The following is a 57,671-nucleotide window of genomic DNA, read 5'->3' on the forward strand; positions in this document are numbered from 1 at the left end:
GAAGCAGCATCTTAAGTAATGCGGCTCTGCGTTCAGGTGAATAGTACGGCACGACCAGTCTCTTTCCGCCCCCGATATGCTTTTTTTGGAAAAACCGGAGAGGCGACAACTATCCTGACACCGGGGGAGCGTGGCGGACGGGTAGTCACCCACCTCATACGGTTTACGCGTAAACATGGCGTGTTTTGAACGAACCTCAATACCCAATTGCTTCAGGTATTTGGCCTGCACCAGGGCATGCCGAGCCTCTTCGGCTCCCCACATCAACGACCAGGTGGAAAAGCCGAATTCGTCACGCCACTCGTTGAGGAAGTTGTGCGACCCCGGCAATGTCGTATGTTCTACAACAGCACCATCGTGCAGAAGTTGAATGTCCTCGTCGGTCAACAAGCTTCTGTCGATACCGGAAAGGTCGCCAATTTCTGACCACTCCCATCGCGATTGTTCAAACCAGTCAAAAACCTCGTTGAATTTATTGTCTAGATAAAACTCTTTGATGTTGTGTTTTGACTGAAGCGTGGTAAAAGCAAAAATCGCTTTCTCGATAACTTTTTCAATATCCAATATTTCGGTTTTGGCAGAAACGACATCTTGAATGTCATATTTCACCGAATCTCCGAGAGCGCACACTTTCGGATCATCGCTGACTAATATAACCCGGGTACTGACCAACAGCCCCGGCTTCTTGATAGCCTCCAAAACTTGTTCAACTTCATGCAACTTGTCAGAAGCAATGAGAATGACCGAGCAGTTGGAATTCTGCGAATCCACATCAACTACAAACTCATGAATGGCTTTTTCGACTACAGCATTACCCTTGCGATCAACGAGCGAGATAGCGGAAGAGTTAACTTCACCGGAATAAAGGTAAAAGATATTCATAGAAGTCCTTTGCAATGTTTACATCTCCATATCGGCACTTGAGCATGCCGCACCAGCACCATGACCACAGGGTCAGCTTGTAGACCGAAAACCACCCAGTGGTCACGGCGAGGCGAGTATATAGACGTTGGATCCAAAAAAATGAGCTAATTAAAGGCCAATCATAAGACCTTTAGCTAATTGCTTAACCACCACAATCATGATATGCGAAACAGAAATGACTAAATATACCGATAGGAATTGGAACACCCGTCTCACTTAGGTATGTCAGCGGCTGCTTGATCTGATGAACGCTGCGGATACCCGTCGAGGGTAATGCTATGTTATGGACTTGCCGCATCAACATGACGAGCATCATTCTTGAGCGGCAATAAAGAGCACCAGCGCGCGGATAACTTCCGGCATCGGATAAATCAAGGAAAACAGACCAATGCCCAATGCAGTTTTTGTCAGCAGAACCATTTTGTTTGGAGACTGTGATCCCGCAGGATTAGTTTACACTCCCCGTTTTTCATATTTTTCGGTAGAAGCTGTATATGCTGCACTTGACAAGTGGCTGGGCGCACCAGGACTTAGAAATCTGATGGGCTTTGATATATTGCCGCCGGTACGCGCCATGTCATTGGAGTTACTGGCACCTCTGACGTGGGATGATGAGTTAAACATCAAGGTCAGCGTGGCAAAAGTAGGGATTCACTCTTTCACTTTTCTGGTCGAGGGGTTTATCAGCAATGGAACATTATCTTTCGTAGCGAATATCACTCATGTCTGCGTCTCGCCAGAAACCAAAGAGGTTGTCGCCATTCCGTCACGACTTAGAACACTTCTTTCATGAGTCGCCAAAAATAGGCTATTTCCAAAAACCCGGTCAGGCGTCCCCAACCAGCAGCCGCAATCGGCCAAGAGTAGAAATTCGTCCGGAACGGCTATTGCCCCGAGAAGAAAGAGGACAGGTAAAAAGGGGGGATTTCCGGAAAATACTTTCGCCCCCTTTAGCTCTCTACTTGTGTAGACCCAATTGGCGCTCTTGCCGGTTCACTTTGTGGTGGTCAACTAATTCCGGACACCTCGATAGGTGGTTTCGATGCCATCGCCCGCTCGTAAACGGTCGGCGGCAGATACCCCAGTTTTGAGTGCAGCCGTTCGTTGTTGTAAAACCCAACGATGTACTCAGTGATGTCGCGGATAGCTTCTGCATGGTTGGCATAATCACGTCGCCATACACGCTCCATTTTCAAGCTCAGGAAGAAGCGCTCCATCACCGCGTTGTCCCAGCAGTTACCTTTACGGCTCATGCTCTGCTGCATGTCGTTTCGCGCCAGCAACGCTCTGTAACTTGCGCTCGCGTACTGGCTGCCACGGTCTGAGTGGGCTATCAGTCCTGGTGGCGGCTGGCGCTGAGCGATGGCCAACTGCATCGCGCTACACACCAACTCTGCCGGCATGTTCGGGGCCATGGCCCAGCCCACTATCTTGCGTGAAAACAAGTCCAACACCACCGCCAGGTACAACCAGCCACTGCGAGTGCGGATGTAGGTAATGTCGGCCACCCAAGCCTTGTTTGGCGCCGTTGGGTCAAACTGACGGCCCAATATATTCTCTGCAATCGGCAAGTCATGGTTGCTATCGGTTGTGTGCACAAACTTGCGCTTCCAGGCCGAACGCAGGCCGTTGGCACGCATTAAACGACGGATTTTATAAAGACCGACAGCCATACCTTTGCCGCGCAAAGCATCACGCAACGGGCGGCTACCGTAGCAGCCACCACTTGCAGCAAACGATGCCTTGAGTTGCACAACGACAGGACAGCTCTGCCGAATAGGCGCCTCAGCGCGTTTTTGGGCCTCGTAGAAGCCGGATCGACTGACGTTTAATAAACGGCAGACATACGCCACCGAATAAGCCTTCTGTTGCAGCTGCCGAACCAGTCGATACGTTACTTCAGCTCGCGGGCAAAGAAGGCGGTAGCCTTTTTTAAGATGTCGTTATCCACCTTGAGCTGCCGGTTCTCTTGCTCCAGTTGGCGAATGCGCTGCTGTTCAGACGTCAACGGTTTACCGATTCCGGATTGTCCCAGTTGCTCGGCCTCGTACTGCTGCACCCAGCGTCGAACAGCCGTCTCACCAATATTCAGATCCCGGCAGACCTGCGGCACGGTCAATCCCTGATCCTTGATCATCTTCACGACTTGCAGCTTGAAGCTGTCGTCGAATGTTCTGCGTTTGTCGGTCATGAAAAACTCCTCGATAGATGCATTTTCCACCTATCGGGGTGTCCGGGGAAATTAGACCACTACACTTGACAGATTGCGCCCCAAACAGAATGGGAACGGCGTCCAGAAAATGAAGCATTTCAGGCTCCTTGGTGTTCAAGCTTCCGGCGTTTTTCAAGGTTGTTGTCGCGTCGCCGTCTAACTATGCCGCGCTTTTCTCGGTCTGCTGCTGCCGATCCGGGTTCAACATCACAGTGCCCATCGGCTCCCAGTTTCTTGTCTGGCCAGACCAGCGTTCCGGGCATTTCTCCCGAGCTTGCTCGTACAACTCATGACGCCGAGCCAGGATCAGACCATGGCTATTTATCGTCCGCTGCAAGGCAACATAAGCACCACCCCCACGCTCTACATCGACACCGAAGCCAAGGCCTCGACCCTTCTCGAAACCTCAAAGCATCGCTTGAACATCCTGCGCAATATGCTCAACAGCGTCAGTTGCCTGTGCGTCAACGATGCCGAAGGTCATGATCTGGAACACTTCGCCAGCGCCGCGCATATCCTGCTTCAGAACGGCTGTGACGCACTGGATGCGTTGGGCTGGAAGCTGGATAGAGTCGCACCCAGCCTTTGAAAGTTAAAAAGCCGCGATGGTGTCGCGGCTTTTTTACGTCGGTCAGAACCCCCGCCGAATCCGGTTTTTCAGTTGTTCATGGAAAATCTCGGCGTTGCGTTTATAGGTGCCGCTGAACGATTCGTTGCTCGAGTCCAGCGTCATTGAACGCTTGCTCGACACTTCCTCACGATACGCATCGATAAAGAAATTCAGATCACTCTCTGTGCTCAGCTTCGGCCACTTATCCAGGTACAACGGCAATTCCGTCGGCCCGGTCTTGAACGAACAGATCCGCCGGTTGCTGATCGTCGCCTCACCGATTTCAAACGGCACCCACCACGACAGCGCGGTTTTTTCCGAAACCACCGCCAACAGGTGCGTGCATTCGGTGATGTTGCGGGTGATGACCCCGGTGATGTCTTCGGTGGTCTGGGATTCCGGATCCAGTACGTCGAGGTAGGTTTTGATGTTGGCCTGCATCAGTCGGGTGTTGATGGCGATGGCGTGGGCGCGATCCATGTGGCGGTAGCTGATGAAGACGGGCATCAGAAGTGTCCTTTGAGGGCGAGTTCGCGGTAGTAGGCGCCGAGGGCGGTGAGGCGACAACCGGTGGAGTTGAGGGCGGCGTAATACATGTGCTCGGCATCGACCGGTTCGACCAGGCTGTGGCGGTTGCACATTTGCAGTTGCTTGAAGACGGCGCCGTGATCGGGGTCGAACGTTGCTTCGGTGGGCTCGTAGCTGGGATCGAGCCTGAAGACGAAACTCGGCTCGGGGAACCAGTCCTTGAGTTTGCGCAGGGTTTGTTCGGCAATCAGCGGTGCTACCTCGCGCAACGGCACGAACTGCGACACGTTGGTCTTGAACACCGGGCGCTGCTCCCAGGCACCCAAGGCATTGTCGACAAACGAGTAAACGCTACCCGGCGTGACCTTGCCGAGCACGTTCGCGGCGCCACCGTGCAGCGCCTGTAACAGCAGGTCGGTGAATACGCCGTGGCCGCGACTTTCGAGGGCGGACTGTTCTTTTTTGCACGCGGTGAGAATGGTCATGCCTTCGCCGATCACACTGCTGCCACCGCGCAAATTGCGCATGGCGCCGGCTGCGCCTGCCTGACAGCAATCGAGAATGATGATTTTGTTCTTGATGTGCGGGGCCTTGTCCGCCCACTCCAGAATGTCGCTGATGCGAATGCCTTCCCCGCCGTGTTTGAAGTCCTGTGGAATCAGCAGCCCTTCGTCGATGCTGGTGTCGAACTGGCCGTGGCCGGCAAAGTACAGCAGCGCCACATCGCAGTCGCCCGAGAACAGACTTTGAATGTGCTGTTTCATGGCCGTGAGCGTCAGGTTCTCCTCGGATGAGGTCAGCACTTTGCTGCTGAAGTTCGGGCGCCCGCTGGCGTGACGCTCCAGCACCGAAGCCATGGCCATTGCATCGTTGTTGCAGCCGCTCAGTGGCGTGACGTGGGCGTAGTGGTTGATGCCGATAAACAGTCCCTTGCGCATGATTACACCGCCGTATGCAGGCGAATGGCGGCGACGATGCTTTTGGTGCTCCACGCGCACTCGGCATCAGCGGCGTTGCGTACGACGGTGGAAATCCGCTCGGCCCCGAACGGCTTGATCGCGATGATCACTTTGCCCATGCGCTTGGCGATTTCGATTTCCTTGTTGATCCACTTGCTGTACGTCGAGTACATGCCGGCCATGATCAGCACTGCCGAGCAAGGGCGGATCTTGTTCTCGATAGCCTCTTCCAGTTGCTTGTCGGTTTGCGCGCCCATGATCGGGTTGTGCGGTGGCACGGAGAAATTCTTGAAGGTGAAACCGGGTTGCGCGCTGAGCAGGCGTACGAGGTTGTCGTGGGCGTGGGAATAGTTCCACGAATGGCTGATGAACAAATGATAGGTTTGCATGGGGTTCCTCGGAGGTCGCGACAGTGCGAAGGAGGAACTGAATGTAGGCATCTGCGTGAGGCCTACAAGGTGCTGGCGGTAAAAGAGAAATGTCCTGCAAACAGGCGTGCTAAAGCCCTACAGAAAGGTCTGACGTTTAGGCGTTCTGAGGATTTGTCAGGCGTGATCCTACAGCCGGCAGCCCTGTGTTTCAGGGCTGCCGGTGCGCCTGTTTAATAGCCGTTTTCAGGCAGGCTGGCGATGATCGAGCGGTAGCTGTTCATTCGTTGTTGCTGCACGCGGCCATCTTCCAGAGCCTTGAGCAGTGCACAACCCGGTTCACGATCATGCTTGCAATCGCGGAAGCGGCAGGTGCCGAGCAGGTCATTGAACTCGATGAAGCCGGCTTCGACGTCGGCACGACTGACGTGGCCCAGGCCAAATTCGCGGATGCCCGGGGAGTCGATCAGTTCACCACCGCCCGGAAAATGGAACAGGCGCGCGGTGGTCGTCGTGTGCGTGCCTTGGCCGGACAGCTCGGACAACGGCCCGACACGGGTTTCAACTTCAGGCAGCAAGCTGTTGACCAGCGACGACTTGCCGACGCCGGACTGGCCGACGAACACGCTGATGCGCCCGTCGAGCTGCTTTTGCAGTTGTTCCATGCCGTTGCCGTGGTGCGCGGACACTTCCAGCACCGGATAACCGAGCGTGCGGTAAACCGCCAGCAGGGCGTTGAGTGCCGGGGCATTCTGCTCGTCGATCAGGTCGAACTTGTTCAGCAGCAACAGCGGACGGATGCCAGCGTGTTCGGCCGCGACCAGATAGCGGTCGATCAGGTTGGCGTGGGGCTCGGGCAGCGGGGCGAAGACGATGACGATCATGTCGACGTTGGCGGCCACCGGTTTGAGCTGGCCGCGACTGTCCGGACGGCACAGCTCGGTGGTGCGCGGCAATTGCGCGACGATCACACCGATGCCTTGGTTGCCGGCACGCCAGACGACCTGATCGCCGGTCACCAGCGCTGGCAGGTTGGCGCGCAAGTGGCAACGGAACACCTGGCCGGCGAGTTCGCCGTCCTTGGCCTCGACTTCGACCTGCACACCGAAGTGAGCGATCACAAGACCGTGCTGCTCAGGGCCGAGGTCGCCACCTTCGAGCGCCTCGACAGCCGAGGACTCACGTTTGGCGGCGCGTGCGGCGCGCTCGCCCTGAATCTTTTCGATGCGCCAGTTTTGACGACGATTGAGTTGGCGTTTGGCCATGGGTGTTCCGTCTGAAGAATGCAGCGATTAGGTAAAACGGCCGCGAGTTTAGCACGCCGGGGCACCGGCCTAGGCTAAACTGCGCAGCATTGCCTAGGAGCCGAAATATGCAGAACCCACAGAATCTGATCTGGATCGACCTGGAAATGACCGGTCTTGATCCGGACAACGACGTCATCATCGAAATGGCCACCATCGTCACCGACAGTGACCTCAACACGCTGGCCGAAGGACCGGTGATCGCCATTCACCACAGCGACGAAGTGCTGGCACGCATGGACGAGTGGAACACCCGTACCCACGGTAACTCCGGCCTGACCCAACGCGTTCGCGACAGCCGCGTCAGCATGGCCGAAGCCGAAGCCGAAACCATCGCGTTTCTGGAGAAGTGGGTGCCCAAGGGCAAGTCGCCAATCTGTGGCAACAGCATCTGCCAGGATCGCCGCTTCCTCTATACCCACATGAAGGCGCTGGAAAGCTACTTCCACTACCGCAACCTTGACGTCTCCACACTCAAAGAGCTGGCCGCACGCTGGGCGCCGGACGTACGCGACAGCTTCAAGAAGGGCAGCACGCACCTGGCGCTGGACGACATCCGTGAATCGATCGCCGAACTGCAGCATTACCGCAAGCACTTCATCAAGTTCTGATACCGGGTTGGCGGCTTTTTGTGGCGGGTGTTCTCGCCCTCTTTTGGTGCTGCACCGAAATGGCTAGACTGCGCGCCTTCCTGCCAGGATCGCCACCATGTTGCTAATGCTCTATTTGATCGCCATTACCGCTGAAGCCATGACGGGCGCGCTGTCTGCGGGCCGTCGCGGCATGGACTGGTTCGGCGTGGTGCTGATTGCGTGTGTCACGGCGCTGGGCGGCGGTTCGGTGCGTGACGTGCTGCTCGGGCACTACCCGCTGACATGGGTCAAACACCCGGAATACCTGGTGCTGACCTCCGCTGCGGCAATGTTGACCGTGTTCACTGCACGTTGGATGCGGCATCTGCGTTCGTTGTTTCTGGTGCTCGATGCCGTCGGTCTGGTGGCGTTTACCCTGATCGGCTGCATGACCGCTCTGGAAATGGGCCACGGCATGCTGGTGGCTTCGGTCAGCGGTGTGATCACCGGTGTCTTCGGCGGCATCCTGCGCGATATCTTCTGTAATGACATCCCGTTGATCTTCCGCCGAGAACTGTATGCCAGCGTGTCGTTCGCCGCCGCCTGGTGTTACATGTTGTGCCTGTATCTGAACGTGCCAGGTGAACAAGCCATTCTGATTACCCTGTTCGGCGGGTTTTTGTTACGTCTGCTGGCCATTCGTTTTCATTGGGAAATGCCCAAGTTCGTTTATAACGATGAGCATTGATTCCGCCTGCTATCGAATAAAAAATACAGTTCTGCCGGGTTTTGCGAATTGACGGTGGCGGCGGGTTTTTATCTGTTTTTACCGGTTGTTGAGGTTTCTTGCCTTTCTGCTCAAGCGGAATTAGTAGGGGGCATGTTATTTCTGAGTCTTGCCGCTGATTCAATATGAGACTGGGAGAACCATTGCGAAATGGTTGGCGAGCCAGTAATGAAAAGGGACGTTTCACTCTGGCGGTACTGAACACTGTCGCTGTAATAGATCGTGTGGATGATGAAAACGAGGAGGGTCCGGTCCTGCCTTGTATGCGTGCGTTCCGGGTTTCCAGCCAAAGCGGGAAAACCTTCCAGATCGGTGTCGCCATCAAGTTCAACGGGTAGGTTGTCCGTAGCAGTGGCAATGCTTTGTCGAGCCGGCATTACAGCAACTTCAAAATTATTCCATTAAGTGGCTGCGCACGTTTGTGGTCTGGCGCGGATGTGAATTACCGGTATTCGTGTCGGGCACTTATACCTGGGCCAGCACCTGAGGGGCTAAAAACAAACAGGTCGAATAAGCTAGTTGATAGTGACTGCGCTTTCGTCTACGTCAACAAGCTTCGCGAGTCACACATCGAGAACTAATTGGCGTCGTTGTTTATTAATGCGATAAATGTAGTACACCTATATACCGGTTTACACCGGATAAGCCGATAAACTGATTGTACTGACGGCCCTGCAGTGTTACGGGGCCCAACTAACCAAACCTCAAGGATGAGCATTCATGGCTGGTAAACCGCCAAAGATCAAACCTGTTCCTGCCCCTGCCAAAACACCCGATTTCAGCGCGAATGAACCACATCGCCCAGCGTACCCCTCTCCAGCAATGCCGCATTTACCTCTCCCCCCTCGCCCGGAACACTTGCACCCGTCCTACCGGCCAGATTTGGTCGCGGTGACGCAGGCGAGCAGTTTGAGTGTGAGCCCGTTGTCTTTCGCGTTCGACGATTTTTCGAAGCTTGCCGCGACGCCCTCGCTGGCAGATTACTGGATACACACCGACAAAAGCCTCGGCGAGCCCGATGCGCAGGGCATCCGGAGGTTCAGGCAGCGTCAGTATGTGGCCGTAGCCGACAACCATTTCGTGCAAGTTGTCCTGGACGCCGAGAGTGGCCTGTTTCGCGCCACGCTAGCCAGAGAACTCAACCCTTCCGGCCCGCTTCTGAAGCCGGATAGCGAGGGCAGGTTCTGGGTCCCTCTGCAAAGCAGTGATTCGCGTAATCACCCTGCAAGACTCAATTCGTTAAGGAGGCGAACGGCAGAACTGTTTCACCGCGTCGGGTATTCAGTGGACGGCTTTTCCGAGGTCACGATTACACGCATTCTTGCCGTTAGTGGGATGGATGAAACGCTGGCACGCGATTCCCCCGCTTACGCTCGGTCCCTCGTCTTGCTGCAGGACGCTCTCAGGCGCTTGAGCCTCGATCAGAAAATCCACACGTTCATCACACAAATGCAACATCCCGATCCGCTAGTGCGCGCCCAGGTCGATCCGCAGTTGCAGGCTCTGCTGCAGTTGCGCGAAGGCGAGCCTGGCGCAAGCATTGCCCAGCGCGACCGCGCCGCGCTCTTTCAGAATCATGAGCGTGCGTTCGAACTTGACTGTGATGAAAACACGTTGCAGATGCGGCGGATTTTTCCTGACTTGCCCAAAGCGGCAGCCGAGGCCTTGTGGCGCGATGCAAGTGCCGCCGAGCGTCTGCATATGCATAACCAACCGGGAATGCCACGGCAAATGGCAGAAGAGGCGCTGTTGGTGCTGCGCGATGTTCGTCTCGCAAGAGCCTGTGAAGGGATTTATCTGGATTCGGTATCCAGTCCGGACAGTGACCGACTGGCGTTGCATATGATCGGACGCCTTGCGCAGTGGCCGCGAGATGTCCGTATCGAGATTCGTCAGGATGTGTTTGACGGGAAGGTCTTGACGGCTATCGGCGATGTGCTGACTTCGTTCCATCACGTTCTGGTCCAGCAGGACGCCGGGTATGTCATCAGCAGCCCCGAGGGTTCATCGTCCAAAGGCATGAGCGATCTGTATTCGGCTGTCTGGTTCCTGTTACTGCCCGTACAGCGTCAGGCCTTCGGTGTGGCGGAGGGAGGAGGGCAAACGCTGCAGCGATTGATTCGTGCACAGCCGTTGCCATCGCGCCAGGCTGTGAGCGAACTGCTGGGGCTGGCGCCGATTCCAATGACGGTCGACTCTGCCACCGCGCAATACAGGCAAGCGTGGAAGCTGCGAGGCGGCGCCGATAACAATCCGACATCGGCAAAGACCGTTGTTGACCGCGTACATGATCTTTATCCGCAGCTTTCGGGTGAGGAGGTGACGACGTTTATCAACGAGCGTTTAAAGAGTGATCTGGCCGGCGTAATGATGAGGCTGGAAAAAGAGTTCGCGACGTTGTGCAGTGAATTGTCGATATGGAGTGCCGATAAGCCGTCACCTCATGCGGATTCGTCGGGACAGGGGAGAGCGCCAACCCCCGCGGAGCAACGTCAGGCTCGCGAGCAATTCAGCGCAAAGCTGCAAGATATCTGGCGGCGCAAGTCCGTTTCGAGATGGGGGTACGGTGACTATCATTTTTCTTCCAGCGTCGATTTTTCCGGTGAGCTACCAAGGCTGTCTGCCAGGTTTGAATATGTAACAGAGTTAATATTGACCGCAGAAAAACCAGGCGCACGGATAGGCGCGTTTCTTGACAGTTTTCCCAATGTTAAATACTTGAAGGTGACTGGTGTAGAGATGCAGGAATTCCCGTCAGGGATCTTTCAAATGCGTGAACTGCTGCAACTCACGTTGGATAGTTGCTCGCTTAGACTTTCTGATATGACGGCTGAAGGGCTGGCAAGAATGGAAACGCTTACATTGTTGAACCTGGCACGCAATCCTCTGACAGTTGCTCCACCTGTAGGCTTCATGCCGGATTTAACGGAATTGATGCTGTATGACGCCAATCTTTCCAGCGTTCCTTCAGGAATAGATTCGCTGAAAGAACTCGAGGTGTTGGCGTTGCAGAATAATAATATTTCAGAGGTGGGGGATGAGCTGTTCGATATCCCGGATACACAGAATTTATTCGTTGGTCTGGTGAATAATCCCTTGAGTGACGCGTCGAGGCAGCGGATTACCGAGTATCTGGAAAACGCCAGCATGGACCGGAAAATTGAAATTGAAATGGAAGAGCCACTGTCGGATGTAGAGTCTGACAGTGAATCCTCAGAGAGTGGATTTTCGACGGGCTCAGAGAGTGACTGAATGTGGGGGGAAGTAACTGTTTTCTTGCCGGTCTAACATAGCCTGATAAATATAAATAACGCGCTGGCTCCCCTTCTGCTTTTGATTTTGCCGTGGTCAGGAGGGGAGGAACCTCTGGCAAGGCCGGAATTAAAGGGTTGGCAGGATTGATTTCAAATCGGGTGACAGGAGATCCGGATTTTTAGAATGTTTTAGAATTTATGTGTGTTGTTGGTTTCTATGTTCAGGTGTTTCCGTGGTTTTAATTTGTCGAATGTCCTGTCTTTTATTGTTTTTAGTGCCGTGTCTCAATGCCTCGGCGCGTCCTGATGGAGGCGAAACTTATTAATTAGCCAAGGTGTTATTGAATGTTTGATGAGCAGCTTAATATTTCCCGTATCGAGGTGAAAACCGACTCCACAAGGTCTGGTCAACATAAGATTCTTTACGCCAACGGTCGCATGCAAGTACGCGTATTGGTGCTTTTACACGGTGTCGATAACAATGGAGACGGCGCGTCACTGTATGGGCATCCTGCATTACAAACACTGCGGCTGATTGCCTATAACGGCGCTCGACCTCTTGAAGGTGACTGGAGCGTATCCGTGCAGGAAAATCGGTATGCCCATGAAATGTCGGGTGGGGCACCGCGGGCTATAGAAGTTCCGCGTGTTAATGACAATCGCAAAAGTGACGTTTCTGATCCTGTACAAATTCTTGAGTTTTGGGTTTCCGCCTCCAGGCCTGGAATCATGGAAGTCGCTGCCGAAATCGTCATGGACTCAGTGGTATTGCGAAGCAATGGAGTCGGCTTTGACAGCAGTGTGACGCTGGAGGCGATTCCGCCTAAAGAGTATCCGCTGAGTAGTTTTTCATTGAGTAAATATGATGAGAAACAGCAGCGTGCCCAATATGACTGGGTCCAGCATTATCATATTGCTCTGCAAGCAGAGGGCCGGCAGATTCACCTCCTTGACTGGTATAGCAGTGAGGTGAAACTTGACCCTTATGATTCCGAAAATGCGGTGCAGGTTTATGTGTCCGGCAATATTCCCGACACACAGGATGGTCGCAGATGTTTTTATGGTTACATGGCGCCGATTTATGGGCTGAAAACAACGTTTCGCAGCCCGCTCGGCTACATAACCGTCCCGATTAACAAAGTGCCTGGACAATTGACGCTTGTTCAGTATGTTTCCGCGGACCTGCAAGTGGCGCGGGAGAATGAAAGCGCATTCGAGTTTGCAGTGGTCGATGAGTTCGGTTCGGAGCACAGGCTTAGTATTGATGGTGATAAAGAACAACGTACTTTTGTTCTGGGTGAGTCCAAGCGGTCAATGAAACAGCTTGTCTGATTTCGATACATGGCCAGCGAGTTTTCGCTGGCCAACCTGACTGGCCAATATCTGAATCTGGAAATAAAGGACGTTTTCAATGAAAAGTAATTCATCCTCCGCCGTTCACTCGAATGCTTTCAACTTTGGTGAGTTTGTTTCCGGAGGCGTTGACCCCCGCACGGGCATGTATACGTGCGCCTTTTCGTTAGGCAAGTTGTGTTCGGCGGATCTCAATGGCCCTGAGGTTGCACTTTCACTGGGTTTCAACCCGCTCAATCAGGTGGATGCCGGTTTCGGCCTCGGCTGGTCGTTGACCATGACTCAGTATGACGTGCGCAGCAAAGTCATGACGCTGTCCAACGGCGAGCGCTACAAGGCTGTCGAGACATCTGCGGGCCTGAAGTTCAAGGAAATGAAACTGCAAACTGCCAGGGTACTGGTGACCGGGGCAGGGCGCTATGAAGTTCGATACCGCGATGGTCGGCGTGAACTGCTTAAAGTTCAGGCCGGCACTCATATCGCGGTAGCAGAAAAAATTGTCGCGGCGAACGGTGTGAGCATCACGCTCAAGCATGAGACGTTCAATCAGTTTGCCATGTTGACCGAAGTCTGTGACGCCAAGAGATGCCTGTTGAGAGTTACGCGCAAGGCCGGTCAGGTGACATTGACCCGGCATCCCGATACCTCGTCCAGTTCCGACTACAACCTGATCCTGAAAAATAGTCGGGTAACGGCAATCGAACTTCCGCTCGGCAAAGGTTGGGATCTGGAATATGAAGTCATTGATGAGGCCAGCTATCTGTGCCGCGTCGTCAATCCATTGCGCGGCGTAGAAATCATTCGCTACAAGCGTCAAGGTCACCGCTTCGTAAGTGGCGTGCAGCGAACACTTCCGTTTGTCATCGCTCACGATATTTACCCAGGCCGGCGCCAACCCAGGCTTTGCAAGGTATATACGTATTCCAACCATAACTTTCTCGGGCAGGGCCTCATCCCGGCCAGGGACAATGACATAGATCCTCTCTACCTGGCGCCCGACCACTACGTCTATACCTCGGACGAGAAATTAGTGGTCAATGGCAAGGTGCACACCCGGATTAACCGCACCTACAACAAATTCCATTTGCTGGTCGCAGAGGTCACGACATGTGGCAATGCCCAGACCACAATCGCCACCGAGTATCACTGTTCGGTTACCAAACTGTTCAATGAGCAACCGGCTCAGTTCCGCATGCCGAAAGTTCAGACGGTGACTTATTTCGATCGGCGCACCCAACAGAAGCGCGAGGAAACCACCGTCACCGAGTTCGACGGCGAAGGCAACCTGCTCAAACATGTCGAGCCGAGTGGGGTGACGACTTTGTCGGAGTATTATCCTGCAAGCGGTGGGGACAACTGCCCGGAGGATCCGCTGGGTTTCACCAGGTTCCAGAAAAAGAGAACGGTCAGCGCTGCGGCCGCGAGTGGCGCCTCGTCTGTCACGTACTACGACTATGCGTTGCATCCTGCGCTGGAAGGCGCAGAACTGGCATCTGTCTTTCCGGTTGAAGAGCGTTATTTCGAGCGCGTGGAGGGGGTTGAGATCCTGCGTTCGAAAACCCAAAGGAGTTACCTGAATACGCCAAAGGACCCGCTCAAGCACGGGGCCATGAAACAGCAAAGCATTACCCGTAACGATAAAAAGACCTGCACGCAATTCTCCTATGAGCTTGAAGGTATCAGGCTGCGGGTGACGTCCAGCACGCAGGGCTTCGATGGCTCGCTGCAGACCAGTGAGGCCGTGCTCTCGACGCTCACTGGGCTACAGGTGTCAGAAGTCGGTATCGATGGCGAGCGTATCGAACATGAGTACGACGCGATCGGCCGAGCAGTGTGCAAAACGGTTGCCCCCGGCACCCCGTACGCGGCCGCTACCAGGTGGGCCTTTTTGGCCGCCAGCAAACAACAACCGGCCACGATGGTCACCACGGATCCCGCCGGCGGCGAACAAAGAGTGACCTATGATGGCCTGGAACGAGTGATCGCCGTTCAGGAAAAGGACTGCGACCGTCCGGACGAGGATGGGCTCATTGCGTCTCGTACTCTTTATTGCGCCCGTCATGATTCGGCGGGTCACAAGGTAGAAGTGACGCTGACCGATTGGCGCGATGGCAAGCCTTATCCGTTGATCACCCGCTACGAATTCGATAACTGGGGCCAGGTCTGCAAGACGTTCCATGCCGATGGGCGTGTCGAACATAGCGAGGCCGATCCGGTCCTTCGCCAGCAAACGAATTGGCTTCAGGGGATGGGCAAGACCGTTACCCTCATCAACGAGTTTGGTAAACCCCTGAGGGTCGAGAGCTTCAATCTGAAGCACAAGAGTCTTGGCAAAACCGATTACACCTATGACGGATTCGGGCGTACAACCAGCCAGACCGATCCGGCCGGCAATACCACTCGATATGAGTACGACGTTTTTGACCGGATGATTCGCAGTGTCCTGCCCGACGCCAGCGAGGTGGTCACCGACTACGCCGATCACAGTGACGAAGCGCTGCCGGTCGGCATTCAGGTCGATGGCAAAGTGTTGGGCCGGCAAACCTATGACGGATTGAATCGCCTGACGCAAAGTACAGTAGGCGGCCGCAAGTCCGAGGCCGGTTATGAAGCAGGTTTCAGCCAGCCGCAGTGGTACAAGAGCGCTGACGGCAAGAAAATCGAATTCACGTATTTGCGCCATAGGGGCGGTTTACTGACTGAGCGCAAGGCGGGGGCATTGCTCACGACCCTGACTTACGACCCCGTCAACGGCCATCCCTTGACCTGTATCGAAAATGGCAGAGAGCGTCGTTTTACGTATTACCCTTCCGGGCGCGTCAAATCCGAAACGACGACCTACGGCGCTATCAGCAAAGCAACCTCCTTTACCTATTCCCTGGAGGGGCGACCGATCACCTGCATCGATGTACTCGGATCCGAACGCAGATCCGAATACGATGACCATGGCCGCTTGTTATCAACCTTGCAGGGTTCGCTGAAAACCGAATTCCACTACAACATCCAGACGGGGATGCTGGAATGGACGAAGACCGAAGAGACGTCGATCAAACGTCAAATGATCACTCGGTTTACCTATGATGATATCGGTCGTGAAATCTGCCGTACTTTCCAGGTGAAGGGCCAGCCCGACCAGACGCTGGCGTCTACTTATACGCTCGCCGGCAAACTGGCGCAGAAAGTGTCCAGGCGTGGCACGCAAGTGTTGCGCGATGAGCAATTTGTCTACGATGTGCGTGGGCGCCTGATCCAGTACGACTGTGCCGGCCCCCTAAAGCCCCGGGACCCGTACGGCAAAGAAATTGCTCAGCAGACGTTCACATTCGATGCGCTTGATAATCTTCTCACCGTACAGACGCGGTTCCCTCTGGGTGTGAACCTGACCACCTTCAGTTACGACAATCCGGACCCAGTACAACTCAGCGCAGTCAAACATTCTCATGTCGACTATCCATCGGCCGTGACCCTGGAATACGACGCCAACGGCAGGATGATCAAGGATGATCAGGCGCGAACCCTGGCCTATGACGCGTTCGGGCGTCTGGAACAACTGACCAGCGCCGCAGGTTCGGTTATTCGCGGCTACCATTACGACGGTTTTGACCACCTGGTTGAACTGTCGCAACCCAATACCACCACTGCCCAGCGTTATTACCACGAAGGCCGGGTCGCCAATGAAGTCAGCGGTGAAAATTCATCCAGTGTCCTGCGTCACGGTGGATTGCTCGTGGGCCAGCAACAACTCGGATTGAAGGCCGGCGCGCAGTTGTTCGGCACCGATCAGCAGCAAAGTGTGTTGGCAGCACTGGGTGAAGAACAACTGACTGATTGCACTTACAGCCCTTACGGGCATCGTCCCGCCGAGGGTGGTTTGTTCAGTCTGGCGGGGTTCAACGGCGAGCAGTTGGATCCGGTAACCGGGCTGTATCTATTGGGCAATGGCTACAGGGCTTATAGCCCGACATTGATGCGGTTCCTCGCCCCCGACAACATGAGTCCATTCGGTGAGGGCGGATTGAATGCCTACGCTTATTGCCTGGGCGACCCCGTCAATCGTGTTGATCCTACCGGGCATATCTCCTGGCAATCGATTCTGGGCATCGGACTCAGTGTGCTCGGGATTGTTGCCAGTGTGCTGACGATGGGGGCCGCGACGCCATGGGCGGCGGCGGCATTGGGGCTGGCCGTTGCTTCAGGCTTGGCGGGTATTGCCAGCGAATTGGTCAATCACTATGCACCGGATTCTTCGGCAGGAGAGGCATTGGGCTGGATCAGTGCTGGGCTAGGCTTGGCTTCGCTGGGTACCGGTCTGGCGGCCGGAGCCAAGGCTGCTGTCAACGCGGGCAGGAAGCTGGCTTCAGCCTTTCAGTCAGGGCTTAGTTCACGAGGCGCGGGTAAAGCGGCCAAAGCGTTTGCCAAAGGAAAAGGCGCCAAGGCTGCGGCAAAAGCCCAGTCTGCGAAAGCCACCGCACGGGTTGAGGACGAGGTCGAACAGAAATGGACAGTGGTCAGGCCTAAAGACAAGATGAATTTTCTTAATATAGAGGCGCGGAATGCCTCTGAGACCAGGGTTAAGTTATTCATTCAGCTCATTGAGGAGGGTAACTCTCCGACCTCCGCTGCCGCGCTCCTTCACGCCGAATACACGCCATTGAAGGGGCCATCCAGTTCATCGTCCAGGTTGATGCATCTTTATTTGTCAAAGGGTGATCGCGTGTATCTCACTGAAAATGCGAAGGACAGGATTGTCATCATCAAACAGATGGGTGGGCACTACAAAGAAAAAAAATAAACATAAATAACGCGGCGAGGCAGTGTTCAGCATGAGCCGAGAGCCTCAATGTCCCGGCCAGGATTTGAGCACTTTACTGGCCGGTTCTGCGTGCACAGGTCGGGCATGCTGTTCCAGCGCCCACGCCACATGCTCTCTGACCAACTCTGACGGATAATCCCGTCGCGCCTTCAACGCTTCCAGCACCGCAATCGTTGAGGGCGCATTGCCCAGCCCCACGGCCAGATTCCGCAACCAGCGCTCATAGCCCGCTCGCCGCAACGGCGAACCTTCAGTGCTGCTCAAGAACTTCTCTTCATCCCACAAAAACAGCTCGGCCAATTCGGCGTTGTCGAGGTTGTGCCTTGGCTTGAAATCGCTTTCCCCGGAGGGCTTGGCGAAACGGTTCCACGGGCAAACGATCTGGCAGTCATCACAGCCAAATACGCGATTGCCGATCAGCGGGCGCAGGTCTTCGGGGATGGCGCTTTTCAGTTCGATGGTCAGGTAGGAAATACAACGTCGCGCGTCCAGCACGTAGGGGCCGACGAAGGCATTGGTCGGACAGATATCGAGGCACGCGGTGCAGCGCCCGCAGTGTTCGGTGCTGTGCGGTTCATCTACCGGTAATGGCAGATCGACGAACAGTTCGCTCAAGAAGAAAAAGCTGCCGGCCTTGCGATTCAGCACCAGGGTGTTTTTACCGATCCAGCCCAGCCCGGCCTGTTCGGCGATGGCTTTCTCCAGCACCGGGGCACTGTCGACAAACGCGCGGAAACCGAACGGGCCAATCTCGGATTGAATCTTGTCGGCCAATTGTTGCACGCGTTTACGGATCAATTTGTGGTAATCGCGGCCCAAGGCATAACGCGACACGTAGGCTTTTTCCGGTTGCGCCAGCATTTGCGCCATTTTTGTGTCGCCGGGCAGATAGTCCATGCGCAGTGACACCACGCGCAATGTGCCCGGCACCAGCTCTTCGGGGTGCGAGCGTTTGCTGCCATGGGCGCCCATGTAGTCCATTTCGCCGTGGTAGCCGGCTTCGAGCCAGCGCTGCAGGTGCTGCTCATGCTCGGCCAGGTTCAGGCCGCTGATGCCGACTTGCTGGAAGCCCAGCTCGCGGCCCCATTCCTTGATGGATCGGGCGAGGGCGGGCAGGTCTGTAGTAATGGCGGACATGAGGCGAGAGAAACCGGAGCTGAGGTGCGTATAATTCTGCCAGACATCGGAGCCCGAAGACGCATGCCGCACACGAAAGATGAATTACCCGACGCGCTGTACGGCGCCGCACAGGTGCGCGAACTCGATGCACGGCTCATGGCTGCCGGCACACCGGGCTTCGAATTGATGCAGCGCGCGGCGCAGGCGACCTGGCGTTCGCTGGTTCGGCAGTGGCCCACCGCCAGCGAGCTGACCGTGCTTTGCGGCCATGGCAACAACGCCGGCGACGGTTATCTGGTCGCTGCCTTGGCGCGTCGGGCCGGTTGGACGGTGCAGGTGTTGGCGGTCGGCGACCCGCAACGCTTGCAGGGTGACGCAGCACAGGCGCACGCCGAGGCTTTGGCCGAGAGTGTCGTTGTGCGGGGCTGGAGTGCCCGGTCCGAGTTGCGCGGTGTGGTTGTCGATGCCTTGCTGGGCACGGGGTTGAGTGGCGAAGTGCGTGAGCCTTATGCCTCTGCCATCAATGCGATCAACGCCAGCGGCTTGCCTGTAACGGCGGTCGATATTCCTTCGGGATTGTGCGCGGATACCGGGCGAGTGCTGGGTGTTGCCGTGCGTGCCGATCTCACGGTGACGTTTATAGGCTTGAAAGTGGGGGTGTTCACGGGCGACGCGGCGGATCATGTCGGCAAGTGGGTGTTCAATGATCTGCAGGCCCCGGCTGAAATCTACAGTGACATTGCTGTCCGTGCCCGGCGCCTCAACGTAGCTAATCTTGCGCTATTGGGCCCTCGCGAGCCGACATCTCATAAGGGTTGCTTCGGTCATTTGCTGTTGGTTGGCGGCGATCATGGCTTTGGCGGGGCGATTCTGCTCAGCAGTGAAAGCGCTCTGCGCAGCGGTACGGGTATGGTGTCGTTGGCAACGCGCCCTGAGCATGTGCCGGCGGCGCTGACCCGCGTTCCTGAAGTCATGGCGCTCGGCGTTTCTTCGGCCAACCAGTTGATGGGCTTGCTGGAGAAGGTGTCGACGCTGGTCGTAGGGCCGGGGCTTGGACAGGCGAGTTGGGGCCGGGCGTTATTGTCAGCCGCCGCCAATGCGCCGTTACCGCAAGTATGGGATGCGGACGCGCTGAATCTGCTGGCGAGCGGTTTCGTCAGTCTGCCCAAGGATTGCGTGATCACTCCGCATCCCGGCGAAGCGGCACGTTTGCTGGGGATCAGCACCGCTCAAGTGCAGGCCGACCGCCCCGCCGCAGCGCTGGCATTGAGCAAAAAATACACCGCAGTGGTGGTGCTCAAAGGTGCTGGCAGCCTGATCGCGCACCCCGATGGTCGTCTGGCGTTGTGTCACCAGGGGCATCCGGCCATGGCCACTGCCGGGCTCGGCGATGTGCTGGCAGGTTTGACCGGCGCGTTGCTGGCACAAGGCATGGACGGTTTCGATGCCGCGTGCCTGGCGGTCTGGCTGCACGCCAACGCCGGGGCGCAACAAGGAAAATGCGGCCGTGGGCTGGCGGCCAGTGATCTGATTCCAGCCATTCGTCAGTTGTTGGAGGAGCTTGCACCGTGTCTGAAGTAACCCTGTACCTGGCCGATGAACAGGCCATGAGCGACTTTGGCGCACGGATCGCCCGCGTTACCCAAGGCCATGGCCTGATTTTTCTTGAGGGCAACCTGGGCATGGGCAAAACGACCCTGTCCCGGGGGATTATTCGTGGGTTGGGGCATGTCGGGGCGGTAAAAAGTCCGACCTTCACGTTGGTCGAGCCTTATGAGATGGGCGAAATCCGCGCCTTCCACTTCGACTTGTATCGACTGGTCGATCCGGAAGAGCTGGAGTTCCTCGGTATTCGTGATTACTTCGAGGACGATGCCCTGTGCCTGATCGAGTGGCCCGATAAAGGTGCAGGCTTTTTGCCAAAGCCGGACCTGACCATTACCATTAGCCCGCAAGACAGCGGGCGTTCGCTGAAAATTTCATCCCAAGGCTCGCGTGGCGAGGCCTGGTGTGCCGCTTTGGCATTGGAATCCAATTAAATGATGGGGTTAGGTATGCGCTTTCGCGCGTTGGTGGCTGCCGCTGGACTGTTGTTGATGGCAGTAACCGTCAACGCTTTGGCCGACTCAAAGGTCAACAGCGTGCGCCTGTGGCGGGCGCCGGACAACACGCGATTGGTTTTCGACCTGAGCGGCCCGGTGCAGCACAGTGTCTTCACCCTGACCGCTCCGGACCGGTTGGTAATCGACATCAATGGCGCCACCTTGGGGGCGCCTTTGAATGTACAGACTGCAAACACGCCGATCACGGCGATACGCTCGGCCCAGCGTACGCCGACCGACCTGCGAGTGGTCGTCGACCTGAAGAAAGCCGTCACCCCGAAAAGCTTCTCGCTGGCGCCGAATGCGCAGTATGGCAACCGTCTGGTGGTCGACTTGTTCGATAACCCGGCCGACGCCGCGCCGCCGCCTGCGCCAACGCCATCGGTGGCCACCGTACCGGCGGTGCCAGTCACCCCGACAAAGCCCGAAATCAAGTTGCCGCCAGCCCCGGCTGGCAAGCTCGACATCATTGTGGTGATCGATGCCGGCCATGGCGGCGAAGACCCGGGAGCATCCGGCTCGCGCGGTCAGCGTGAGAAAGACGTGGTGTTGCAGATTGCTCGCGAATTGCAGCGTCAGGTCAACGGGATGAAAGGCTTCCGTGCCGAATTGACCCGCACCGGCGACTATTTCATCCCGTTACGTGGTCGTACCGAAATCGCCCGCAAGAAGGGCGCCGACCTGTTCGTTTCGATCCACGCCGACGCTGCGCCCTCCGCGGCAGCCTTTGGTGCTTCGGTGTTTGCCCTGTCTGATCGCGGTGCTACGTCGGAGACCGCCCGTTGGCTGGCCGACAGCGAAAACCGTTCCGACCTGATCGGTGGTGCCGGTAACGTCAGCCTCGACGACAAGGACCGCATGCTGGCAGGCGTGCTGCTCGATCTGTCGATGACCGCGTCGCTGACCTCCAGCCTCAACGTCGGCCAGAAAGTCCTGACCAACATCGGCCGGGTTACGCCGTTGCACAAACAGCGCGTCGAGCAGGCCGGTTTTATGGTGTTGAAGTCGCCGGACATTCCGTCGATTTTGGTTGAAACCGGCTTCATCTCCAATGCCAAGGAAGCCTCGAAGCTTGCTGCATCGAGCCACCAACAGGCGCTGGCACGGTCGATCAGCAGTGGCGTGCGCCAGTTCTTCCAGCAGAATCCACCGCCGGGAACTTACATTGCCTGGCTGCGTGATTCGGGGAAAATCGCCAAGGGACCTCGGGATCACCGGGTAAGCCCGGGTGAAACGCTCTCCATGATCGCCGTGCGTTATCAGGTGTCGCCAGTCACGTTGCGCAATGTCAACAATTTGAAAAGCGATGAACTGAAGGTTGGTCAGCACTTGACCATTCCTGGCACCGAACTGGCGTCCAAAGAATGAATCAGGAGCTGAGCGCAGCCCGCATCGAACTGCTCAGTCCACGGCTGGCGAACCAGATCGCCGCCGGTGAGGTGGTTGAGCGTCCGGCTTCGGTCATTAAGGAACTGTTGGAAAACAGCCTCGATTCTGGTGCCAAACGCATCGACGTCGATGTCGAGCAGGGCGGCGTCAAACTGCTGCGAGTGCGTGATGATGGCAACGGTATTTCTGCCGATGATCTGCCGTTGGCTCTGGCCCGTCACGCCACCAGCAAGATCCGTAATCTCGAAGACCTCGAACAGGTCATGAGTCTGGGTTTTCGCGGTGAGGCACTGGCATCGATCAGCTCTGTCGCGCGTCTGACCCTGACCTCGCGCACCCGTGATGCCGATCAGGCCTGGCAGGTCGAAACCGAAGGCCGGGACATGGCGCCTCGGGTTCAGCCAGCGGCACACCCGGTCGGTACGTCGGTGGAAGTGCGTGACCTGTTCTTCAATACCCCTGCGCGGCGTAAATTTCTCAAGACCGAAAAAACCGAATTCGATCATCTGCAAGAGGTGATCAAGCGCCTGGCGCTGGCGCGTTTCGACGTGGCTTTCCATCTGCGCCACAACGGCAAGACCATTCTCAGCCTGCACGAAGCCCATGATGACGCGGCCCGCGCACGACGTGTGGCGGCCATCTGTGGTTCTGGTTTTCTTGAACAGGCGTTGCCGATAGAGATCGAACGCAACGGTTTGCACCTGTGGGGCTGGGTCGGTTTGCCGACCTTCAACCGTAGTCAGGCAGATTTGCAGTATTTCTTCGTGAATGGTCGCGCGGTGCGCGACAAACTGGTGGCCCACGCGGTGCGTCAGGCGTATCGCGATGTGCTGTTCAACGGCCGTCATCCGACCTTTGCGCTGTTTTTCGAGGTCGATCCGGCGGCAGTGGACGTCAACGTGCACCCGACCAAGCACGAAGTGCGTTTCCGTGATGGACGCATGGTGCATGACTTCCTCTACGGCACGCTGCACCGTGCTTTGGGCGATGTGCGCCCGGAAGACCAACTTGCCGGCGCCGTCACCACTGCCATCGTCAGGCCAAGCGGCCTTGATGCCGGTGAATTCGGACCTCAGGGCGAAATGCGCCTGGCGGCCAATGCGCTGCTTGAGCAACCGCAGGCGCAACCGACGCTCAATGCCTCCTCTGGCGCCAGCGCTGGCGGCGCTTATCAGTATCAATACACGCCACGTCCGCAATCTGCGATGCCGCCGGCCGCCGAGGCTCAGGCCGCCTACCGGGAGTTTTTTGCGCCGCTGCCTGAAGCGAATGCCAACGCGCTACCCGCTGGACAGGAAGACATTCCACCGCTCGGTTACGCGCTGGCGCAGCTCAAGGGTATCTATATCTTGTCCGAGAACGCCCAAGGCCTGGTACTGGTGGACATGCATGCCGCTCACGAGCGGATCATGTACGAGCGCCTTAAGATCGCCATGGCCAGCGAAGGCCTCAGCGGCCAGCCGTTGCTGGTGCCGGAGTCGCTGGCGGTCAGTCAGCGCGAGGCCGACTGCGCCGAAGAGCACGCAGCGTGGTTCCAGCGTTTGGGTTTTGAATTGCAGCGCCTGGGCCCGGAGACGCTGGCGATTCGGCAGATTCCGGCCTTGCTGAAGCAGGCTGAAGCCAACCGTTTGGTCGGCGATGTGCTGTCGGACCTGATGGAATACGGCACCAGCGACCGGATTCAGGCGCACCTGAACGAACTGCTCGGCACCATGGCCTGCCACGGCGCGATCCGCGCCAACCGGCGCCTGGCCTTGCCCGAAATGAACGGCCTGCTGCGTGACATGGAAAACACTGAGCGCAGCGGTCAATGTAATCATGGCCGGCCGACCTGGACCCAATTGGGTCTGGACGATCTGGACAAACTGTTCTTGCGCGGTCGTTGATGAAGCAGCTTCCTCCAGCGATTTTCCTGATGGGCCCGACCGCTGCGGGCAAGACCGACCTGGCCATCGAACTGACCAAAGTGCTGCCGTGCGAGCTGATCAGCGTCGATTCCGCGCTGGTCTATCGAGGCATGGACATTGGCACGGCCAAACCCTCGAAAGAGCAGCTGGCTGAATTTCCGCATCGTTTGATCGACATTCTCGACCCGGCTGAAGCCTATTCGGCTGCGGATTTCCGTCGCGATGCCCTGCAAGCGATGGCAGAGATCACCTCCCGCGGGAAAATTCCGCTGCTGGTCGGCGGCACAATGCTCTATTACAAGGCTTTGGTCGAAGGTCTGGCCGATATGCCGGCCGCCGATCCCGAGGTGCGTGCGCAAATCGAAGAAGAGGCTGCACGCCTTGGCTGGCAAGCCCTGCACGATCAATTGGCGGTCATCGATCCGGTGTCTGCAGCGCGTATTCATCCGAACGATCCGCAACGCTTGAGTCGGGCGCTGGAAGTTTATCGGGTCAGCGGTCAGAGCATGACTGCCCTTCGCCAGCAACAATCTGTGCAAAGTACTGAAGCATCAGCTTCTGGCCAGCAACAATTGCCCTATACTGTCGCAAACTTGGCCATTGCCCCGGCAAATCGCCAGGTATTGCATGAGCGTATTAAACAAAGATTCACAAATATGCTGGAACAGGGGTTCATCGACGAGGTCGTAGCCCTGCGTAAAAGAAGTGACCTGCATTCAGGGTTGCCGTCTATACGTGCGGTAGGCTATCGCCAAGTCTGGGATTATCTGGATGGCAAGCTGACGTTGGCCGAAATGCAGGAGCGCGGTGTCATCGCCACGCGCCAATTGGCCAAGCGCCAGTTCACCTGGCTGCGCAGTTGGGAAGATTTACACTGGCTGGACAGTCTTGATTGCGACAATCTGCCACGCGCCTTGAAATACCTTGGGACCATCTCCATATTGAGCTGAGTCCTTGCAATTGCCGTCTATCCTTGGGGGTGTGGCGGCCAAAGCCATCTGAATTACCTATTTTTTATTATTGAATCCTTAAAGGAGTGCGGCACATGTCAAAAGGGCATTCGCTACAAGACCCTTACCTGAATACTTTACGTAAAGAGAAAGTTGGGGTTTCCATCTACCTGGTCAACGGTATCAAACTGCAAGGCACGATCGAGTCGTTCGACCAGTTCGTGATCCTGCTGAAAAACACCGTCAGCCAGATGGTCTACAAACACGCTATCTCGACAGTAGTGCCGGTTCGTCCAATTCGTCTGCCTAGCGCAACCGAAAACGAACAAGGCGACGCTGATCCAGCTCCGGGTAACGCCTGATAGGAGTCTCCTTTGTTCTTTGAGCGCCACGGTGGTGGTGAGCGAGTCATCCTCGTTCACTTGGATGGACAGGACCCTGAGGCGCGCGAAGATCCGCAGGAGTTTCAGGAACTGGCTAATTCGGCGGGCGCCGAGACCGTTGCGTTTTTTAACGTGCCGCGTCATCGGCCAACCGCCAAATTCCTGATTGGCAGCGGCAAGGTCGAGGAGCTACGCGACCTGGTCCATGCCGAGAAGGCCGATCTGGTGATTTTCAATCACATTCTCACGCCCAGTCAGGAACGTAACCTCGAACGTGTTTTCGAGTGTCGCGTGATCGACCGCACCGGTTTGATTCTCGATATTTTCGCCCAACGCGCCCGTACCCATGAGGGCAAGCTCCAGGTCGAACTGGCCCAGCTTGACCACATGAGCACCCGGCTGGTTCGTGGCTGGACTCACCTTGAGCGTCAAGGTGGTGGTATCGGCATGCGTGGTCCGGGTGAAACCCAGCTGGAAACCGACCGCCGTCTGCTGCGGGTTCGCCTGCGACAGATCAAGGGCCGCCTGGAAAAAGTACGCAGCCAGCGCGAGCAATCGCGACGCGGCCGATCGCGTGCGGATATTCCTACCGTCTCATTGGTGGGGTATACCAACGCCGGTAAATCGACGCTCTTCAATAACGTGACGAAATCCGACGTGTACGCGGCTGATCAGTTGTTTGCCACGCTGGACCCGACCTTGCGCCGTCTGGAACTGGACGACCTGGGGCCGATCGTTCTGGCCGACACTGTGGGTTTCATACGTCACTTGCCCCACAAGCTGGTCGAAGCATTTCGGTCTACGCTCGAAGAGTCCAGCAACTCTGATTTGCTGTTGCATGTGATCGATGCGGCCGAGCCGGATCGCATGTTGCAGATCGAGCAGGTGATGGTGGTGCTGGGTGAGATCGGGGCGCAAGACTTGCCGATCCTTGAGGTATACAACAAACTCGATCTGCTTGAGGGTGTTGAGCCGCAGATCCAGCGCGATGCCGATGGCAAACCGCAGCGGGTCTGGTTGTCGGCGCGGGACGGTAGTGGTCTGGAGTTGCTTGAGCAAGCCATTGCCGAGTTGCTCGGCAGTGATTTGTTTGTGGGAACCTTGCGCTTGCCGCAGCGATTCGCTCGACTGCGTGCGCAGTTCTTTGAGCTCGGTGCGGTGCAGAAAGAAGAACACGACGAAGAAGGCATCTGTCTGCTGGCCGTTCGTTTGCCCCGGGTCGAGTTGAATCGACTGGTAAGCCGCGAAGGATTGCAGCCGATGGAGTTCATCGAGCAACACACTTTGCAATAAAAGCCTGAAAAAGCGGTTGTGCCGTGAAGGCAGGCATTCTGTAGCATTGGTCGGCGCGCCGTGGGTGCGTCTTTGCTTTATCAGATGGAGAGCGCTATGGCTTGGAATGAGCCGGGTGGCAACTCGAACAATCAGGATCCTTGGGGTGGCAAGCGCCGCAATAATGGCGACCGCAAGGGGCCACCAGATCTCGACGAGGCCTTCCGTAAGCTGCAGGAAAGCCTGAACGGGTTGTTCGGTGGTGGTAAGAAACGTGGTGATGACGGCGGTGGTTCGGGCAAGAGTGGAGGCGGCTTCGGCGGTCTGCTCGGCATCGGACTGGTCGTGCTGGCGGCTGTCTGGCTGTACAGCGCGGTCTACGTAGTCGACGAGCAGGAGCAAGCCGTCGTGCTGCGCTTCGGCAAATACTACGAAACCGTTGGCCCGGGTCTGAACATCTATTTCCCGCCGATCGATAAAAAGTACATGGAAAACGTTACGCGTGAGCGTGCCTATACCAAGCAGGGTCAAATGCTCACCGAAGACGAGAACATCGTCGAAGTGCCGCTGACCGTGCAGTACAAGATCAGCAACCTTCAGGACTTCGTGCTGAACGTCGATCAACCTGAAATCAGCTTGCAGCATGCAACCGACAGCGCCCTGCGCCATGTGGTGGGTTCGACCGCCATGGACCAGGTGCTGACCGAAGGTCGTGAGTTGATGGCCAGCGAAATCAAGGAGCGTCTGCAACGCTTCCTCGATACCTATCGCACCGGTATCACCGTGACTCAGGTGAACGTACAGAACGCGGCAGCCCCGCGTGAAGTGCAGGAAGCCTTCGATGACGTGATCCGCGCGCGTGAAGACGAACAGCGTTCGCGCAACCAGGCGGAAACCTACGCCAACGGCGTCGTGCCTGAGGCGCGTGGTCAGGCCCAGCGTATCCTTGAGGATGCCAACGGTTACCGCGACGAAACGGTCTCTCGCGCCAAGGGTGAGGCAGATCGCTTCACTAAACTGGTCGCCGAATACCGCAAGGCACCTGAAGTTACCCGTGAGCGTCTGTACCTGGACACCATGCAGGAAATCTTCAGCAATACCAGCAAGGTGCTCGTGACTGGTAACAAGAACGGCCAGAGCAACCTGCTGTATTTGCCGCTGGACAAGATGATTCAGAGCGGTTCGGGTAGCAATGCGCCGGTCGCCGGTTCGGCTGCTGCCAGTAAAAACTCGGATGTCACGCCGCATGTCACTGACCTGCCGCAGTCGCGTACAAGGGAGACCCGCTGATGAGCAATAAATCGCTGATCGCCCTGATCGTTGGCGTCGTTGTGGTATTGGTTGGCTGGAACTGCTTCTACATCGTGTCTCAGACCGAGCGCGCGGTTATGCTGCAATTCGGTCGTGTGGTAGAGGCCGATGTTCAGCCAGGTCTGCATGTGAAAGTGCCTTACGTTAACCAGGTGCGTAAATTCGACGCACGTCTGATGACGCTGGATGCACCGACGCAGCGCTTCCTGACCCTGGAAAAGAAAGCCGTGATGGTCGATGCTTACGCCAAGTGGCGTGTGAAAGATGCCGAGCGCTTCTACACCGCGACTTCCGGCCTCAAGCAGATCGCCGACGAGCGTTTGTCCCGTCGTCTGGAATCCGGCCTGCGTGACCAGTTCGGTAAACGCACCCTGCATGAAGTGGTATCCGGTGAGCGCGACGCGCTGATGGCTGATATCACTGCTTCGTTGAACACGATGGCCGAGAAAGAGCTGGGTATCGAGGTGGTCGATGTCCGGGTCAAGGGTATCGATCTGCCGAAAGAAGTTAACCGCAGCGTGTTCGAGCGTATGAGCACCGAGCGTGAGCGTGAAGCTCGCGAGCACCGCGCCAAGGGTAACGAGCTGGCTGAAGGCATCCGTGCCGACGCCGATCGTCAACGCCGCGTTCTGCTGGCTGAAGCCTATCGTGAATCCGAAGAGGTTCGTGGTGACGGTGATGCCCAGGCTGCTGCGATCTACTCCAAGGCCTACGGTCAGGATCAGGAGTTCTACGCTTTCTATCGTAGCCTGCGTGCCTACCGTGAAAGCTTCGCGAACAAATCCGACGTCATGGTCCTCGACCCAAGCAGCGACTTTTTCCGTTACCTGGAAAAGTCCAAGCCTTGATACGACGTTGACCTGAATCATTCCGCCCGGCGGCTAAAACCTCGGGCGGGGTGATCCTTTGGGAAAACGTGTGTATGATGCGGCAGCCGGGAAATTCCCGGCTTTTTTGCGTCTGCACGTTTGATTGCTGTTTTTGCTGCAGAACATCGGGCTGAATAGCTCGACAGTTTTTCGAGGAAAGTGATGGGCGAGGCCGGTATCAGGCCTTTCGCTGCGTCGTTCATGCGCGTGCGTTTTGAATGGCCCGATCATTTTCTGCTTCACTCAAGGCTCGCCCTAGTGCTGGCCGCCCGGATCAAAGGGGAAGGCGTAATGGCAACGGTAGACCGCTGGCTGCTGCCAGATGGCATCGAAGAAGTACTGCCACCGGAAGCTGCGCGCATTGAAGTGGCGCGTCGTCAGGTGTTGGATCTGTTCCAGAGCTGGGGTTACGAGTTTGTCGTGACCCCCCATATCGAGTACCTGGAATCCCTGCTGACCGGCGCGGGCCAGGATCTGGATCTGCGTACCTTCAAGGTCATCGACCCGCAATCGGGCCGGCAGATGGGGTTCCGTGCCGACATCACGCCGCAAGTGGCGCGCATCGACGCACACACCCTGCGTCGCGAAGGCCCGAGTCGTCTGTGCTACGCCGGTAGCGTGCTGCATGCCCAGCCGCGTGCACTGTCGTCTTCTCGCAGCCCGATCCAGTTGGGTGCCGAGTTGTACGGCGACGCCAGCCCGAGCAGCGACGTTGAAGTGATCAGCCTGATGCTGGCCATGCTGCACCTGGCCGATGTGCCGGATGTGCACATGGACCTTGGCCATGTCGGCATTTACCGTGGTCTGGCGCGCGCCGCCGGCCTGTCCGGTGAAGTTGAGCAGCAGTTGTTCGATGCGCTGCAACGCAAGGCGATCGACGAGGTCATTACGTTGACCGAAGGCTTGCCGGCCGATCTGTCCGGCATGCTGCGTGCGCTGGTCGACCTGTGTGGTGGCCGCGAGGTGCTGGTCGCCGCCCGTGAGCGTTTGGCCAATGCGCCGGCGCCGGTGCTGGCGGCACTGGAAGATTTGCTGGCAATCGCCGAGCGTCTGTCGGCGCGATTCCCGCAGTTGCCGCTGTACTTTGATCTGGGCGAGCTGCGCGGCTACCACTACCACACCGGTGTGGTGTTCGCGGTGTTCGTGCCGGGCGTTGGCCAGTCCATCGCTCAAGGCGGTCGTTACGACGACATCGGCGCCGACTTCGGTCGCGCCCGTCCGGCGACCGGCTTCTCTACCGATTTGAAAACCCTGGTGACCCTGGGGCGTGCTGAAATCGAGCTACCGTCTGGCGGTATCTGGATGCCTGACAGTACGGATGCGGCACTCTGGCAGCAGGTTTGCCAGTTGCGCAGTGAGGGTCAGCGTGTTGTTCAGGCGTTGCCTGGACAACCTTTGGCCGCCGCCCGTGATGCGGACTGCGACCGGCAATTGATTCAGCAGAACGGGCTTTGGCAAGTATCGCCACTGGCTTCTTGAGTTTTCCTGCCGGCCATCGCCGGCACCAAGTTTGCGCGAATGAGGACAAGTGTTATGGGTAAGAATGTCGTAGTCCTGGGCACCCAGTGGGGTGATGAGGGCAAAGGCAAGATCGTTGATCTGCTGACCGAACATGCTGCCGCCGTAGTGCGCTACCAGGGTGGCCACAACGCTGGTCACACCTTGGTGATCGACGGCGAAAAAACCGTCTTGCACCTGATCCCGTCGGGCGTATTGCGCGAAGGCGTGCAGTGCCTGATCGGTAACGGCGTGGTGGTTGCACCTGACGCTCTGATGCGGGAAATCAACAAGCTGGAGGAGAAAGGCGTGCCGGTGCGCGAGCGCCTGCGTATCAGCCCGTCTTGCCCGCTGATCCTGTCCTACCACGTTGCGCTGGATCAGGCCCGTGAGAAGGCCCGTGGCGAGCTGAAGATCGGTACGACCGGTCGCGGCATCGGCCCGGCTTACGAAGACAAGGTTGCACGTCGCGGTCTGCGCATCGGTGACCTGTTCCACCGCGAGCGTTTCGCCGCCAAGCTGGGCGAGTTGCTGGATTACCACAACTTCGTACTGGTCAATTACTACAAAGAGCCGGCCATCGACTTCCAGAAGACTCTCGACGAGTGCATGGAATACGCTGAGCTGCTCAAGCCGATGATGCTCGACGTCACTGCCGAACTGCACGACCTGCGTCGCGCAGGCAAAGACATCATGTTCGAAGGCGCCCAAGGCTCGCTGCTGGACATCGACCACGGTACCTACCCGTACGTCACCAGCTCCAACACCACGGCCGGCGGCATCGCCACCGGTTCGGGCGTTGGTCCGATGTTCCTGGACTACATCCTCGGCATCACCAAGGCTTACACCACTCGTGTAGGTTCGGGGCCTTTCCCGACTGAACTGTTCGACGACGTTGGCGCATTCCTGGCCAAGCGTGGCCACGAGTTCGGTGCAACCACCGGTCGTGCCCGTCGTTGCGGCTGGTTCGACGCCGTCATCCTGCGTCGCGCTATCGATGTGAACAGCATCTCGGGCCTGTGCCTGACCAAGCTGGACGTACTGGACGGTCTGGAAACCATCAACATCTGCGTTGGCTACAAGAACGCTGATGGTGCAGTGATCGACGCACCAACTGACGCTGATAGCTACATTGGCCTTGAGCCGGTGTACGAGCAAATGCCGGGCTGGAGCGAATCGACCCTGGGTGCCAAGACCCTGGAAGAGCTGCCACAGGCTGCGCGTAACTACATCAAACGCATCGAAGAGTTGGTCGGCGCGCCGATCGACATTATTTCGACGGGCCCGGATCGCAACGAAACCATCGTTCTGCGCCATCCGTTTGCTTGATAAGTCGTTGATGTAAAAAACAAAGGCCCCTTAATTGGGGCCTTTGTCGTTTATGCCTGTTGGACGGCATGACCTTTGCTGTGATTCTGTCTACAAGAGTGCCATCAAATTAATGGCGTCAGACGTAGAGGTATTCACAGTGTCGGCCGTTCTCTCACTGTTACAAAGCCGTTTATTGCGGCCTGTATTCGTTACCCTTGGTATCGCCCTTTTGGTGCAGGTGTTGGTGGCCGTCGCCCTGACACGGAGCACGGTCACCGCGCTGGAAGCTGATCTGGCGGTGCGGCTCGGTGCTGACAGCCAGAAACTTTCCGGCGAACTGGAGCAGGCAGGGCGTGAAGTCACGTCGAGTCTTGATGCTTTGTCCGCCAACACTCGTCAGCGGCTGACCGCGGGTCTGTCGTCGCGTTTGAAGGAAGAGCAGGCGCAACTTCGCGCGACACTGGAAAAGGATCTGCAGGATTCGGCCAATGACATGGCCCAATTGCTGGCTTCCGTTGCACCTCGCGCCATGTGGGATAGCGATGTACCGACCTTGTCTGAATTCGCCCGGCGCGCCCAGCGCAACCCCAGCGTGCTGTTCGTTGTGTACGACGATGCGACCGGTCAGCACCTGACCCGTTATCTCAATCGCGAAAACCCGATCAACAAGGCCTTGCTGGAAAAGGGCCAGGGTGAGCGTGCACTGGATAAAGTGCTGGATGCGGCGAAGCACGATCCGTCGGTCTATTACCTGGAGGCGTCGATCAATCCCAATGGCGTGGAAATCGGCAAGGTGTTGATGGGGGTCTCCACGGCGTCCGTAGAGACCGATCTGGCGGCGCTGGATAAGCGCTTCTCGGCGTTGATCGCCAGCAGTGATCAGTTGGTTGGCGACAGCCTCAAAGGCGCGGCAGCCGACAGTGCGACCGCGATGCGCGCGCGCCTGCAATCGGCGCAATCGACTGCGGTAGAAATGAAAGCCAATACTGCCAGTACCGTGCAGGACGCCGCCGCGACTCTGCGCTGGCGGATCGGCATGGGCCTGGCGCTGGTCGGTGCGGGTGTGCTGCTGTTGTTGGCCGTGGTTTTGGGTCATCGTGTGGTCAATCGCCTGAAGATGCTCAACGTGGCGATGGATGATCTCGCAGCGGGTGAGGGCGATCTGACCAAGCGTGTGCAAATCAACAGCAAGGATGAGATCGGCGACATGGCCTCGGCGGTCAATCGCTTTGTGGATAAGTTGCAGCCGATCGTGCGCGAGGCGGGCGACGTGGCTCAGCGCACGGGTGTGGAAATCGGTGCGATGACCCTGCGCAATGCCGGCGCGGATGCTGCGGCCGGGATGCAGCGCGACGAAGTGGCGGAAAGTCTGCGCGCACTGTCGCAAATGGCTGATGAGGCGCAATCGGAAAGCCATGCCATGCAGGCGGCGTTGAAGCAGGTGGTCGACATTCGACAGGCCACCGATGAAAACACCCGCACGTCGGCCAAGGTCGGCAGCCTGATCGAGGCGCTCGCCGGACAGGTCGATACCGGGGCAAAAGTCATCGAGCGACTGGCGCAGCAGAGCGAGCAGATTGAAGTCGTGCTGACAGTGATTCACGGGATTGCCGAGCAAACCAATTTGCTGGCGCTGAACGCGGCTATCGAAGCGGCGCGGGCGGGCGAGACCGGGCGCGGTTTCGCCGTGGTGGCGGACGAGGTTCGTGCACTGGCGAGTAAAACCCAGAGTTCTACCGGCGACATTCAAGCGCACATTGTGGCTTTGCAGCAGGGCGCGCGTGAGGCGGTGGAGGCGATTGGTCAGGCTGGGCGTCAGGCCAGCGAAGGTTTGCTGGTGCTGCGTGACAGTGCGCGCTTACAGCAATCTGTGCAGGTGTCGGTCGAGCAGGTGCACGCGGCAATTGGTTTGGCCACGCAGGCGGCGGCGCATCAGGCGCAAGGTGCACAGGCAGTGCGTGGGCGGGTCGAGACGATTCATGCTCAAGCCGAGAAAGCGGCTCAAGCGGTGGTGGAGACCACGGCCAGTGGCAAGGTGCTGGATGGTTTGGCGGCCCAGCTCAAGGCGAGCCTGGGGCAGTTCAGGGCGTGATTCAGATCCGATTGCCAGTAGGCTGGCTCCCACAGGGGATGCATTCCACTGTGGGAGTGAGTCGGCTCGCGATGGCCGTTTCAGCGGCTCAGGTACATCCGGGTTGTCAGCAGATAAACCGGCAATCCAGAAACCACAATCAACAGCGCCGCATAAGGCGCTGCGGCCGCAAACTCGACATTCGCCGTATGCGCCCACACCTCGGTTGCCAACGTATTGAGACCGGTCGGACTCAGCAGCAACGTCGCGGTCAATTCCTTCATCGCATCCAGAAACACCAACGCAAACGCTGCGCCCAATGCCGGGAAGATGATCGGCAGTGTCACCCGGCAAAACGCCGTAAACGACGATGCGCCCAGTGTGCGTGCAGCCTCTTCCAGTTGCGGCGCTGCCTTGTTCAGTGCCGTGCGGATCGGAGCCTGAGCCAGCGGCAGGAACAACAGCGCATAAGCGATCAGCAACAGGCCGGACGTTTGATACAGCACAGGCACGTAGTGCAGGGCGAAATACACCAGCGTCAGCGCAATCACCAAACCCGGCAACGCATGCAGCAGATACGGCAAGCGTTCGGCCCAGATCGCCAGTTGGCCTTTATAGCGCACCACCAGCAGCCCGACCGGCACTGCCAGCAACAGGCACAGTGCCGCGCCACCTAGCGATAACGCCAGCGATGACAGCAGCGCCTCGGTAATGGCCGCAACCGGGAATGCAGCCGAAGAGCCTGCAGCCAGCCAGTACGCCAGCATGCCCAGTGGAATCGCGCTGCCAATGATTGCCAGGATCAGGCAATACAACTGGCCGACCGCCGCCCAAGGCCCCAGCTGAACCTGTTCAGCCTGACGCGCCGCACCTTGCCCGGTGCGCACGTGCCGGCCCTTGCCGCGCACTCGCAGTTCCAGCCACAGCAGCACCAGGCACAGCGCGAGCAGCACGGCGGACAGCATTGCTGCATTGGCGTTGCTGAATGCCAGTTCGAATTGTTGGTAGATCGCCGTGGTAAAGGTTTGCAGGCCAATGATCGACAGTGCGCCAAACTCCACCAGCATGTGTAAGGCGATCAGCAGCGAGCCCGCTAGCAGCGATGGCCAGAGCAGGGGCAGGGTGACCCGGAAAAAAACGCCCCAGCGATTCTGCCCCAAGGTGCGGGCTGACTCTTCGAGAGAAGGATCGAGATTGCGCAGGGTTGCCGCCACTGGGAGAAAGATCAGCGGGTATTTCGACAGGCTCATCACCAGAATCGCGCCGCCGAGGCCTTCGAGCTGTGCGCTCAGCGAAACCCAGGTGAAGCTGCTGACAAACGCCGGAACCGCGAACGGCAGGCACAGGATCACACCCCACAAACGCCGCCCCGGCAGATTGCTGCGCTCCAGCAGCCAGGCCAGCGACAGACCGATCACGCCGCAGGTGATAGTCACGCCGACCATCAAGGCCAGCGTATTGCGCAGTAGACCGAAGACATAGGGGCGCCACAACAAATGCAGCGCCTCGGCCCAGCCGGCCTGCCAGGTCTTTATCCCAACGTAGGCCAGCGGCAACAGGCTCAAGACCACCAATAGCAATACCGGCAGTACCAGCCAGATCGATGGTCGCTTGCGCCGTGGCACGTACCCCCCGCGCGCGGCGGGGGCGGATAACGATGCGGTCATCAGTTCAAGCCAACTTCACGTTCCAGCTCCAGTGCTTGTTCAGCATTGCCCAAATCGGCCGGTGTGACGTTCGGCGCTTCCAGTTCGCTGAACGGCTTGAGGCCGCGATCCGATTCCATGCCTTTGTGCAGCGGGTATTCGGCGGTGGTTTGGGTGATCACGCGCTGGCCTTCTTCGCTGGCCATGTAGGCGAGCAATTGCTGCGCTTCTTTTGGGTGTTTGCTGGATTTCAGCACGGCAGCGCTGGAAACGGTAATCAAGCCGCCGACATCGCCGCCGGTGAAGTAGTGCAGTTTGGAATCCAGTTGGCCTTTCTCGCGTTGCAGGGCGAACCAGTAGTAGTTGTTCACCAGTACGGCGGCGACTTCACCGTTCTCGACGGCTTTGAGCGCGACCATGTTGTTGCTGTAGGTCTTGCCGAAAGCGCGCAGGCCGGTCAGCCATTCTTCGGCGGCATCGCGACCGTGCATTTTGATGATGGCCACGGCCTGTTCCTGGAAGGCGCCGCTGGTGGGCACAAAGCCGATCTTGCCTTGCCATTTCGGCTCGGAGAATTCCATTACCGACTTCGGCAGGTCTTTTTCGTCGATCAGTGTCGGGTTGAACGCCGCCACGCGAACGCGAGCGGTGACGCCGATCCAGGTGCCGTTGCCAGCGACGTATTTTTTCGGCAGTACGGCCAGTGTGGCGTCATCGGTCTTGGCCAGCAGGCCTTGTTCGCCGAGGTTATTCAGTGGAGGGGATTCTTCGGTGTAGATCACGTCGGCGGGGGAGCGGTCGCCTTCTTCGATGATCTGGCTGGCAAGCTGATTGCTGCTGCCTTTGCGGACATTGACGTGAATGCCGGTCTTGGCTTCAAAGGCTTTGGCGATCGCGTCGCCGACTTCCTTGTGTTGGCCGTTGTAGAGAGTCAGGGAAACCGCATCGGCAGCCTGGGCGAGGGGAGTGGCGAGTGCCAGGCCGAGGAGGGTGAAGGTAAAGCCTCGGCGCAGGGTATTTCGAAACGTCATTCGCAGGGTTCCTCACTGTCGCATTGCAAAAACTTGCAACAATGATAAACGATATTGTTTCTCAAATGCGCCTTGTGGCGTACGAGCAGGTTTGCTAAGGCGAGGGGAATGGATTTTCAAATGCCAGAAACGCAAAAACCCGCTTTCGCGGGTTTCTGTGAAATCCAAGGCCTTAACCTTGAATTTGAATTGGTGCCCAGAAGAAGACTCGAACTTCCACGACCGTAAGGTCACCAGCACCTGAAGCTGGCGTGTCTACCAATTTCACCATCTGGGCAATCATCGCTAGCGTTGCCGCTGTTGATGTGGCGCACTATACGGAGCGCGTTTTAATCTGTAAACCCCTGATTTAATTTTAATAAATCAGTTTTAAGAAAACCGTTCCTTAGAATGCAAAAAACCCGCTTTCGCGGGTTTTGTGTGAGCCTTGAAACTGATCTAGTCTCAAGCTCTAAATTGGTGCCCAGAAGAAGACTCGAACTTCCACGACCGTAAGGTCACCAGCACCTGAAGCTGGCGTGTCTACCAATTTCACCATCTGGGCAGTATCGGCAGCGCATGTGCGTCGTCGATGGCGCGCACTATACGGAGCGTCTTTTTAACTGTAAACCCCTGCCAGCAAAAAAAATGGTTTTTTTTACCGGCGGTGTTCAAAACGGCTTTCCAGCTTCGATACAGGGCTTCAGAAGGGCCTTATAGAGTCGGAAATTTCCCGTTTGATGGCGCCTATGCCAAACTAACCCGTATATAGACAAGGTGAAAACTATCTAATGGCCGATTGGCAGTCCCTCGATCCCGAGGCCGCTCGTGAAGCGGAAAAATATGAAAACCCTATTCCTAGCCGCGAACTGATCCTGGCGCATCTCGCCGATCGGGGTTCGCCTGCTGCCCGCGAGCAACTGGTCGAAGAGTTTGGTCTGACCACAGAAGACCAGGTCGAAGCCCTGCGCCGCCGTCTGCGCGCCATGGAGCGCGACGCTCAACTGATCTACACCCGTCGTGGTACTTACGCGCCGGTGGATAAGCTCGACCTGATCCTCGGTCGCATCAGCGGTCACCGTGACGGCTTTGGCTTCCTGGTGCCGGACGACGGTAGCGATGACCTGTTCATGAGCCCGGCGCAAATGCGCTTGGTGTTCGACGGTGATCGCGCGCTGGCCCGTGTTTCCGGCCTCGATCGTCGCGGTCGCCGCGAAGGTGTGATCGTTGAAGTGGTGACCCGTGCTCACGAAAGCATTGTCGGTCGCTACTTTGAAGAGGGCGGCATCGGCTTCGTCGTTGCGGATAACCCGAAGATCCAGCAAGAAGTGCTGGTGACCCCGGGTCGCAATGCCAACGCCCAGATCGGCCAGTTCGTTGAGGTGAAGATCACTCACTGGCCGACACCACGCTTTCAGCCGCAAGGCGATGTGGTTGAAGTGGTCGGCAACTACATGGCGCCGGGCATGGAAATCGATGTCGCCCTGCGTACCTACGATATTCCGCACGTCTGGCCTGAAGCGGTTCTCAAAGAAGCCGCCAAGCTCAAGCCGGAAGTGGAAGACAAAGACAAAGAGAAGCGCGTCGACCTGCGCCATCTGCCGTTCGTCACCATCGACGGCGAAGATGCCCGCGACTTCGACGATGCGGTCTATTGCGAAGCCAAGCCTGGCAAGCTGCGACTGTTCTCCGGTGGCTGGAAGTTGTACGTGGCGATTGCCGACGTTTCCAGTTACGTGAAAATCGGTTCGGCGCTGGACAACGAAGCCCAGGTGCGCGGCAACTCGGTGTACTTCCCTGAGCGCGTAGTGCCGATGCTGCCAGAGCAGTTGTCCAACGGCCTCTGCTCGCTGAACCCGCATGTCGATCGTCTGGCCATGGTTTGCGAGATGACCATCTCCAAGTCTGGCGAAATGACTGACTACTGCTTCTATGAGGCGGTGATTCATTCTCACGCTCGTCTGACCTACAACAAGGTCAGCGCGATGCTGGAAACGCCGAAGGTTGCCGAAGCGCGTAAATTGCGTGGCGAATACACCGACGTCGTGCCGCACCTCAAGCAGCTTTATTCGCTGTACAAAGTGTTGCTGGCCGCCCGTCATGTGCGTGGCGCGATCGATTTCGAGACTCAGGAAACCCGGATCATCTTCGGTTCCGAGCGCAAGATTGCCGAAATCCGCCCGACCACCCGTAATGATGCGCACAAGCTGATTGAGGAATGCATGCTGGCGGCCAACGTGGCCACTGCCGAATTCCTGAAGAAACACGAAATCCCGGCGCTGTATCGTGTCCACGATGGTCCGCCGCCGGAGCGTCTGGAAAAACTGCGCGCCTTCCTCGGTGAACTTGGCCTGTCCCTGCACAAAGGCAAGGACGGCCCGTCGCCGAAGGACTATCAGGCCTTGCTGGCGAGCATCAAGGACCGTCCGGATTTCCATCTGATCCAGACCGTGATGCTGCGCTCGCTGAGCCAAGCGGTGTACAGCGCTGACAATCAGGGCCACTTCGGCCTGAATTACGAAGCCTATACCCACTTCACTTCGCCGATCCGTCGTTACCCGGATCTGCTTACGCACCGCGCGATCCGCAGCGTGATCCATTCGAAACAGGACACCCCGCACGTTCGTCGTGCCGGCGCGATGACCATTCCGAAAGCGCGCATCTATCCGTACGACGAAGCGGCACTGGAGCAACTCGGCGAGCAATGCTCGATGAGCGAGCGCCGTGCCGACGAAGCGACCCGCGACGTAGTGAACTGGCTCAAGTGCGAGTTCATGAAAGACCGCGTGGGCGAATCGTTCCCGGGTGTGATCACCGCCGTGACCGGTTTTGGCCTGTTCGTCGAACTGACCGATATCTACGTCGAAGGCCTGGTGCATGTCACCGCGCTGCCGGGTGATTACTACCACTTCGATCCTGTGCATCACCGCCTGGCGGGCGAGCGCACCGGTCGTAGCTTCCGTCTCGGCGACACTGTTGAAGTGCGCGTGATGCGCGTCGATCTTGACGAGCGCAAGATCGACTTCGAGATGGCGGAAAAAACCATCAGCGCACCGATTGGTCGCAAAAAACGCGGTCACGAAACGGCTGCTCCATCCGCCAAGGCTTCGGAAGAAAAGGCGCCGGCAAAAACCGCCAGTCGCCGTCCGGCCAAGGAAAAAGCTGTCGAAGCCTATCGCCCAAGCGATGCCGTGGCGAAAAATGCCGAGCTGCGTAAAAGCCGTGAAATGAAGAAAGCGCTGCTTTCCGACGCCAAAAACGGTGGTAAAGCGGCGTCCGGGGGAAAGACCGGGCGGTCGGCGCCTGAAAAGGCGACCGGCGGCAAGCCAGCCAAACCGAGCAAGCACCGTAAAGGCCCGCCGAAGGCGGGTTCTGCTCCAGCCAAAAGTGGCGGAGCACGTAAACCGAAGGCGAAGTCATGAGTCAGTTGGAAAAAATCTACGGCGTTCACGCGGTAGAAGCGTTGTTGCGTCACCACCCCAAGCGCGTCAAGCAGATCTGGCTGGCCGAAAGCCGTAACGATCCGCGTGTGCAGACCCTGATCGAACTGGCCAATGAAAATCGTGTCCAGGTCGGTCAGGCAGAGCGACGTGAAATGGACGCTTGGGTTGAAGGCGTGCATCAGGGCGTGGTCGCGGACGTGAGTCCTAGCCAGGTCTGGGGCGAGGCGATGCTCGACGAGTTGCTTGATCGCACCGAAGGCGCGCCGCTGTTGCTGGTGCTCGACGGCGTGACCGATCCGCATAACCTCGGTGCCTGTCTGCGTTCGGCGGATGCTGCTGGTGCGCTCGCCGTGATCGTGCCCAAAGACAAGTCGGCGACCCTGACGCCCGTCGTGCGTAAAGTGGCCTGCGGTGCGGCGGAAGTAATTCCGCTGGTGGCAGTGACCAACCTTGCGCGCACGCTGGAAAAGCTGCAGCAGCGCGGTTTGTGGGTTGTCGGTACGGCGGGCGAGGCCGAGGTCAGCATTTATGACCAGGACCTGACCGGCCCGACCATCCTGATCATGGGCGCCGAAGGCAAAGGCATGCGTCGCCTGACTCGCGAACATTGCGACTATCTGGTGAATCTGCCGATGGCCGGTAGCGTCAGCAGTCTCAACGTGTCCGTGGCGACGGGTGTATGCCTGTTCGAAGCGCAGCGCCAGCGTGGCGTCAAAGCCAAGGCCTCCGCCAAGAAATAAAGTTGTATGCAATCAATTGTGGGAGCGGGCTTGCTCGCGAAAGCGCAGTGTCAGTCGACAACAATGTTGCCTGATGTATCGCATTCGCGAGCAAGCCCGCTCCCACATTGGTTTGTGGTGAAGGCAGGGTTGGTGATTGTTCAAATAATCACCAATTGCCTTGCACCTCTTCAGTCCCTTCTCTACAATTGCGCCCCTTGCTGTCACGGCAGGCACGCATGTGCCCCGCACCGGCAAGTCCATAAGTGTCATTCACTCCTTGTCTGACCGTTTTTGAGCGGCAGGCTACAACCCGTAAGGAGCATTCATGCGTCATTACGAAATCATCTTTTTGGTCCACCCGGATCAAAGCGAGCAAGTCGGCGGCATGGTTGAGCGTTACACCAAGCTGATCGAAGAAGACGGCGGCAAAATCCACCGTCTGGAAGATTGGGGCCGTCGTCAACTGGCCTACGCAATCAACAATGTTCACAAGGCTCACTACGTGATGCTGAACGTTGAGTGCACTGGCAAGGCCCTGGCCGAGCTGGAAGACAACTTCCGCTACAACGATGCAGTGATCCGTAACCTGGTCATCCGTCGCGAAGAAGCCGTTACCGGCCAATCCGAGATGCTCAAGGCTGAAGAAAACCGCAGTGAGCGCCGTGAGCGTCGCGACCGTCCTGAGCACGAAGGCGCTGATAGCGCTGATAGTGATGACAGCGACAACAGCGATAACGCTGACGAGTAATCCACGGACCTTTTAAGGAGCCTATCAAATGGCACGTTTCTTCCGTCGTCGTAAATTCTGCCGCTTCACCGCTGAAGACGTGAAAGAGATCGATTACAAAGATCTCAACACTCTGAAAGCCTACGTATCCGAGACCGGCAAAATCGTTCCAAGCCGCATCACCGGTACCAAAGCTCGTTATCAGCGTCAGCTGGCTACCGCTATCAAGCGCGCCCGCTTCCTGGCCCTGCTGGCCTACACCGACAGCCACGGCCGCTGAGACCGGGCAGTCGACAAGTAGCAAAGGATTGAATGCATGCGTGCCTTAGCTGAGTTCATCATGCGAGGCCGTATGCAGGCCACTCTCGTGGTGGCCGGATGTGCAACATTGCCGTTGTTGTATTGGTTGGGTGCTGCCGCCGGGAGCCTTGTGCTTCTGCGGCGCGGATTGACGGACGCCCTCGGCGTTCTGTCCCTGGGGCTGCTGCCGGCATTGGTCTGGTGGTTGTATGCCGATGATCCACGCGCACTTTTAGTGCTGCTGGGGTCTTCGGGGCTTGCGTTGGTTTTGCGCGCAAGTGAGTCCTGGGTTCGCACGCTGCTGGTCAGCGTAGCCATTGGAGTGGTGTTTTCAGTGGTGCTCGGGGCGGCGTTTGCAGCCCAGATCGAGATGCTCGCGCAGGCCCTTATAAAGGTCATGCCAGCGCTTCTCGGTGAGACCTACAAGCAATTGTCGGTCGATGAGCAAGCGCGCTTCGCGTCCCTGATTGCACCGGTCCTGACCGGGCTGATTGCGGCTTTGTTGCAGATCGTCAGCGTGCTGAGCCTGATTGTCGGGCGTCATTGGCAGGCGTTGTTGTACAACCCGGGTGGTTTTGGTCGCGAGTTTCGCGCCATCCGAATCCCGCTGGGGCCGGCGATGTTACTGCTGGCGTTGATGCTTCTGGGCCCGAATCTCGGTGCACAGATGGCCATGTTGACGCCGTTGTGCAGTGTACCGCTGGTGTTCGCCGGACTTGCCCTGATTCACGGGCTGGTCGGGCAGAAGCGACTGGCCGGTTTCTGGCTGGTGGGGTTGTACGTCACGCTGTTGCTGTTCATGCAGCTGATCTATCCGTTGCTCGTGGTTCTGGCCATTGTCGACAGCCTGATTGATTTTCGCGGTCGTCACGTGTCGAAAGACACCGACAGCGCGAACGGTGAAGGTTAAAAGTTAAGAGGATTTCCACATGCAACTGATCCTTCTGGAAAAAATCGCCAACCTGGGCAACCTGGGCGACAAAGTAAACGTTAAGGCCGGTTACGGCCGTAACTACCTGCTGCCTTTCGGCAAAGCGACCGCTGCGACTGCTGCCAACCTGGCTGCGTTCGAAGAGCGTCGTGCCGAGCTGGAAAAAGCTGCCGCAGACCGTAAAGCATCGGCTGAAAGCCGTGCTGCCCAACTGGCCGAGCTGGAAGTGACCATCACTGCCACCGCTGGCGACGAAGGCAAGCTGTTCGGTTCGATCGGTACTCACGACATCGCTGACGCACTGACCGCCTCCGGCGTTGAAGTTGCGAAAAGCGAAGTTCGTCTGCCGAACGGCACCATCCGCAACGTAGGCGAATTCGACGTAGCCGTGCACCTGCACGCCGAAGTTGAAGCCACCGTACGCGTTGTCGTGGTAGCAGCTTAAGTAACACCTGATCGGCTGGCGGCTTGCCCGTCAGACGGTTAACATCGGGCACGATCCTGTTTACAGGTCGTGCCCTTTGTCTTTCTGGTACTCCCGTTTTCAACCCTGACTCCAAGTGGCCATGAACGAAATATCCGCTCCTGAGCAATACGATCTGCAAACCGCCGCCCTGAAGGTGCCGCCGCATTCCATCGAAGCCGAACAGGCTGTACTCGGTGGTCTGATGCTGGACAACAACGCCTGGGAACGCGTGCTCGATCAAGTCTCCGATGGCGATTTCTATCGACATGACCACCGTTTGATTTTCCGTGCGATCGCCAAACTGGCCGATCAGAACATGCCGATCGATGTCGTGACCCTTGCCGAGCAATTGGACAAGGAAGGTCAGACGTCGCAAGTCGGTGGCCTCGGTTATCTCGGCGAACTGGCGAAAAACACACCGTCCGTCGCCAACATCAAAGCCTATGCGCAGATCGTTCGAGAGCGAGCGACCTTGCGCCAGTTAATCGGCATCAGCACTGAAATTGCCGACAGCGCCTTCAACCCGGAAGGCCGTACGGCCGCCGAGATTCTCGACGAAGCCGAACGCCAGATCTTCCAGATCGCCGAGGCCCGGCCTAAAACCGGTGGCCCGGTCGGCGTAAACGATTTGCTGACCAAAGCCATCGACCGCATCGATACGTTGTTCAACACCGACAACGCCATCACCGGCCTGTCCACTGGTTATACCGACCTCGACGAGAAAACCAGCGGTCTGCAACCGTCCGACCTGATCATCGTCGCCGGTCGTCCGTCGATGGGTAAAACCACCTTTGCGATGAACCTGGTGGAAAACGCCGTGTTGCGCAGTGAGAAGGCCGTGCTGGTGTATTCCCTCGAGATGCCAGGCGAATCGCTGATCATGCGTATGCTGTCCTCGCTCGGCCGTATCGACCAGACCAAGGTGCGTTCCGGCCAACTGGAAGACGATGATTGGCCACGCCTGACTTCAGCGGTGAACCTGCTCAACGATCGCAAGCTGTTCATCGATGACACCGCCGGTATCAGCCCGTCGGAAATGCGCGCGCGTACTCGACGTCTGGTGCGTGAGCACGGCGATGTCGGCCTGATCATGATCGACTACTTGCAACTGATGCAGATCCCCGGCTCCAGCGGTGACAACCGGACCAACGAGATTTCCGAAATCTCGCGATCCCTGAAAGCCCTCGCCAAGGAATTCAACTGCCCGGTAGTGGCTCTGTCGCAGCTCAACCGTTCCCTGGAACAACGCCCCAACAAGCGCCCGGTAAACTCCGACTTGCGCGAATCCGGAGCGATCGAGCAGGACGCCGACGTGATCATGTTTGTGTACCGGGACGAGGTGTATCACCCGGAAACCGAGCACAAGGGCATCGCCGAAATCATCATCGGCAAGCAGCGGAACGGCCCTATCGGCTTTATCCGCCTGGCGTTCATCGGTAAATACACGCGTTTCGAAAACCTCGCGCCGGGCAGTTACAACTTCGACGACGACGAGTGATGGCTGGCCGAAATCATTCGGCCAGCGCTCCTCTTTTTGCGTGTTATTCAGTTGTGCCGTCTGCCTCCTCGTCAGTGTTGGTGGCTGGATGCTCGCTCAGTTCCTGTCGGGACAACGACTCGATCAGTGCCTCTTCCTCGGTCGCCAGTGATTTTTGCAGCGCCCTGGATTGTGCGTCGTAATCGTTAAACCCAAGCGTGTTAGCTACGTGCGCGTCGTCGAGGGTGGCTTGTCGATCCTGGAACGTCTGGCGGTGCGCTTCGAATTGTGCCCGGTACTTATGAGTGATGAATTCCTGCCAGAACTCCCTCGACACCAACGCCTTGAATTCTTCAGGGGAGTTATCCATAGCGATGACTTTTTTGTACGCGGCATTCAATTGCGCTTTTGACACATTGGCCAGCCGGGCAAATCCCATTTGTTCGGGTTGTCCCGGCAGTTGCAGCCGGTCTTTCAGGAAGTATCGATAGGCGAGTCTGATTTCGACTTCCTCTGACACGTGTGGCGCTGGAGCGGCCGCGCCCCTCTGAGGCCCCCTCGCTTCGATGATTCTTGCCTCACGCTGCGCAATGTCCGCCGATGCGATTTTGTCGACTTCATGCAAGCGGAACAACGCTTTGGAAAGCGCAGACAATTGCGGGCCCCGTGCTTCGTCTTGAGCCTGGGCACGCGCATCGTGCGCCATTGCCCGGGTTTCCAGATTAGCGAACGTGAAGGCTGCCCGATCACAGCAGGCCGCTTCGCCGGCCCGATCAAATACCTCCTTGCGCAGGCGTTCGGACGCCGGATTGTTTTCGGTAATGCTGTCGATCAGCTTCCAGACCCGGCGCTGAAGCTCATTGTGGCCGTCGGGAACCTCGAGCAAGCGTGCAAGCGTATTGAACAGACCATCCGAGCGTTGTTCATCACGCAGTGTTTGCCATTGGACTCTTCTGGCTGATACCTGATCTTCCGATAGCCCTATTGTCCAGCGCGTCATTGGATCATTTGCCGCAATCCGGATGACTGCCCGGACATGGCCGCGCGCCGTAGCGACCAGATCGCGCTGGCTGGTCATCGGTATCTGGGCTTCGATAAGACGGTTGTTGTATTGTTCCAGCCGCGTGCGGGTGGCCGCTGACAATGGATTGTTAGTGATGCTGGTCACGTTATTGACCCGCGCACTGTTGGCGAGTCGTTCAGCCGGCGGGGTTATGACCGCATCGGGGATTTCCTCGATCCGGTTGTTGTTCAGATTCACAATGCCCAGCAGTGGCTGATCGGCGAGCCCGGCAGGGAAGGTGTTGATGCCTGTGTTTGCCAGATCAATCTCGCGCATGTCGGTTATCAGGGTGAAGTCCGGGGTGATACCGAGTTGCGGATTTTCGTGTAGCCACAAGGCTCGCAATGTTGTGCGCTGCGACAGAACGCGGGCAGTGTCGGCGGTCAGGATAATCCGGTTGTTCTGCAGAAACAGGCGAGTCAGCCCATTCATTTCTCCAACTGCTGGAGGCAATTCACGCAATTGGTTGTGCGAAAGATCCAGCCAGCGTACATGGCGAAAATGGGTCAGAAAACCTTCTGGCGAGGTGCTCAGATTCATGTTGCTCAGTTTGAGCGAGCCGACGTGACTGAAGTCCGCGTCGATGTCTGGCAGGCTCGGCAGGCGCAGGCCGCCGAGATTCAGTTCCAGGCCGATGGGTGTACCGTCATTGGCATGTTTTTGCGGTGTTTCCCCCCTCCAGCAACTCAGAATCCGCTCACTTGCCACGACACGGTCAGGACGGGTTCGCGCGTTGACCGCTAACTGATTCGCCCGAATGTAGCCCCCGCGGTTGCCGCCTCCAGAAAAAACCCAATCGTCGAGCTGACTTTTCAGTACGCGGTGTTCCCGTTCAAGACTTTGGAGTTTCGTTGCTGCCGCGGTTTCACTCTCAAAGCTCCAGAGGTATTCCCTGCACTTCTTGATGTCCTTGCCTGGAAATAATCGCCGATACCGCTGCGCCGGGGAGTTGTCGGTATCAAATATCACTCCATGGTAAGAGGTCAGCAGATCGGGGTGTTCCTCGTTCACTCGACGCCAGTAGTCGTCGAATTTTCTCCAGTAATCGGCAGGGAAATGGTTGCCACCGAGTGACGCGGCTCTATTGATCCGGGCGATCGTCAGCAACTGTTCAGGCGCAGGATTGATAAATGCCTGCGGTACTTCATTCAAGCGATTATTGTGCAGATCAAAAATGAGCAGCCCGGTCTTGTCCTGCAATCCAGTCGGCCATTGATTGATTCCCGTGTTATTCAGCATCAGGTATTTCAGCTTGGACATCTTGCTGAAGTCAGGGGTTAGCGTGAGCGTTGGGTTGTCAGAAAGATTGATGATCTCCAGATGACTCATGGCGCTGAGCGTTGCAGCGCTTTGCTCGTCCAGTGCAAGGTAGTTGTTGCTCAGGTTCAGATTGTTCAATTTGTCCATCGCGCCAATTTGCCCGGGTAACGTTTCAATCCTGGATCGGGTAATGGACAAACGCTCCAGATTGGGAAAACCGGACAGAAATGTATCGGCATCGCCCGACCAGATAACAGCGCTGAGACTGAGTTGCTTTACATGACTGAAGTCCACGCTCAGGGCCGGGAGTGGCGCGTTGATGGAAGGCAGCTTGAGTATTTCGTCCGAGTCCTGAAGCCAGCAGTTCTTGAGGGTTTGGGCGACACGTTGCGCCTGTATTTTCGCCGGCGTGTCGACGGCGGACGGCTCGGGTTGACTGTCGGCGACATAGGCATCGAGCTGGCTTTCCAGTACATCCAGTTCCTGAAGGCGTCGACCCAGTTTGGCTTCTGTCTCAGGGTCCAATCCGATAAAAAACTCTCTGGCCTCTTGTGCCGACTTGTCCGGGTACAGCCGCTGTACGTTGGCGACCTCCGGGATATCACCGTCAAGCCTGAACGCACCGGGCAGGCTGTTGGTGCCCAGCCCTGGATGATCGGCTGTGACACGTTGCCAATACAATTCAAGCGTTTTCCAGTAGCCGGCAGGGAATGGGTTGCCCTCAAACAGCGTGACGCTGTTGATCCGGGCGATCGCTTCGAACTGATCAGGGGAGGGGGAAAGGATGGCCGATGGGACTTCTGTCAGCCGGTTCCTGCGCAGGTCGACGTGTTCGAGTCCGGTCTGGTGCTGCAAGCCGATAGGCCACTGATCCAATTGTGTATTGCTCAGGTTCAGGGTCTTGAGTTCGCTCATGCCGGTGAAGTCAGGTGGCTTGCCCAACGGGTTGTCCGACAGATCAAGGTTCTTGAGTTGGCCGAGTGCGCTCAGTTTTGCCGCGGTTTGTGCATTGAGCACAATACGGTTCGAACTCAGATCCAGTGTGCTCAGGTGGGGCATATGAGTAACGGCGGCGGGCAGTGTATCGAGCGAAGAGTGGGTCACTGTCAGACGCTCCAGGCCGGAGAATCCACTGAGGAATGTATCGGCGGTGTCTGACCAGGTGACGGCGTCCAGATCCAGGCGCCGGATATGGCTGAAATCCGCTGTTAATGCCGGTAGCGTTCCATCGCCCGGCTCAAGTCGAAATGTATCCCCTGTCTGCTGGCGCCAGCAGCGCTTGATGTCATTGGCGACCTGTTGCGCCCAGCCTTTTGCTGTTGCCTGGGGCGAAGCGGTGGACGTGTTTCTGATCCAGATCTTCAGTTCGGCCTTGAGTGTCTTGTAGTCGGTTTCGCGACGGGTCAAGACGTCGCGGACATCACTGCCCAGTGAGCGGATAAAGTCTCTGATCTGATCCTCGGTGTGATCCGGGAACAGTTTTCGGGCACGGGACTCTGGGCTGCGCAGTCGAGTGAGCATCAGCGAGAGTCTTTCCGGCAGGCTCAGGGATGCTGTGGGGTTGGCGTCACTGCGCACCATCCCGCCGGCACCGGCTACCGTAATCCCGACCCAGCCTTGTATGGCATCGAAAACGATGGGCTCCGACCTTCCCGGGCGTGTCGCGACATACAGATTGCCGTTGTCGCTGGACACAGGATCTTCGCCTCGCACGATACGCATTACGGTGGCCAGCGGGGTTGATGCGTCTGGATCGTGCAGTACCTGGTACGTGTGATTCTCGATCACCACGTAGAGTTTGCCGTCGAACTGATGCAGGCCATTGCTATCGGGTGTTGCGTCACTCAAGTCCAGCCCGGTGCGGAAAGCCTCCAGGCGTGTGGAAGATAACGCAAAGGTAATGGGCTCGAAGTCTTCCAGCGGGTGCCACAGGCCGCTGGCGGTGTCACGCAGCATCACCGGACCTGTTGGTTTCGACTCTTTCGCCAGGGCGGCCCGGTACAGTCCCGTGTCCGGATCTTGCTTGACCGGCACGATGGCGCCCCCCGGCTCGTCGACGTATCGGCGCCCCCTGTATGTCCTGAAACCCTCGGCATCGGCGGCCGCCAACGTGGGCGGCGCGCTGATCCGGTAATGCTCCAGCGACTCCACAGCGGGTGTGGGGGTGGCACCGAGCGTCATTGTTTCAGTTGTTTCGTGAACCGTGATCTGTGGTGCCGGCCTGATTGCATCGAGATCGACACCGCCGGTGTTTCTGCCCGATACCGTCGGATTGTCACCCAGGTGCAGGGGGGGCGCGCCAGTGTTGATGCGCGGCGTATTTTCTTGCGGCGATGGGCCTGGGCGATGGTGTATATCGACAGTGGCGTTGCCTCTGACGGGTGGTTTTGGTGACATTCTTTCTTCCTTGATGGGGTGTTTATCCGCGCCCGCGAGGGCGTGCTGATAAGCGTTCGGCGTCATTGCCTGTTTGTACTGGGGCTACATCAAAGCCTGCTGTTCGGGCTTTGCGCATTTACTCGGAGGCTGCGGCGTGACTGTCTGCCAGGGCGAATATTTTGCTCGCTGTTCTGCCATCGAACCTTTGCCGCCAGATGCCGACGTGCGGCAAACCGGCCCGTTCATCTCGGCGCTGAGACTCGATACCTCGTCTGCTTTGTTCAAGCGTCTTGAGATGAGCGCCATCGACCTTGAAGCTCAGAGGCAGGCTCTTCTCGGCGTCGTAGTGAAAATGCGCGTGCCACAACGGCGTGTTATCGGCGCTGTCGCTGATCGAATAAACATCCAGAAACGACCTTTTCTGGCCTTTTCCCGATTGTTTGCGATCAACGATCTTGCTTGCCTTGAGCTCGTTACGATCCAGCAGATAGTTCAGGCGCATGATGTCCAGCACGTCTTTGTTCTTGTACATCCGCACCAGCGTTTTCTGGCCTAGTTCTGTCAACGAAACGGCGGCGGCCCGCAACTGTCCGGCCAGGTTGATGATCACTCGATCTTCAACATCTGTATCGTGGTTTTCCAGTTGCCTTGCCTGTTGATTGAGCAGATCGGTTTCCTTGCCCAGATCTTCGACGATCTTTGTCGGGTTAGTGTTTTGGGCTTCTTGTGTTCTCGCGTTGGTCGCGTGATCTTCGACCCTGGCCAGTAACCGGTTCGCCTCGCCAATGAGTTGTGGCCGTGGCGTTCGGATAAGCGGAGGAAGCACGGGCAGCCATTCGTCTTCTATTTTTTTGTAGCGCCTGGGAGGCGAATCAGGTCGCAGCAGGTCGGGAACCTTGATGGTGATGGTGCCGTCCAGTGCGGTTTCCGTTTCCCCGACCAACACTCTGTAAGTGCCGTGCTGACGGGTGCGGAATATTTTCCTGGCGCGCGCGGGAGGGGCTGACGCCTCGTTGATAGGTTGCGGCGGGATAAAGTCGAAATCAATGTCTTGGTCGAGGCTCGGCAGATCGTGAGCTCGCTCGGACGCGTCAAGAATTTCGGTCAACTTGTTTTCGATTTTTTTCTCGATGGGATCGATCAGGGTAACGATCTCCCTGATGTATTCGGCGTTGGGATGCTCCGCGGCCAGCAGTGTTTCAAAGCGGGTTTTATCTCCCTTGATTTGATCAAGGGCCAACAGCAGTGCCATTGGATGCTCTCGTTGCGGAGCGTTTTGCAAATCTCCGGTGATCAGATCGATGGCCGAGAGCGAGGGCATGGTCGTGTTTGGCGCATGGTCGGGAGTGTCCGCAAACAGGTGAACGTAAAGGGTCAGTTTGTTGAAGTTGATGCGCTCGGTATCGTGCACCTGGAGGCGTAGTTCGGCGAGTCGAGGGGCTGCTCCGGGTGAGGCTTTTCTGATCTGCTCCATCACCGCCTGGCGCTCTTCGAGAAACTTCAGTTTCTTGTTCAGATGTTTGATGGTTTTCTTGCAGTTTCCGGCACTCAAATCTGTCACCGAAGGCCGGACCCTGAGATCCATGACGGCCATCAGTCTGTTGAGATATTCCACGCGTTCTATCCGGAAGGTATGCAGCTCTTCCTTGAACACCCCGCTTGCTTTGACGAGGGGGAGCCAATCCTTGTTATCAACGAGCGACTGAATAAAGTCCGTCTGTTTTTTGATGTGCTTGAGCAGGTGTACCTCAAGCGCGATCAGGCCCGCCGTTTTGGCCGCGCCATCCGGCAAGTCGCGGACCTGGCCCCAAAGTGTGTCGTAATGTTCAGATGATTCGGTCAGAGCCCGGTGAGCATCCGCGAAAGGTTGGTAACGTTGCATCAGAAGCGCCAGGTTGGCTTGCAGGCCCTCATTGCGGCGCATGCCGCCCCTCAAACCCGTGAGGATGGAAACCCAGGTGTTCTCCTCGCTCCGAATGATCGCCCGGGTTTCGCCACTGCGACTGGCGCGGTAGATGTTCGCGCTATCGGAGGCAACGGGATCCTTGGGGTTAACAATGCGCCACACCTTTTGAGTCGGCGTGGACGCGTCAAGGTCCTGCATGACCTGATACGCGTGGCTGTCGATGACCACATAGAGCTTGCCGTCGTGGCGAAACAGGCCGTCACTGCCAGGCTCGACACCGCTGAAATCCAGATCCGAGCGAAAAGCGTTCAGCCTTGCCTGCGTCAGTGGGAGCCTGCTTGAGTCAACGTCATTGAGCGGATGCCAGAGGTCGCTGTCGGTGTCGCGCAGCAATACCGGACCGGAGGGAAGCAATTCGCTCGAAAGTCGCGCCCGATACAGTCCGGTGTCCGGATCCACTGCGACAAGAACGGTACCGCCATCGGGCACGTCGACATACCGGCGTTTGTTGTAAACCCTGAAACCTTCGCTGTTGGCAGCCGGTAACCCTTTCACGGCTTTGAGCCAGTAGTTCTTCAGCGGCTGATGGATGACGGAAGGCGCTGCAATGGGAGACGGCGTCAGATGAATCATGACGGCAGGGGCCGGTAGTATTGCGTCAAGGTCTGTATCGCCCGGCAGTCTGGCCGGCGGCTTCGCAGGGTCGACAGCGATCCATGGATCGAAGACTTTGCGGCCCGCAGCGTCAGGATGCGGTGCGTCGATGTCCGTTCGTCGATTCGGTCTGATATGGACATCCACATTCAAGTGGGGGCCATTACGAGGTGGTTTTCCTGCCATGTTTTTCATCCTTGAAAAATGCCCTCCGGCTTTCGCGCAAGGGCTTGTTTTATTTGGCATCGTGCCGGTTTGCATGATTGCGCAGGTGGCGGTGGAGCTGTCGGCAGCACCCATCCATGAGCGCCTGACTGGCGTTTGGCATCATTGCCAGTGTCTGGCGGGTCGAAAGCCGCCGTAGCCTTTTCTGCTTGAAGCACAGAAGAGGGGGCTGAGATTAACAACCGACCATTGCCGTCGGAATTGGTCAAATTTTGTGCTATATTCCGCGCCCGCGATTTTTCATCTCAACACCGGTCGTCGACATGCAAGCAGCCAAGCCGTTATTTGACTATCCAAAATATTGGGCCGAATGTTTCGGGCCAGCGCCATTCCTGCCAATGAGCAGGGAGGAGATGGATCAGCTTGGCTGGGATTCGTGCGACATCATCATTGTTACGGGAGATGCCTACGTCGATCACCCGTCGTTTGGCATGGCAATCATTGGCCGGCTGCTGGAGTCTCAGGGCTTTCGCGTCGGGATCATTGCGCAGCCGAACTGGCAGTCCAAAGACGACTTCATGAAGCTCGGCGAGCCGAACCTGTTCTTCGGGGTCGCGGCCGGCAACATGGATTCGATGATCAACCGCTACACCGCGGACAAAAAGATCCGTTCCGACGACGCCTACACCCCGGGCGGCATGGCTGGCAAACGTCCGGATCGCGCCAGCCTGGTTTACAGCCAGCGCTGCAAAGAGGCGTACAAACATGTGCCGATCGTGCTCGGCGGCATTGAAGCCTCCCTGCGCCGTATCGCTCACTACGATTACTGGCAGGATCGCGTGCGCAACTCGATCCTGATCGACGCCAGCGCCGACATCCTGCTGTACGGCAACGCCGAGCGAGCCATCGTTGAAGTCGCGCAGCGCCTGTCCTACGGTCACAAGATCGAAGACATCACCGACGTGCGCGGCACCGCGTTCATTCGTCGCGATACGCCGAAAGACTGGTACGAAGTCGATTCCACACGCATCGACCGTCCGGGCAAGGTCGACAAGATCATCAACCCGTACGTGAATACCCAGGACACCCAGGCCTGCGCCATCGAGCAGGAAAAGGGCCCGGTCGAAGATCCGCAGGAAGCCAAGGTCGTGCAGATCCTGGCCAGCCCGCGCATGACCCGCGACAAGACCGTGATCCGCCTGCCGTCGGTTGAAAAGGTTCGTGGTGATGCCGTGCTTTATGCCCACGCCAACCGCGTGCTGCACCTGGAAACCAACCCGGGTAACGCCCGTGCGCTGGTGCAGAAACATGGCGAAGTCGACGTCTGGTTCAACCCGCCGCCGATTCCGATGACCACTGAGGAAATGGACTACGTGTTCGGCATGCCTTACGCGCGCGTTCCGCACCCGGCGTACGGCAAGGAGAAAATCCCGGCCTACGACATGATCCGTTTCTCGGTGAACATCATGCGTGGCTGCTTCGGTGGCTGCACCTTCTGCTCGATCACCGAGCACGAAGGCCGGATCATCCAGAACCGTTCCGAAGAGTCGATCATTCGCGAAATCGAAGAGATCCGCGACAAGGTGCCAGGTTTCACCGGTGTCATTTCCGACCTCGGCGGCCCGACCGCGAACATGTACCGCATCGCCTGCAAAACGCCGGAAATCGAATCCGCGTGCCGCAAGCCGTCCTGTGTGTTCCCGGGCATCTGCCCGAACCTGAACACCGACCACTCGTCGCTGATTCAGCTGTACCGCAGTGCCCGTGCGTTGCCGGGTGTGAAGAAGATTCTGATTGCTTCCGGCCTGCGTTATGACCTCGCGGTCGAGTCGCCGGAGTACGTCAAAGAGCTGGTGACCCACCACGTCGGTGGTTACCTGAAGATCGCCCCGGAACACACCGAGGAAGGTCCGCTCAACCAGATGATGAAACCGGGCATCGGCAGCTATGACAAGTTCAAGCGCATGTTCGAGAAGTACACCAAGGAAGCCGGGAAAGAGCAGTACCTGATTCCGTACTTCATCGCTGCGCACCCGGGCACCACCGACGAAGACATGATGAACCTGGCCCTGTGGCTCAAGGGCAACGGCTTCCGCGCTGACCAGGTGCAGGCGTTCTACCCGTCACCGATGGCCACCGCCACCGCGATGTACCACTCGGGCAAGAACCCGCTGCGCAAGGTCACTTACAAGAGCGACGGCGTGACCATCGTCAAGAGCGAAGAGCAGCGTCGTCTGCACAAGGCGTTCTTGCGTTACCACGACCCGAAAGGCTGGCCGATGCTGCGTGAAGCGCTGACCCGCATGGGCCGTGGCGATCTGATCGGACCGGGCAAGGATCAACTGATCCCGCTGCATCAGCCGTCCACCGACAGCTACCAGAGCGCCCGTCGCAAGAACTCGACGCCGGCTGGCAGCCATAAAGTGGCGAAAGAGGGCAAAGAGAAAACCACCAAGATGCTCACCCAGCACACCGGTCTGCCACCGCGTGCCAGTGATGGTGGTAATCCGTGGGACAAGCGTGAACAGGCCAAGGCGGCGGCGTTCGCCCGCAACCAGCAGGCCGCCAAGGAGCGCAAGGACGCGGCCAAGGGCAAAGGGCCGAAACCGGCGCGCAAACCGGTGGTGCCACGCTAAGTCGCTTTTTAGCTCAACAGAACGCCAACCTTCGGGTTGGCGTTTTGCATTTCAGGGCTCGGGAAATGTGGTGAGGCTACTGACGCCTTCGCGAGCAAGCCCACACAGGAGATTTGTGGTCGGTTTCAATATGTGTATTCAACACCAATCCAATGTGGGAGCGGGTTTGCTCGAGAAGAGGCCAGAACAGGCGACCTTGATCACATGCCTGCCACAAATAGAAGCAAACTCCCCAAACCATTTCCCCGCATTGCCCGATTTTGGTGCTGTACTGCCCAAAGCATTCCGGGAAAGCGCCCAAGCCTCTGTATGGCATAAGTCTTGCGCGCTTTCGAATACGCTTAGGCTCGCAGGAGGCACGCCGTGTCGATTCATGTCGCATTGCATCACGTCACGCATTATCGCTACGACCGCGCTGTCGAACTCGGCCCGCAGATCGTTCGCCTGCGCCCGGCCGCCCACAGCCGCACGCGAATTCTCTCGTATGCGCTGAAAGTCTCGCCCGAGCAGCATTTCATCAACTGGCAGCAGGACCCACAGGGCAATTACCTGGCGCGATTGGTGTTCCCCGAGAAAACCGATGAGTTGCGCATCGAGGTCGATCTGCTGGCCGAAATGGCCGTTTTCAATCCGTTCGACTTCTTCCTCGAACCCTATGCCGAGAAAATCCCCTTCGCTTACGCCGCCGATGAGCGCAAAGAGTTGGCGCCGTACCTTGAAACCCTGCCGCTGACGCCGACTTTCGAAGCCTATCTGGACGCGATCGACCGCACGCCGTTACCGGCCGTGGACTTTCTGGTGGCGCTCAATCAGCGTCTGAGTGAAGACATCGGCTACTTGATCCGCATGGAGCCGGGTGTGCAAACCCCGGAGCACACCCTCGAACACGCCTCCGGCTCCTGCCGCGACTCGGCGTGGTTGCTGGTGCAACTGCTGCGCAACCTCGGACTGGCGGCGCGTTTCGTTTCCGGTTACCTGATTCAGCTCACTGCCGACGTGAAGAGCCTCGACGGTCCCAGCGGCACCGACGTCGACTTCACCGACCTGCACGCCTGGTGCGAAGTGTATTTGCCAGGTGCCGGCTGGATCGGCCTGGACGCCACGTCCGGGCTGTTCGCCGGCGAAGGGCATATCCCGCTGGCCTGTAGCCCCGATCCCTCCTCGGCGGCACCGATCAGCGGCATGGTCGAACCTTGCGAGACGCAATTGAGCCACGAAATGTCCGTGGAGCGAATCTGGGAGGCGCCACGCGTTACCAAGCCTTACACCGATGAGCAGTGGCTGGCGATTCAGGTACTGGGCCGGCAGATCGATGCCGACCTGCTGGAAGGCGATGTGCGCCTGACCATGGGCGGCGAACCGACCTTCGTGTCCATCGATGACCCGGATGGCGCCGAATGGAACACCGCCGCGTTGGGGGCGGACAAACGTCGGCTCTGCGCCGAACTGTTTCAGCGCCTGCGCAAGCATTACGCGCCGAAGGGGCTGGTGCACTTCGGTCAGGGCAAGTGGTACCCCGGCGAGCAACTCCCGCGCTGGTCGCTGAACTGCTATTGGCGCCGCGATGGTGCGCCGATCTGGCACAACGATGCGTTGATCGCCGACGAGCAACAGGATTACGGCGCCGATGGCGAGCTGGCCGGACGCTTTCTGGCGAGTGTCGCCGAACGCCTGAAACTGCCCACACATTTTGTATTCCCTGCCTATGAGGACAATTTCTATTACCTCTGGCGCGAGGGTGCGTTGCCGAGCAACGTCAGCGCCGAAGATTCGCGTCTGGAGGAGCCTTTAGAACGCGCACGCCTGCGCAAGGTCTTCAGCCAGGGTCTGGATAAAGTGATCGGCCAAGTGCTGCCGCTCGCACGCACCGCTAAAGGTGATCAATGGCAGAGCGGGCGCTGGTATCTGCGCGACGAACATTGCCGTCTGGTGCCGGGAGATTCACCGCTGGGCTACCGCTTACCGCTCGGTTCGCAGCCCTGGGTGAAGGCGGCGGAGTACCCGTTCATCCATCCCCAGGACCCGAATCAGGACTTTCCCGAACTGCCGGATGCCGCGCAACTGAACAGTCACGGTGAGCCCGCCACGGTTGACGAGCGCACACCGAAAATCGACGAGTCCGCCGATTGGCTGACCCGCACCGCGTTCTGCGCCGAAGCCCGCGAAGGGCGGTTGTACCTGTTCATGCCGCCGCTGGAACGGGTCGAGGACTATCTGGAACTGGTCGCGGCCATCGAGGCCACCGCCGAAGAACTGCACTGTCCGGTGCTGCTGGAAGGCTACGAACCGCCGAGCGATCAGCGTTTGAGCAACTTGCGCATTACCCCTGATCCGGGCGTGATCGAAGTGAACGTGCAGCCTTCTGCGACCTGGGACGAGTTGGTCGAACGCACCGAGTTTCTCTATGAAGAAGCGCGGCAAACCCGCCTGACCACCGAGAAGTTCATGATCGATGGCCGCCACACGGGCACCGGGGGCGGTAACCATTTCGTCCTCGGCGGCGCGACACCGGCGGATTCGCCGTTCCTGCGTCGTCCGGATCTGCTGCGCAGCCTGATCAGTTACTGGCACAACCACCCGTCGTTGTCGTATTTGTTTTCCGGGTTGTTCATCGGCCCGACGTCCCAGGCGCCACGGGTCGACGAGGCACGCAACGACGCCTTGTACGAGCTGGAAATTGCCTTCGCGCAGATGCCGGCCCCGGGTGAAGAATGCGCGCCGTGGCAGGTGGATCGACTGCTGCGCAATCTGCTGATCGACGTCACCGGCAATACTCACCGTGCCGAATTCTGCATCGACAAACTCTATTCACCGGATGGCGCCACCGGGCGCCTCGGATTGCTGGAATTGCGCGCCTTTGAAATGCCACCGCACGCCCGCATGAGTCTGGCCCAGCAACTGTTGTTGCGAGCGCTGGTCGCACGGTTCTGGCGCGAGCCTTATGCGCCGCCGAAACTGGCGCGGTGGGGCACTGAACTGCACGATCGTTTCCTGTTGCCGCACTTTATCGAACAGGATTTC

General features: G+C 57.8%; 39 protein-coding genes and 2 tRNA genes (1 of these 41 running past the window's edge). 28 read left to right on the forward strand and 13 right to left on the reverse strand.

Annotation, left to right across the window (positions count from 1 at the left end; all coding sequences use genetic code 11):
- On the reverse strand, positions 1–882 hold an 882-nt coding region (locus AACY18_RS06795), incomplete at its 3' end, for a hypothetical protein (protein ID WP_339464583.1).
- A 430-nt stretch (positions 883–1,312) separates the two neighbouring features.
- On the opposite strand from AACY18_RS06795, the gene AACY18_RS06800 reads away from it, so the two are divergent.
- Positions 1,313–1,717 carry an acyl-CoA thioesterase gene (locus tag AACY18_RS06800; protein WP_339433645.1) on the forward strand — a complete coding sequence of 135 codons (405 nt, stop codon included), beginning with the start codon at positions 1,313–1,315 and terminating at the stop codon, positions 1,715–1,717.
- 214 nt (positions 1,718–1,931) lie between these two features.
- Here AACY18_RS06800 and AACY18_RS06805 read toward each other — a convergent pair.
- Positions 1,932–3,115 (reverse strand): IS3 family transposase gene (locus AACY18_RS06805; protein ID WP_339464584.1). Its coding sequence is split into 2 segments (ribosomal slippage): positions 1,932–2,851 and positions 2,851–3,115, totalling 1,185 coding nucleotides; the frame shifts between segments, so codons are not numbered across the junction.
- A gap of 334 nt (positions 3,116–3,449) precedes the next feature.
- Between AACY18_RS06805 and AACY18_RS06810 the strand changes: the two genes are divergently transcribed.
- A complete protein-coding gene (locus tag AACY18_RS06810) occupies positions 3,450–3,725 on the forward strand; it encodes a hypothetical protein (protein WP_339433646.1) in 276 nt (91 codons plus the stop codon).
- A 42-nt stretch (positions 3,726–3,767) separates the two neighbouring features.
- Here the strand turns inward: AACY18_RS06810 and AACY18_RS06815 are convergent, their stop codons facing one another.
- The 4 genes from AACY18_RS06815 to rsgA all read right to left on the reverse strand — a co-directional run bounded on the left by AACY18_RS06815 (position 3,768) and on the right by rsgA (position 6,866).
- The gene (locus AACY18_RS06815; RefSeq protein ID WP_339433647.1) at positions 3,768–4,253 is read right to left on the reverse strand and encodes a toll/interleukin-1 receptor domain-containing protein; all 486 of its coding nucleotides are present in this window, start codon (positions 4,251–4,253) and stop codon (positions 3,768–3,770) included.
- Positions 4,253–5,212 carry a caspase family protein gene (locus AACY18_RS06820; protein WP_339433648.1) on the reverse strand — a complete coding sequence of 320 codons (960 nt, stop codon included), beginning with the start codon at positions 5,210–5,212 and terminating at the stop codon, positions 4,253–4,255. Before AACY18_RS06820 ends, AACY18_RS06815 begins: the two co-directional genes overlap by 1 nt.
- A 2-nt stretch (positions 5,213–5,214) precedes the next feature.
- Positions 5,215–5,622, reverse strand: a complete 408-nt coding sequence (locus tag AACY18_RS06825) for a TIR domain-containing protein (RefSeq protein WP_339433649.1) — start codon at positions 5,620–5,622, stop codon at positions 5,215–5,217.
- A 212-nt stretch (positions 5,623–5,834) separates the two neighbouring features.
- Positions 5,835–6,866, reverse strand: a complete 1,032-nt coding sequence (rsgA, locus tag AACY18_RS06830; RefSeq protein ID WP_339433650.1) for a small ribosomal subunit biogenesis GTPase RsgA — start codon at positions 6,864–6,866, stop codon at positions 5,835–5,837.
- 107 nt (positions 6,867–6,973) lie between these two features.
- Between rsgA and orn the strand changes: the two genes are divergently transcribed.
- The 5 genes from orn to AACY18_RS06855 all read left to right on the forward strand — a co-directional run bounded on the left by orn (position 6,974) and on the right by AACY18_RS06855 (position 17,663).
- Positions 6,974–7,516: an oligoribonuclease gene (gene orn, locus AACY18_RS06835; RefSeq protein ID WP_123530761.1), complete on the forward strand. Its 543-nt coding sequence runs from the start codon at positions 6,974–6,976 to the stop codon at positions 7,514–7,516.
- A 97-nt stretch (positions 7,517–7,613) separates the two neighbouring features.
- Positions 7,614–8,225 carry a trimeric intracellular cation channel family protein gene (locus tag AACY18_RS06840; protein ID WP_221733102.1) on the forward strand — a complete coding sequence of 204 codons (612 nt, stop codon included), beginning with the start codon at positions 7,614–7,616 and terminating at the stop codon, positions 8,223–8,225.
- A 759-nt stretch (positions 8,226–8,984) separates the two neighbouring features.
- Positions 8,985–11,516 carry a hypothetical protein gene (locus AACY18_RS06845; protein WP_339433651.1) on the forward strand — a complete coding sequence of 844 codons (2,532 nt, stop codon included), beginning with the start codon at positions 8,985–8,987 and terminating at the stop codon, positions 11,514–11,516.
- A gap of 347 nt (positions 11,517–11,863) precedes the next feature.
- Positions 11,864–12,850 carry a hypothetical protein gene (locus AACY18_RS06850; protein ID WP_339433652.1) on the forward strand — a complete coding sequence of 329 codons (987 nt, stop codon included), beginning with the start codon at positions 11,864–11,866 and terminating at the stop codon, positions 12,848–12,850.
- A 79-nt stretch (positions 12,851–12,929) separates the two neighbouring features.
- Positions 12,930–17,663: an RHS repeat domain-containing protein gene (locus tag AACY18_RS06855; protein ID WP_339433653.1), complete on the forward strand. Its 4,734-nt coding sequence runs from the start codon at positions 12,930–12,932 to the stop codon at positions 17,661–17,663.
- Positions 17,664–17,708: 45 nt separating this feature from the next.
- Here AACY18_RS06855 and queG read toward each other — a convergent pair whose 3' ends face one another.
- On the reverse strand, positions 17,709–18,821 hold the full coding sequence (queG, locus tag AACY18_RS06860) for a tRNA epoxyqueuosine(34) reductase QueG (RefSeq protein ID WP_339433654.1): 1,113 nt from the start codon (positions 18,819–18,821) through the stop codon (positions 17,709–17,711).
- Positions 18,822–18,884: 63 nt separating this feature from the next.
- Between queG and AACY18_RS06865 the strand changes: the two genes are divergently transcribed.
- The 12 genes from AACY18_RS06865 (at position 18,885) to AACY18_RS06920 (ending at position 33,886) form a co-directional block, all read left to right on the forward strand.
- On the forward strand, positions 18,885–20,384 hold the full coding sequence (locus AACY18_RS06865; protein ID WP_339464585.1) for an NAD(P)H-hydrate dehydratase: 1,500 nt from the start codon (positions 18,885–18,887) through the stop codon (positions 20,382–20,384).
- Positions 20,372–20,842 carry a tRNA (adenosine(37)-N6)-threonylcarbamoyltransferase complex ATPase subunit type 1 TsaE gene (gene tsaE / locus AACY18_RS06870; protein WP_339433656.1) on the forward strand — a complete coding sequence of 157 codons (471 nt, stop codon included), beginning with the start codon at positions 20,372–20,374 and terminating at the stop codon, positions 20,840–20,842. The genes AACY18_RS06865 and tsaE overlap by 13 nt, the downstream gene beginning before the upstream one ends.
- Positions 20,843–22,273, forward strand: coding sequence for an N-acetylmuramoyl-L-alanine amidase (locus AACY18_RS06875; protein ID WP_339464586.1), 1,431 nt, complete (start codon positions 20,843–20,845; stop codon positions 22,271–22,273).
- A complete protein-coding gene (gene mutL / locus AACY18_RS06880) occupies positions 22,270–24,180 on the forward strand; it encodes a DNA mismatch repair endonuclease MutL (RefSeq protein ID WP_339433657.1) in 1,911 nt (636 codons plus the stop codon). Before AACY18_RS06875 ends, mutL begins: the two co-directional genes overlap by 4 nt.
- A complete protein-coding gene (gene miaA, locus AACY18_RS06885; RefSeq protein ID WP_339433658.1) occupies positions 24,180–25,151 on the forward strand; it encodes a tRNA (adenosine(37)-N6)-dimethylallyltransferase MiaA in 972 nt (323 codons plus the stop codon). Before mutL ends, miaA begins: the two co-directional genes overlap by 1 nt.
- 95 nt (positions 25,152–25,246) lie before the next feature.
- Positions 25,247–25,513, forward strand: coding sequence for an RNA chaperone Hfq (hfq, locus tag AACY18_RS06890; protein ID WP_095109354.1), 267 nt, complete (start codon positions 25,247–25,249; stop codon positions 25,511–25,513).
- A gap of 12 nt (positions 25,514–25,525) precedes the next feature.
- On the forward strand, positions 25,526–26,827 hold the full coding sequence (gene hflX, locus AACY18_RS06895) for a ribosome rescue GTPase HflX (protein WP_339433660.1): 1,302 nt from the start codon (positions 25,526–25,528) through the stop codon (positions 26,825–26,827).
- Between the two features lie 96 nt (positions 26,828–26,923).
- The gene (gene hflK, locus AACY18_RS06900) at positions 26,924–28,096 is read left to right on the forward strand and encodes an FtsH protease activity modulator HflK (RefSeq protein ID WP_339433661.1); all 1,173 of its coding nucleotides are present in this window, start codon (positions 26,924–26,926) and stop codon (positions 28,094–28,096) included.
- Positions 28,096–28,965, forward strand: a complete 870-nt coding sequence (gene hflC, locus AACY18_RS06905; RefSeq protein WP_221733092.1) for a protease modulator HflC — start codon at positions 28,096–28,098, stop codon at positions 28,963–28,965. Before hflK ends, hflC begins: the two co-directional genes overlap by 1 nt.
- 312 nt (positions 28,966–29,277) lie before the next feature.
- Positions 29,278–30,465: an ATP phosphoribosyltransferase regulatory subunit gene (locus AACY18_RS06910; protein WP_221733091.1), complete on the forward strand. Its 1,188-nt coding sequence runs from the start codon at positions 29,278–29,280 to the stop codon at positions 30,463–30,465.
- 54 nt (positions 30,466–30,519) lie between these two features.
- Entirely contained in the window at positions 30,520–31,812 is a 1,293-nt protein-coding gene (locus tag AACY18_RS06915) for an adenylosuccinate synthase (protein ID WP_221733090.1), read from the forward strand.
- Between the two features lie 139 nt (positions 31,813–31,951).
- Positions 31,952–33,886 (forward strand): methyl-accepting chemotaxis protein, encoded by a 1,935-nt coding sequence (locus AACY18_RS06920; RefSeq protein ID WP_339433662.1) that lies wholly within the window; start codon positions 31,952–31,954, stop codon positions 33,884–33,886.
- Positions 33,887–33,966: 80 nt separating this feature from the next.
- On the opposite strand, the gene AACY18_RS06925 is transcribed toward AACY18_RS06920, so the two are convergent.
- From AACY18_RS06925 to AACY18_RS06940, 4 genes are all read right to left on the reverse strand, one after another.
- A complete protein-coding gene (locus AACY18_RS06925; RefSeq protein ID WP_339464587.1) occupies positions 33,967–35,532 on the reverse strand; it encodes an ABC transporter permease in 1,566 nt (521 codons plus the stop codon).
- Positions 35,532–36,542, reverse strand: coding sequence for an extracellular solute-binding protein (locus tag AACY18_RS06930; protein ID WP_339433664.1), 1,011 nt, complete (start codon positions 36,540–36,542; stop codon positions 35,532–35,534). The genes AACY18_RS06925 and AACY18_RS06930 overlap by 1 nt, the downstream gene beginning before the upstream one ends.
- Positions 36,543–36,732: 190 nt before the next feature.
- Positions 36,733–36,819: transfer RNA gene (locus AACY18_RS06935), tRNA-Leu, on the reverse strand.
- 180 nt (positions 36,820–36,999) lie between these two features.
- Positions 37,000–37,086, reverse strand: a tRNA-Leu gene (locus AACY18_RS06940).
- Between the two features lie 226 nt (positions 37,087–37,312).
- On the opposite strand from AACY18_RS06940, the gene rnr reads away from it, so the two are divergent.
- From rnr to dnaB, 7 genes are all read left to right on the forward strand, one after another.
- Positions 37,313–39,943: a ribonuclease R gene (rnr, locus tag AACY18_RS06945; RefSeq protein ID WP_339464588.1), complete on the forward strand. Its 2,631-nt coding sequence runs from the start codon at positions 37,313–37,315 to the stop codon at positions 39,941–39,943.
- Positions 39,940–40,704: a 23S rRNA (guanosine(2251)-2'-O)-methyltransferase RlmB gene (gene rlmB / locus AACY18_RS06950; RefSeq protein ID WP_221733085.1), complete on the forward strand. Its 765-nt coding sequence runs from the start codon at positions 39,940–39,942 to the stop codon at positions 40,702–40,704. Before rnr ends, rlmB begins: the two co-directional genes overlap by 4 nt.
- A gap of 307 nt (positions 40,705–41,011) precedes the next feature.
- The gene (gene rpsF, locus AACY18_RS06955) at positions 41,012–41,434 is read left to right on the forward strand and encodes a 30S ribosomal protein S6 (protein WP_003236224.1); all 423 of its coding nucleotides are present in this window, start codon (positions 41,012–41,014) and stop codon (positions 41,432–41,434) included.
- 28 nt (positions 41,435–41,462) lie between these two features.
- The gene (rpsR, locus tag AACY18_RS06960; protein ID WP_002551829.1) at positions 41,463–41,693 is read left to right on the forward strand and encodes a 30S ribosomal protein S18; all 231 of its coding nucleotides are present in this window, start codon (positions 41,463–41,465) and stop codon (positions 41,691–41,693) included.
- A 36-nt stretch (positions 41,694–41,729) separates the two neighbouring features.
- Positions 41,730–42,623: a hypothetical protein gene (locus AACY18_RS06965; protein ID WP_339433666.1), complete on the forward strand. Its 894-nt coding sequence runs from the start codon at positions 41,730–41,732 to the stop codon at positions 42,621–42,623.
- Between the two features lie 19 nt (positions 42,624–42,642).
- Positions 42,643–43,089 (forward strand): 50S ribosomal protein L9, encoded by a 447-nt coding sequence (rplI, locus tag AACY18_RS06970; protein ID WP_003186385.1) that lies wholly within the window; start codon positions 42,643–42,645, stop codon positions 43,087–43,089.
- 121 nt (positions 43,090–43,210) lie between these two features.
- Positions 43,211–44,608: a replicative DNA helicase gene (gene dnaB, locus AACY18_RS06975; protein WP_339433667.1), complete on the forward strand. Its 1,398-nt coding sequence runs from the start codon at positions 43,211–43,213 to the stop codon at positions 44,606–44,608.
- Between the two features lie 43 nt (positions 44,609–44,651).
- Here dnaB and AACY18_RS06980 read toward each other — a convergent pair whose 3' ends face one another.
- Together AACY18_RS06980 and AACY18_RS06985 are read right to left on the reverse strand one after the other, a co-directional pair.
- On the reverse strand, positions 44,652–49,373 hold the full coding sequence (locus AACY18_RS06980) for an NEL-type E3 ubiquitin ligase domain-containing protein (protein ID WP_339433668.1): 4,722 nt from the start codon (positions 49,371–49,373) through the stop codon (positions 44,652–44,654).
- 52 nt (positions 49,374–49,425) lie between these two features.
- Complete coding sequence (locus tag AACY18_RS06985; RefSeq protein ID WP_339433669.1) at positions 49,426–52,149, reverse strand: hypothetical protein; 2,724 nt, start codon at positions 52,147–52,149, stop codon at positions 49,426–49,428.
- Between the two features lie 188 nt (positions 52,150–52,337).
- On the opposite strand from AACY18_RS06985, the gene AACY18_RS06990 reads away from it, so the two are divergent.
- On the forward strand, positions 52,338–54,650 hold the full coding sequence (locus AACY18_RS06990; RefSeq protein ID WP_339464589.1) for a YgiQ family radical SAM protein: 2,313 nt from the start codon (positions 52,338–52,340) through the stop codon (positions 54,648–54,650).
- Between the two features lie 363 nt (positions 54,651–55,013).
- A protein-coding gene (locus AACY18_RS06995; RefSeq protein WP_339464590.1) for a transglutaminase family protein crosses the window boundary here: on the forward strand, positions 55,014–57,671 show its 5' portion. 618 nt of this gene lie beyond the right edge of the window; 2,658 of the gene's 3,276 nt are visible here — the first part of the coding sequence; the start codon lies at positions 55,014–55,016; its stop codon lies beyond the right edge, outside the window.

Origin of the sequence: Pseudomonas sp. EA_65y_Pfl2_P74 (assembly GCF_963970575.1) — a bacterium.
In the GTDB taxonomy this organism is placed as follows: Bacteria; Pseudomonadota; Gammaproteobacteria; order Pseudomonadales; family Pseudomonadaceae; genus Aquipseudomonas; species Aquipseudomonas baetica_A.

Excerpts from the sequence above, each read along its gene's own strand:
- AACY18_RS06800 (WP_339433645.1), top strand. The coding sequence starts at position 1,313 with ATGCCCAATGCAGTTTTTGTCAGCAGAACCATTTTGTTTGGAGACTGT.
- AACY18_RS06810 (WP_339433646.1), top strand. The coding sequence starts at position 3,450 with ATGGCTATTTATCGTCCGCTGCAAGGCAACATAAGCACCACCCCCACG.
- AACY18_RS06815 (WP_339433647.1), bottom strand. The coding sequence starts at position 4,253 with ATGCCCGTCTTCATCAGCTACCGCCACATGGATCGCGCCCACGCCATC.
- AACY18_RS06820 (WP_339433648.1), bottom strand. The coding sequence starts at position 5,212 with ATGCGCAAGGGACTGTTTATCGGCATCAACCACTACGCCCACGTCACG.
- AACY18_RS06825 (WP_339433649.1), bottom strand. The coding sequence starts at position 5,622 with ATGCAAACCTATCATTTGTTCATCAGCCATTCGTGGAACTATTCCCAC.
- rsgA (WP_339433650.1), bottom strand. The coding sequence starts at position 6,866 with ATGGCCAAACGCCAACTCAATCGTCGTCAAAACTGGCGCATCGAAAAG.
- orn (WP_123530761.1), top strand. The coding sequence starts at position 6,974 with ATGCAGAACCCACAGAATCTGATCTGGATCGACCTGGAAATGACCGGT.
- AACY18_RS06840 (WP_221733102.1), top strand. The coding sequence starts at position 7,614 with ATGTTGCTAATGCTCTATTTGATCGCCATTACCGCTGAAGCCATGACG.
- AACY18_RS06845 (WP_339433651.1), top strand. The coding sequence starts at position 8,985 with ATGGCTGGTAAACCGCCAAAGATCAAACCTGTTCCTGCCCCTGCCAAA.
- AACY18_RS06850 (WP_339433652.1), top strand. The coding sequence starts at position 11,864 with ATGTTTGATGAGCAGCTTAATATTTCCCGTATCGAGGTGAAAACCGAC.
- AACY18_RS06855 (WP_339433653.1), top strand. The coding sequence starts at position 12,930 with ATGAAAAGTAATTCATCCTCCGCCGTTCACTCGAATGCTTTCAACTTT.
- queG (WP_339433654.1), bottom strand. The coding sequence starts at position 18,821 with ATGTCCGCCATTACTACAGACCTGCCCGCCCTCGCCCGATCCATCAAG.
- AACY18_RS06865 (WP_339464585.1), top strand. The coding sequence starts at position 18,885 with ATGCCGCACACGAAAGATGAATTACCCGACGCGCTGTACGGCGCCGCA.
- AACY18_RS06875 (WP_339464586.1), top strand. The coding sequence starts at position 20,843 with ATGATGGGGTTAGGTATGCGCTTTCGCGCGTTGGTGGCTGCCGCTGGA.
- mutL (WP_339433657.1), top strand. The coding sequence starts at position 22,270 with ATGAATCAGGAGCTGAGCGCAGCCCGCATCGAACTGCTCAGTCCACGG.
- miaA (WP_339433658.1), top strand. The coding sequence starts at position 24,180 with ATGAAGCAGCTTCCTCCAGCGATTTTCCTGATGGGCCCGACCGCTGCG.
- hfq (WP_095109354.1), top strand. The coding sequence starts at position 25,247 with ATGTCAAAAGGGCATTCGCTACAAGACCCTTACCTGAATACTTTACGT.
- hflK (WP_339433661.1), top strand. The coding sequence starts at position 26,924 with ATGGCTTGGAATGAGCCGGGTGGCAACTCGAACAATCAGGATCCTTGG.
- hflC (WP_221733092.1), top strand. The coding sequence starts at position 28,096 with ATGAGCAATAAATCGCTGATCGCCCTGATCGTTGGCGTCGTTGTGGTA.
- AACY18_RS06910 (WP_221733091.1), top strand. The coding sequence starts at position 29,278 with ATGGCAACGGTAGACCGCTGGCTGCTGCCAGATGGCATCGAAGAAGTA.
- AACY18_RS06915 (WP_221733090.1), top strand. The coding sequence starts at position 30,520 with ATGGGTAAGAATGTCGTAGTCCTGGGCACCCAGTGGGGTGATGAGGGC.
- AACY18_RS06925 (WP_339464587.1), bottom strand. The coding sequence starts at position 35,532 with ATGACCGCATCGTTATCCGCCCCCGCCGCGCGCGGGGGGTACGTGCCA.
- AACY18_RS06930 (WP_339433664.1), bottom strand. The coding sequence starts at position 36,542 with ATGACGTTTCGAAATACCCTGCGCCGAGGCTTTACCTTCACCCTCCTC.
- rnr (WP_339464588.1), top strand. The coding sequence starts at position 37,313 with ATGGCCGATTGGCAGTCCCTCGATCCCGAGGCCGCTCGTGAAGCGGAA.
- rlmB (WP_221733085.1), top strand. The coding sequence starts at position 39,940 with ATGAGTCAGTTGGAAAAAATCTACGGCGTTCACGCGGTAGAAGCGTTG.
- rpsF (WP_003236224.1), top strand. The coding sequence starts at position 41,012 with ATGCGTCATTACGAAATCATCTTTTTGGTCCACCCGGATCAAAGCGAG.
- rpsR (WP_002551829.1), top strand. The coding sequence starts at position 41,463 with ATGGCACGTTTCTTCCGTCGTCGTAAATTCTGCCGCTTCACCGCTGAA.
- AACY18_RS06965 (WP_339433666.1), top strand. The coding sequence starts at position 41,730 with ATGCGTGCCTTAGCTGAGTTCATCATGCGAGGCCGTATGCAGGCCACT.
- rplI (WP_003186385.1), top strand. The coding sequence starts at position 42,643 with ATGCAACTGATCCTTCTGGAAAAAATCGCCAACCTGGGCAACCTGGGC.
- dnaB (WP_339433667.1), top strand. The coding sequence starts at position 43,211 with ATGAACGAAATATCCGCTCCTGAGCAATACGATCTGCAAACCGCCGCC.
- AACY18_RS06980 (WP_339433668.1), bottom strand. The coding sequence starts at position 49,373 with ATGACGCCGAACGCTTATCAGCACGCCCTCGCGGGCGCGGATAAACAC.
- AACY18_RS06985 (WP_339433669.1), bottom strand. The coding sequence starts at position 52,149 with ATGGGTGCTGCCGACAGCTCCACCGCCACCTGCGCAATCATGCAAACC.
- AACY18_RS06990 (WP_339464589.1), top strand. The coding sequence starts at position 52,338 with ATGCAAGCAGCCAAGCCGTTATTTGACTATCCAAAATATTGGGCCGAA.